The sequence below is a fragment of the Sphingomonas liriopis genome (assembly GCF_024211255.1).
Taxonomy (GTDB): domain Bacteria; phylum Pseudomonadota; class Alphaproteobacteria; order Sphingomonadales; family Sphingomonadaceae; genus Sphingomonas; species Sphingomonas liriopis.
Window position 1 is genome coordinate 111,960 of sequence record NZ_JAMLDY010000001.1, and the last position, 57,671, is coordinate 169,630.

Below are 57,671 nucleotides of genomic sequence, written 5' to 3' on the forward strand. Positions count from 1 at the left end.
GCTCGACTGCACCACATGCTTGACGCGATCCGACTGCTTGGACCAGTCGGTGCCCTCATAGGCCTTCTTCGCCTCGTCCTGCTCGATATGCGCAGTCGGCAGCTTCACCTTGATGATGTGCGCGCCGAGCAGCGCCGCCATGTGCGCGGCATAGGCGCCGACGTCGAGCGCGAGTTCGCCGTCCTTCGACAGCTTGCCGCCGCGCGGGTAGCTCCAGATGACGGTGGCGATGCCGACCGACTTGGCCTCTTCGCTGAGCTCGCGAATCTCTTCCATCTGCTCGAAGATGCCGTCCGAGCCGGGATAGATGGTGAAGCCGATCGCGGCGCAGCCGAGGCGCAGCGCGTCCGAGACGCTGGCGGTCACCGCCTGGTCGATGCTGGTCGCCCAGCTGTTCGAGCTGTTGACCTTGAGGATCGTCGGGATCTGGCCCGCGAAGGTGTCGGCGCCCGCCTCGAGCGGCCCTAGGGGTGCGGCATAGGCCGACAGGCCGGCGTCGATCGCGATCTGGTAGTGGTAATGGGGGTCGTAGGCGGGCGGGTTGACCGCGAACGAGCGCGCGGGCCCGTGCTCGAAGCCCTGATCGACCGGCAGGATGACGAGCTTGCCGGTGCCGCCCAGCTTGCCCTGCATCAGGATGCGGGCGAGGTTGCCCTTCACCGCGGGGCTGGTGGCTTCATATTTGTCGAGGATCGCCTTGACGGCGGGGGTGACGGTGGTGGTCATCGGGTAGCTCCTTGGGGATCAGAAAAAAGGGTCAGAGCATCAGCCAGCGCCTGAGCGCCTGGTCGATCTGCTCCATGCGGGTGGGACTGGCGTGGCCGATCACCGCGGTGATGCGGTCGCGCGCAATGCTGGTGATACGGTCGACCTGCACCTCGCATTCGGCGGTCAGGCCATTGTGTTCGCGCGGCGACATGGCGACGCGGAACAGCGCCTCGCCGCCCATCACATTGGTCAGCGGACAGACGGTGACGGTCGCATGCGTGGCGTTGAACAAATCGGACTGGACGACGAGGCAAGGGCGCGCCGGCAGGCCATCGGGGCCGTCGACCAATACGATGCCGCCATGCTTCACTTCCACGCGGCGGCATCCTGCCAGAAGGCGGAATCGGTGGCGGCGTCGCGGCCCGAGGCGCGGGTCGACTGGCGGCGCGCCTCGCGGCGATACGCCTCGTCGTGGAGATCGACGTAGCGGCGGACGGCTTCGCGCGCGATGTCGCTCTTGCTGCGCCCCTGCGTGCGCGCGACCGCGGCGAGCCGCTCTTCCAATTCGCTGTCGAGTCGCACTCCGAGCATGCCGGCTCCTGTTTAACGCGTTTAACATACGGGCGTGGCCGCGTCGGATCAACCGCTTACGTGCGTGGATTGACGGGGACGCGATGACGCGGTTTTCTGCTGCCGGGGGGAGATCATCATGCGCCTGTTCCGTGTCGCCATCGCTGCAGCCCTGTTCGCGACCTCGGCCGCTGCGCCGCCGCCTGCCGAGAGCGGGCTGGTCGGCAAGGTCGCGCCCGATTTCGAGCTGACCTTGGTGGATGGCGGCAAGGTCAAGCTGTCCGAATTGCGCGGGCAGGTCGTCGTGCTTAATTTCTGGGCGACGTGGTGCGGGCCGTGCCGGCAGGAGCTGCCGCTGCTCGACAATTATTATCGGCTGACCCGGAAGCACGGGCTGCGCGTGTTCGCGATCGCGACCGAGGATTCGGTGCCCGCCTATCGAATGAAGCCGCTGTTCGCGGCGCTGGCGATCACCCCCGCCAAGCGGATCAGGGGCAAATATCCGCTGATCGGCAACGCGGTGCCGACCAACTATATCATCGATCGCGCCGGCGTCGTCCGCTACGCCAAGGCGGCGGCGCTCGAGCTCGACGACCTCAACGCCAATCTGGTGCCGCTGCTGCGCGAAGCGGCACCGTCCTGAGCCCTACCCCATCAGCGCCGCGACGCCGGGCAGGTCCTTGCCCTCCATCCATTCGAGGAACGCGCCGCCCGCGGTCGAGACGAAGGTGAAGCGGTCGGCGACACCCGCCTGGTTGAGCGCCGCGACGGTATCGCCGCCGCCGGCGACCGAGACGAGGCTGCCGTCCTGGGTCAGCGCCGCGGCGATGCGCGCGAGGCTGACGGTGGCGACGTCGAACGGCGGCGTCTCGAACGCGCCCATCGGGCCGTTCCACACCAACGTGCGGCAGTTCTTGAGCACGTCGCCCAGCGCCTCGACCGCGCTGGGGCCGACGTCGAGGATCATCTCGTCGGCGGCGACCTCGTGGACGTTGACGGTGCGTACCGGCGGATTGGCGCGGAATTCCTTCGCGACCACGACGTCGTACGGCAGGTGAACGGTGCAGTTCGCCTTGTCCGCCGCGTCGAGGATCTCCTCGGCGGTGCCGGTGAGATCGTGCTCGCACAGCGACTTGCCGACGTTCACGCCGCGCGCGGCGAGGAAGGTGTTGGCCATGCCGCCGCCGATGATGAGGTGATCGACGCGGGTGACGAGGTGCTTCAGCACGTCGAGCTTGCTCGACACCTTGGCGCCGCCGACCACGGCCGCTACGGGATGCTCGGGATTGCCGAGCGCTTTCTCCAGCGCGACGAGTTCGGCCTCCATCGCCCGGCCGGCGAAGGCGGGCAGGAGGTGCGCCAGCCCCTCCGTCGAGGCATGCGCGCGGTGCGCGGCGGAAAAGGCGTCGTTGACGTAAAGGTCGCCGAGTTTGGCAAATCGTTCAACAACTTGGGGGTCGTTCTTCTCTTCGCCGCCGAAGAAACGCGTGTTTTCAAGCACGGCGATGTCACCGGGCTGGAGCATGGCGACCGCGTCTTCCGCGCCCTCCCAATCGATGTAGCGGACGTCGCGGCCGAGCACGTTGCTGTACGGCCGGACGACCATGCTGAGCGACATGTCGGGGCTCGGCACGCCCTTGGGTCGCCCGAAATGCGCGAGGATCAGCACGATCGCGCCGCGGTCGGCGAGTTCGGTGACGGTCGGCAGCGTCGCGCGCAGCCGGGTGTCGTCGGTGACCGCGCCATCGGCCATCGGCACGTTCAGATCCTCGCGGACGAGCACGCGCTTGCCGCTGATCTCACCCATATCGTCGAGCGTCTTGAAGGCCTTGGTCACGGTTGCTTCCTTCATGTGTTAAAGCGGTGTGCGTTCAAACGCACCGTTCGTGCTGAGCTTGTCGAAGTACGATGAGTCTCACCTGCCCTTCGACAGGCTAAGGGCGAACGGTTGGGGGTGGGGCTAGTCTCAGGATTCAACGACCATCACGCGATCGCCGATCGCGATCCGACCCGGCACCTTCACCCGCGAACACGCCCCGCCGCGCCAGTCGGGTGTCAGCGCGCCTTTGAGCCCCGCCGCAATCGTCTCCATTCGGCTGCACGGGTCGCATTCGACGGTGATCTCCAGCTCGACCGCGCCGATCCGCACCCGCGTGCCGGGCACCTGCGGAATGTCGAAGCCGTCGAGCAGCAGGTTCACCCGCCGCTCCTGCCACGCAATCGTATGCCCAAGCTCGCCCATCGCCGCGTCCCAGTCGACGCGCTCCATCATCGTCACCTGGCGCTTGCCGCGTCCGCCGGGCTTGACCGCGCCGCGAAAGTCGCCGTGGAGCCCGCCCTCGACGGTCACATCGACCGCGTCGAGCAGCTCCATCGGCGCCTTGGGAAAGGCATGCCGGGCGATGCCGACCAGCACGCCCATCCGCTTACAGGAAGCTCGCCATCACGGTGGCGGTATCGACCATGCGGTTCGAGAAGCCCCATTCGTTATCGTACCAGCTGACGACGCGGACCAGCTTGCCGTCGAGCACCGCTGTCTCGAGGCTGTCGACGGTCGACGACTGCGGCGAATGCATCAGGTCGATCGAGACGAGCGGTTCGTCCGAATAGACCAGCACGCCCTTCAGCGGGCCGTCTTCCGACGCTGCCTTCAGGATCGCGTTGACCTCGTCCTTGGTGGTGTCGCGCTTGGGCGTGAAGGTCAGGTCGATCAGGCTGACGTCGGGCACCGGCACGCGGATCGCCGAACCGTCGAGCTTGCCCTTGAGTTCGGGCAGCACCTCGCCGACCGCGCGGGCAGCACCGGTGGTGGTCGGGATCATCGACATACCGGCGGCACGGGCGCGGCGCAGGTCGGGGTGGATCTGGTCGAGGATCTTCTGATCGTTGGTATAGGCGTGGACCGTGGTCATCAGGCCGCGCTCGATGCCGATCGAATCGTTGAGCACCTTGGCGACCGGCGCGAGGCAGTTGGTGGTGCAGCTCGCGTTCGAGACGATCGTGTGTTCGGCGGTCAGCTTGTCGTGGTTGACGCCGTAGACGACGGTCAGGTCGACGTTCTTGCCGGGGGCGGAGATCAGCACCTTTTTGGCGCCGGCATCAATGTGCTTCTTGCACGATACGTCGTCGGTGAAGAAGCCGGTGCATTCGAGCACCAGATCGACGCCCAGTTCCTTGTGCGGCAGATTGGCGGGATCGCGCTCGGCGGTGACGCGGATGCGCTTGCCGTCGATGACCAGATCGTCGCCCTCGGCGACGACGGTGCCGGGATACTTGCCGTGGACGCTGTCGCGGCTGAACAGCCAGGCATTGGACTTGGCGTCGGCGAGGTCGTTGATCGCGACCAGTTCGAGGTCGCCGGCATTGCGTTCGATGATTGCACGGGCGACGAGGCGTCCGATGCGTCCGAAGCCGTTGATCGCAACCTTCACCGTCATCTGGTCTCTCCTCGCGTAGGGTATACGTGCGCGACGACATGGGGCCGCGCCGGGCGGGCCAGCCTTTGCGAGGGGGCGGCCCGGTCTGTCAACCGGGTGCAGCGGTTTGCCATCGCGAGTTTGGCGTCTTGTCGCCTGCCATGACGGCGCCTACGTCGGAACGCATGGCCGATGCATCCCCCGACACGCCGACCGCCGTCGATCGGATCGACGCGGCGATCGCCCGAATCGAAACCGCGATCGACGCGCGCGCCAGGGCGGGCGATGCGCTGGCACGGCGGCATGCGGCGCTGAAGGCGCGGATGGCGGAGGCGGTGAGCGCGCTGGACGACGTGATCGCGCGCGGGACGGCGTCCTGATGGCGAACGTCACGCTGCCGATCGGCGGGCGCCCGCATACCGTCGCCTGCCGCGACGGCGAGGAAGCGCGACTGCAGCTGCTCGGGCAGATGATCGAGGATCGCTGGCCGACCGCGTTGCGCGCCGCGGGCGGCGTACCGGGCGAACGCGCGATGCTGTTCGTCGCGCTGATGCTCGCCGACGATCTGGAGGACATCCGCCAGCGGCCGCCCGAGGGTGCGGCGGTCAGCGAACCTGCGCTGGCGCGGATCGCGGATCGGCTGGAGGCGCTGGCCAACGCGCTGGAGCGCGATGCGGCGCCGTAAGTCCGGCGCTCGTTACAGCCCCCTTGTCGTCATCCCGGCGAACGCCGGGACCCATGGATGCGCTACATCAGCGTTGGCGCGATACGTCGAAACGCATCGCTACCATGGGTCCCGGCGTTCGCCGGGATGACGGAGGGATGGAAGTCCGCATACTTCTTTCCGGCAAGCCGTCGCCCCATTGCCACCACCCCTCCGACGCACTAAATCATGGCGTGGCGGGTTCTGCCCGGTACGAGCCTTACTTTATCCCTGAGGCTATTCATCATCCAAGGGGCTGTCCCTGCCCGGGCTCTGGTCCGACGCACATGGTCCCCACCTGACGTTAACAGGCGTCGGCGGATACTTTGGCACACGGCCACGGCGGTCCCGCCACCCGCCCCTTCCCTCCTGCACGCGACCCGGAGCGATGAACGACAAGCTCGCCCTCCGCGCCCGCCTGCGTGCCACCCGCGACGGCTTCGTGCCCGCCGGGGCGATCCGCGTGCCGGATGCCTTCGCGGCGCGGCTGACGCCGGGGCTGATCGTCGCGGCCTATATCCCGATCGGCAGCGAGGCGGACCCCGCGCCCTTCGTCACCGTTGCCCGCGCTGCGCGATGCAGGATCGCGCTGCCGCACGTCACCACGCGCGCCGCGCCGATCCGCTTTCTGGCATGGGATGATGAGACACCGCTGGAGCACGGGCCGTTCGGCCTGCGCCAGCCCGCCGCCGATGCTCCCGAACTGGCCCCCGCCGTCATCCTGACGCCGCTGCTCGGCTTCGATGCTGCGGGCAACCGGCTGGGTCAGGGTGCCGGCCACTACGATCGCGCCTTCGCCGCGCACCCGCACGCGTGGCGGATCGGCATCGCCTGGTCGGTGCAGCGGGTCGATCGGCTTATCCCCGACTCCTGGGACGTTCCCCTTCACGCCATCGCCACCGAATCGGATTGGATCATCGCATGAGCCCCTCTTGGCGCAAACCGGCCGGCGTGCTGCTCATCCTGACGTTCATCGTCGTGTGGTGCGTCGGCATCGTCAGCGCATCGGCGATGATCGGCACCTGGCCGTGGTGGCTGCAGCTGCCCTTCTACCTGATCGCGGGGATCGTCTGGATCCTGCCGCTGAAGCCGCTGCTGCTGTGGATGGAGACGGGGCGCTGGCGGTAGGCCGGGTCGAAAGAAGCAAACCGCTCGTGCTGAGCCTGTCGAAGCACAGGTGAGACTCAGGCCCTTCGACAGGCTCAAGGCGAACGACGAGGAGGGGAGCGACCCAATGTCTGCCGAATTTTCGGGTACATCATCCGTTATGCCGGATGGCGCGAGTGACGGGGCTCGAACCCGCGACCTCCGGCGTGACAGGCCGGCGCTCTAACCAACTGAGCTACACCCGCGTGTTACGCGGTCGGAGCAGATCGTTCGCCGACCCGGCGATGCGACATACTCCCGCATGTTCCGATGCGCTTATCCCATGTCCGGTGAGGGAAATGGCGCGAGTGACGGGGCTCGAACCCGCGACCTCCGGCGTGACAGGCCGGCGCTCTAACCAACTGAGCTACACCCGCTGAAAGCGTTGAGGCGCGCCAACTAGGCGAGGCGCCGGGGGGTGTCAACGGCCTATTCTGCCTCGTCGTCGGTTCGCCGCCGTCGCGCGCGCTCCTGCTGCACCAGCGTGCCGTGTTCGAACAGGAAACCGGCGATGTCGGGCTTGCCCGCCGCGCCGAGCACGGTCTGGATGATGATGAGCAGCGGCACCGCCAGCAGCGCGCCCGACGTCCCCCATACCCAGCCCCAGAAGCTGATCGAGACGAGGATCATCAGCGGGCTGATCGTCAGCCGGTGGCCGACGACCAGCGGCGTGATCGCATTGGCCTCCACGAGGTGACAGCCGATCATGACCGCGGGCGGCAGCAGCGCCAGCCAGATGTCGGTGAAGGTCATCATCCCGCCGATCGCCAGCAGGAAGGCGGCGATGATCGGCCCGAAATAGGGGATGTAGTTGAACAGCGCGACGATCCCGCCCCACATCAACGGCGAAGGCATGCCGATGAAATAGAGCGCGCCCGCTACGATGCCGCCGAGCGTCAGGTTGATGAGCGTGATCGTGCCGAGATACGCCGAGACGTCGTCGACGACGTCCTGGATCACCCGCGCGGTCGCCATCGCCCCGTCGAAGCTGGTGCGGCCGGTGATCGTCTTCTTGCGCATGCCCGTCCAGCTCGACAGGAAGAAGAAGACGATGAGGATGCCGAAGAAGAACTGGACGATGACCGTCGGCGCCGAGGTGGCGGCGAGTTCGAGGATCGAGCTGGGCGGCGCGACCGCGGCGGTCTGCGGCTGGCGGACGGGGGTCGAGGCGATCTGCCGGAACATCTTGTTCACCGACTTTTCCAGCGTCGAATAGAGGTCGAGCAAGGGCGACAGATTGTGCTGGATGCGGCTGATCCGGCTGGGGAGCAGCTGGAAGAAATCGGTGGCGGGGACGACGATCGCGGCGATGACAACGTTGGCGATGATGAGGAAGACGAGGACGCAGAACAGCGCCGCGATCGCCGACGGGATGCGCCGCCGCTCCAGCCATTCGAGGATCGGCACCAGCGCGATGGCGATGACCAGCGCGATGGTCAGCGGCAGGAAGAATTCCGCCCCCGATTTCAACGCGAAGGGCGTGCCGAGCGCGAGGCCCAGGCCCGCGATCAGGGTCAGCGCGGCGAGCAGCCGGTCGCGGCGCTGTGCGATCCGCCCGATCTCCGATCGGGTGCCCGGCAGCAGAGGCGCACCGAGCGCGACCTGCTCCTCGGGCGTGATCGGAACGGTGGGGGGAACGGGATCGGGATCGTCGGCCATCACCGTGCTCTAGCGCATTTTCGGGCGCCGCCATCCTGCTTCTTGCGGTGTCGCGGTCGGAAGGCTCGCCACCCCCTCCCAGCCCGGCGGAGGCGAGATTTCTGCGAAAGTCCGCATCCCTGCCAGTGCTCCCGCGCAGGCGGGAGCCCAGAGCCAAGCAAAACAACAGCTTATGGGGATCGGGACTCCTGGGCTCCCGCCTGCGCGGGAGCACGGATAAGGCTTCGCAGGGGCCTCGCGGAGGCCGAGGTCCAGTCGGGGAACGGCCGCGGAAAAAGCATTGTCGCTTTCCCAACTGGCCCCGGCCTTCGCCGGGGTGGAAGAGGGGAAGAACGGGGTCAGTCGGCGAACAGCGCCTTGAGGTCGCGCTTCAGGATCTTGCCGTTGGCGTTGCGCGGCAGCGGTTCGGGGAGGAAGCGGATCGCGACGGGCACCTTGAAACCGGCGAGCCGCTCGCGCACGAACGCCTGCAATTCGGCCTCGCTCGCCTCGCAGCCGGGGCAGAGGTGGACGATGGCCGCGGGCTCTTCACCGAGCGTGCGGTGGGGAATGCCGACCAGCGCCGCGTCGGTGACCGCGGGGTGCGCGTAGAGGACGTTCTCGACCTCGATCGAATAGATGTTCTCGCCGCCGCGGATGACGATGTCCTTGGCGCGGTCGGCGATGAACAGGAAGCCTTCCGCATCGATGCGTGCGAGGTCGCCGGTGCGCACCCATCCGTCGACGAAGGTCGCCGCGGTCGCCTCCGGCTTGTTCCAATAGCCCTTCACGATCATCGGCCCGCGTGCCCACAGCTCGCCGATCGTGCCGGGCGGCAGCACGGTGACGCCGTCGCGGCCCCGCACCTCGATATCGGCCGCCGCCACCGGCGCACCAGCGCTGTCCGGGCGGTTGAGGTAATCCTCGCCGCCATGCTGGGTGACCGTCGCGGTCGTCTCGGTCATCCCCCAGCCGTTGCCGGGGAGCGCGCCGAACTCCTCATGGATGCGTCGCACCAGTTCGGGCGCCGACGGCGCGCCGCCGTAGGCGATGGTGTCGAGCGAGGAGAGATCGTACTGCGCGCGATCGGGATGTTCGAGCAGCTGCCAGGCGATCGTCGGCACGCCGCCGGTCATGTTGACCCGCTCGCGCTCGATGATCTGCAGCGCCTGCGTCGCGTCCCATTTGCGCATGAAGACCATTGTCGATCCGCTCGCGATCGATCCCATCATCCCCGCCGAACAGGCGGTGACGTGGAACATCGGGATGACGGTGAGCGACACGCGCGGCGTCGGATCGGGCGGCGTCTCCCCACGGCGAAGATAGCTGCGCGCCGCGGTGAAGCCGCTCGACAGGATGTTGCTCATGAAGTTGCGGTGCGTGCCGAGCGCGCCCTTGGGCGCGCCGGTGGTGCCGCTGGTGTAAAAGATAGTCGCATCGTCGTCGGGCGCCAGCGTCGCCGGGGGCAATGCCGCATCGGGGAGGTCGGCCCAGCCGTGCGGCGTGCCGATCGCATCCTCCAGCCGTTCGGTGCCCTCGCCCAGCGGCGCGGCGGCGCGCGCGACGATCACCCGCTCCAGCGCGGGCAACGCCGGATAGAGCGATTCGAGCCGGGCATGGCGCTCGCCATCGACGATCAGCACCTTGGCGCCCGAGTCGCGCAGGCCGTAGTCGAGTTCGGCGCCCGTCCACCAGGCGTTGAGCGGCACCATGATCGCACCGATCGCCACGCCCGCGAAAAAGGCGACGGGCCATTCGGGCAGGTTGCGCATCGCCAGCGCCACGCGGTCGCCCGGCCCCACGCCGAGCGCGACGAGATGCGCGGCCAGCGCCGCTGCGGCGCGATAATGCGCATCGTAGCTGACGCGTTCGTCCTCATGGATCACGAACAGGCGATCGCCGTACGCGCGGCTCGCCTCGAGCAGGAAACGCATCGTCGGCGGCGCGTTCTTCCACACGCGCGTCGACACGCCCTGGATCACCGCCTGATCCAGTTCGAACTTCGCGCCGGGCGCGGTCAACAGCGCGCTCGCCTGCGTCAGCGACATCGCCGGCCATGCCGGCGGAAGGGCCACGATGGGATCGCTCGCCAAGTCTGCTTCCTCTCTCAGGATCGTCGTTGCGGGTTGTCATTCCCGTGTTTCGATGAAAGGTTATAGTTGATTCCGCCGCCGCTCAAGGCAATAGGACGATCATATTAGAAATCGGGGTATGGCAGAGGATGAGCGAGCGCGACATGGCGAGCAAGGGGTTCGACGCCGGGCGGCTGGCGGGAATCGATGCCTTCCTGAAGGCGCGCTACCTCGACACCGGGCTGCTGCCCAATGCGCAACTGCTGATCGCGCGCGACGGCGAGATCGTCCATTTTTCACATCAGGGTGCCGCCCGCGACGGCGGCGGATCGGTCGATGAAGGATCACTGTTCCGCATCGCATCGATGACCAAGCCGATCACCTCGATCGCGTTCATGATGCTGGTCGAGGAGGGCAAGGTCGCGGTGGATACGCCGGTCCATCACGTCCTCCCGGAGTTCAAGGGGCTCGGCGTCTACAATGGCGGCGGCGCGGGCGTGCCGTTCGTCACCCGGCCGACGACCGAGCCGATGCGGATGCTCGACCTGCTGCGGCATACGTCGGGGCTGACCTATGGCTTCCAGAACCGCTCCAACATCGACGCCGCCTATCGCGAATCGAAGATGGAGGCATGGCACGGCAACCTCGACCTCGATGGCTTCGTCGCCGCGCTGGGCAAGCTGCCGCTGGAATTCTCGCCGGGCGAAGGCTGGAACTATTCGGTGTCCACCGACGTGCTCGGCGCGGTCGTCGAGCGGGTGTCGGGGCAGACGCTCGACGTGTTTTTCCGCGACCGGATCTTTGCGCCCCTCGGCATGGACGACACCTTCTTCGAGGTGCCCGGGGACAAGATCGACCGGCTGACCGATTGCTATGCGCTCGCCGAGGGCAAGGGTCGCGTGATGTACGATCGCGGCGAGGCGAGCGCGTGGAGCAAGCGACCCAAGCTGCTGTCGGGCGGCGGCGGGCTGGTGTCGAGCGCGCTCGACTATCATCGCTTCTGCCGGATGTGCGAGAATGGCGGCAGCCTCGACGGCGTGCGCATCGTCGGGCGCAAGACGATCGACCTGATGACGATGAACCATCTGCCCGGCGGCAAGGACCTCGCCAGCCTGTCGCAGTCGCTGTTCAGCGAGACGCAGAATGCCGGCACCGGCTTCGGGCTGGGCTTCGCGGTGACGCAGGACGTCGCGCGGACGATGATTCCGGGGTCGAAGGGCGAATATTACTGGGGCGGCATGTTCTCGACCGCCTTCTTCATCGACCCCGTCGAGCGGCTGCACATGGTGTTCATGACGCAGCTCAGCCCGTCCGGGCTCTACCCGATCCGCCGCGAGCTGAAGACGATGATCTACGCCGCGCTCAATTGACGACGATTTTAGAAGGACCTTGCCATGACCTCCCCCATCCGCACCGAACGCCATGACGACGTGCTCGTCATCATCTCCGACAATCCTCCGGTCAACGCGCTGGGTGCCGCGGTGCGGCAGGGGCTGGAGGCGGCGATCAAGGAAGGCGTCGCCGATGCCTCGATCGAAGCGATGGTGATCCGCTGCGACGGCCGCACCTTCTTCGCCGGCGCCGACATCACCGAATTCGGCAAGGCCATGGTCGAGCCCGGCCTGCCGACCGTGGTCGACATGATCGAGGCATCGACCAAGCCCGTCGTCGCGGCGATCCACGGCACCGCGCTGGGCGGCGGGTGCGAGGTGGCGCTGGGCTGTCACTACCGCGTCGCGGTGCCGTCGGCGAAGCTCGGCACGCCCGAGGTGAAGCTCGGCTTGCTGCCCGGCGCGGGCGGCACGCAGCGGCTGCCGCGCATCGCCGGCGTGAAGCTGGCGCTGGAATTGACCGCCAAGGGCGATCCCATCTCGGCGAAAAATGCGCTCGATGCCGGGCTGATCGACCGAATCGTCGGCGAGGACAGCCTCGAAGCGGACGCGATCGCCTTCGCGCGCGAGATCAAGGCGAAGAGCCCGATCCCGCGCGCGTCGGAGCGCGAGGCGAAGGCCGATCCCGAGGCGGTCGCCGCCTTCCAGAAAGAGAACGCCCGTCGCTTCCGCGGCTTCGACGCGCCCGCCGCCAACATCGCCTGCGTCGTCAAGGCGACCGAGGTGCCGTTCGCGGAAGGCATCGCCTTTGAACGGCAGGAATTCATGAAGCTGATGATGGGCACGCAGTCCGCCGCGCAGCGCCACATCTTCTTCGCCGAACGCCAAGCCGCGAAGATCGACGACGTGCCCGCCGACACGCAGTTGCGCCCCATCAAGCGCGTCGGCGTGATCGGCGCCGGCACGATGGGCGGCGGCATCTCGATGAACTTCCTGTCCGCGGGGATTCCGGTGACGATCGTCGAGATGCAGCAGGAGGCGCTCGACCGCGGTTCGGCCACGATCCGCAAGAATTACGAGGCGACCGCCGCGAAGGGCCGGATGAAACCCGAACAGGTCGAGGCGGCGATGGGCGCCCTCACCCCGACGCTCGACTTCGACGCGCTGGCCGAATGCGACCTCATCATCGAGGCGGTGTACGAGAATATGGAGGTGAAGAAGGAGATCTTCACGCGATTGGATGGCATCGCCAAGCCGGGCGCGATCCTCGCGTCGAACACGTCCTACCTCGACATCGACGAGATCGCCGCGGTGACCGGTCGGCCGCAGGACGTGGTCGGCATGCACTTCTTCTCGCCCGCCAACGTCATGAAGCTGCTCGAGGTGGTGCGCGGGGCGAAGACCGCGCCCGACGTGCTGGCGACGGTCATGGCGCTCGCCAAGAAGATCAGGAAGGTCGCGGTGGTCGCGGGCGTCACCTATGGCTTCATCGGCAACCGCATGCTGATGCCGCGGCAGGTCGAGGCGAACAAACTGCTGCTCGAAGGCGCGACGCCCGAGCAGATCGACCGCGTCCATGTCGCGTTCGGCATGCCGATGGGGCCGTTCCAGATGGCCGACCTCGCCGGCGTCGACATCGGCTGGCATCGCGATCCCAACCGCATCGAGAACGTCCGCGACGCGCTCGCCGCCGAAGGGCGCTGGGGGCAGAAGAAGCAGGCGGGCTTCTACGATTACGACGAGAAGCGGAACCCGACCCCCTCGCCGCGGGTGGCGGAGATCATCGACGAATGGCGCGCCAAGACCAACACGCCGCAGCATGACGTTACCGACGAGGAGATCGTCGAGCGGACGCTGTACACGATGGTCAACGAAGGCGCGTTGATCCTGGAGGAAGGAATGGCGCAGCGAGCGTCGGACGTCGATGTGGTGTGGATCTACGGCTATGGCTGGCCAGTCTATCGCGGTGGGCCGATGTTCTGGGCGAAATCCGAGGGTTACGACAAGGTCGTGGCAGGGCTTGAGAAGCATGGCTTCGATGTCGCCAAGAGCCTGAAGTCGGGCAGCATCAAATAAGCACAATCACCGTCATGCCAGCGCAGGCTGGCATCTCCCGGTTCGGGCCGCGTCGCGTGCCAAGCGGGAGACCCCAGCATCCGCTGGGGTGACGGACTGGGAGTTAGACTATGACCGACCTCGACACCTTTCGTTCCGACACCCGCGCCTGGCTGGCGGAAAACTGCCCGCCCGCAATGCGCGAGCCGGTACGATCCGACGCCGACGTTTGCTGGGGCGGGCGCAACTTCCAGCCGTCGTCGCCGGCGCAGAAGGATTGGCTCGACCGGATGGCCGCGCGTGGCTGGACGGTGCCGGACTGGCCCACGGCATATGGCGGCGGCGGGCTGTCGCCGGCGGAGACCAAGATCCTGCGCGAGGAGATGGCGGCGATCCGCGCGCGCAATCCGCTCAACAGCTTCGGGATCTCGATGCTCGGGCCGGCGCTATTGAAGTACGGCACCGAGGAACAGAAGCTGGAGCATCTGCCCAAGATCGCGCGCGGCGAGATCCGCTGGTGCCAGGGCTATTCCGAACCCAATGCCGGCTCCGACCTCGCCGGCCTCGCGGCGAGCGCCGAGGATGCGGGCGACCATTATATCGTCAACGGGCAGAAGGTATGGACCAGTTACGCCGACAAGGCCGACTGGATCTTCTGCCTCGTCCGCACCAGCAAGGCGTCGAAGCAGGGCGGGATCAGCTTCGTGCTGTTCGACATGGCGTCGCCCGGCGTCTCGACCAAGCCGATCCTGCTCATCAGCGGTTATTCGCCGTTCTGCGAGACCTTCATGGACGACGTGAAGGTGCCCAAGGCGAACCGCATCCACGACGAGAACAAGGGCTGGGACGTCGCCAAATATCTGCTTGGGCACGAGCGCGAGATGATTAGCGGCATGGGCCTCGCCAGCGGCGGGCGCAATCCGCTGATCGAAGGCGCGATCGCGACGATCGGGCTGGATCACGACGGACGGCTGGCGGACCCGGTGCTGCGCACGCAGATCGCGCTGTTCGAGGTGCGGGCGAAGGCATTCGCGGCGATGAGCGAGCGGTTCATCGACGAGCTGAAGGCGGGGCGCGCGCATCCGGCGCAACCGAGCATGATGAAGTATGTCGGGACCGAACTGAACAAGGACCGCCACGAGCTGATGATGGCGGCGGGTGGTTCGGACGCGCTCGAATGGGAGAGCGACCGCTCGCACACCGGCGCAGCGCCGCGCGCGTGGCTGCGGACCAAGGCGAATTCGATCGAGGGCGGGACCAGCGAGATCCAGCTCAACATCATCGCCAAGCGGATCCTGGAACTGCCGGGAGCCTAGACACACACGCTCCGTCACCCCGGACTTGTTCCGGGGTCCACTCTTCCACCGGCGCTTCCGCATGAGGCACGGTGGACCCCGGAACAAGTCCGGGGTGACGCAGGAATTGATCGATGCCCCTCTACCTCAACGACGAACAGGCGATGCTTCGCGACACGGCGAAGGACTTCATCGCCGAACATGCGCCGGTCGGCCATATGCGCGCGTTACGCGACGCGAACGACGCCACCGGCTTCAGCCGCGACCTGTGGAAGCAGTTCGCCGAAATGGGCCTCAACGGCGTGCTGATCCCCGAGGATCAGGGCGGCCTCGGCCTCGGCCATGTCGAGGCGGGCGTGGTGCTGGAGGAGATCGGGCGCAACCTGTCCCCGTCCCCCTTCCTCGCCACCGCGGTCGCGGCGGTCGAGGCGCTGAAGGGTTCGGGCCAGGCGGAACGCTGGTTTCCCGGCATCGTCGCGGGCGAGACGGTCGCGGCGCTGGCGATCGACGAGGGCGCCAAGCATCGCGATTCGATCGGCCTCAAGGCGGAGCGGTCGGGCAACGGCTTTCGCCTGACCGGCGCCAAAAGGTTCGTCACGCACGGTCATGTCGCCGACCTGCTGATCGTCGGCGCGCGCACCGCCGGATCGCCCGACGATGCCGAAGGCGTGACCTTGTTCGCGGTATCGAAGAACGCCGCCAATCTGACGGCCACGCCCGAGCGGCTGGCGGACTCCAGCCTCGCCGCACGGATCGACTTCGAGGGGGTCGAGATCGATGCCGATGCGGTGATCGGCGAGGTCGATGCGGGGCGCGATCCGCTCGGCCGGCTGCTGCGTGCGGGCCGCACGGGCGCGGCGGCGGAGCTGCTCGGCGTCGGTGGCGGCGCGATGGACATGACCGTCGGCTACCTCAAGGAGCGCAAGCAGTTCGGCGTCGCGATCGGCAGCTTCCAGGCGCTGCAACATCGCGCAGCGCATCTCTACAGCGAGATGGAGGTGGCACGCGCCGCGGTGCTCAAGGCGCAGCAATTGCTCGACGCCGGCGCGGACGCCGATGAGGCGGTGTCGATCGCCAAGGCGATGACCGGCATGGCGACGACATTGTCGGTGCAGGAGGGCGTGCAGATGCACGGCGGCATCGGCATGACCGACGAGTACGACATCGGCTTCTACATGAAGCGCGCCCGCGTGCTCGCCGAGATGTTCGGCGACATCGGCTTCCATGCCGACCGGCTGGCGAAGGCTGCGGGTTATTGATGGGCGAGTATCGCGAACGCACGCCTGAAGAGCTGGCGGCCGGGCTGGTCACGCTGCTCGACGTCGAGGAGATCGACACCGACCTGTACCGCGGGCCGCGCCAGCCGGGTGGGCGCGGCCGGGTGTTCGGCGGACAGGTGATCGCACAGGCGCTGCAGGCGGCGCAGCGCTCGGTCGAGGGCAAGGCCGCGCATTCGCTCCACGCCTATTTCATGCGGCCGGGGGACGAGAATTTCCCGATCCTGTATCAGGTGACGCGCGACTTCGAGGGCAAGAGCTTCGCCACGCGGCGCGTGGTGGCGTTGCAGAAGGGGCAGCCCATCCTCAATCTCGCCGCGTCGTTCCAGACGCCCGAGGACGGGCTGCACCATCAGGATGCGATGCCCGACGTACCGGGGCCGGAGACGCTGAAGTCGGAGCGCGAGCTGCGCCTCGCCATCGCGCATCAGGTGCCCGAGCGGTTCCGCGACTTCTTCACCCGCCGCCAGAATGCGATCGAGATGCGACCGCTCTACCCGCGCAGCTGGTTCGCGCCGGAGAAGCGCGCGCCGAGCAACGCCGCCTGGTTCCGCACCGCGGCGGGGATCGGCGACGATCCGGCGGTGCATCGCGCGGTGCTGGCCTATGCGTCGGACATGGCGCTGCTCGCGACGTCGATGATGCCGCATGGCGTCAACTGGCTGATGCCAGAGATGCAGACCGCGAGCCTCGACCATGCTTTGTGGATCCACGAGCCGTTCCGCGCCGACGACTGGCTGCTCTACACGACCGACAGTCCGTGGGCGGGGCATGCGCGCGGTATGAACCGCGGGAGCATCTTCACGCAGGACGGCCGGCTGGTCGCCAGCGTCGCGCAGGAAGGGCTGATCCGGCGGCGGGCGCCGAAAGCCTGACGCTCAATCGGGCGCGTCGATCTCTGGGGTGACCGACGGCGTGCCGGGCTTGCGGATGACGTAGCGGACGCGATCGACGCAACCGGTATAGCCGGTGTCGGAGGACGGCAGGGTCGCGTTGCGGATCATCGCCATGGCGGCATCCCCGAACTCCGCCGATGGCTCCGCCTGCAGCACGCGGACGTTGCCGGTCTGGCCCCAGGGGGCGACGTCATAGGCGATCATCGCCCAGCCTTCGATGCTGCGCCGTTGATAGGTGGTGGGGTAGACCAGCACCGGCGCGCGGTTCCAGCCGTGATGCTGCGGACACGTCGCCCTGGCGGGGCGCACCGCATCCTCTTCGGGCGGGACCGGCGCGGGCAGGATCGCGGGCCCCTTGAAATAGGGATAGAGGCAGCCGACCCGCGCGCCGCGTTCGAAGCGCGAGCGCGCCACCGCGTCGCGGGCACCGAGGTCGAGGGACGCAGCACCGCTGCCCGCGACGGTGCGGACGTTCCTGGGTTTGCCCGCCGCATCGAGGTCGTAGCCGGTCATGCTCCACGTCCGGTAGCCCGGCTGATCGGGCATCGCCTTGAACGCCGGGAAGGCGCGGAGCAGCACGTCGGGCGCGGGGTCGGTGCAGGTGCTGCCCGGCGGGCGGAGGCGATCCCATATCGCCCTGACCGGCGCGCGGCTGGGGAAGACCGAATAGGCCATCACGTCGTCGATCGGGGCGGCGGCGATCGGCGTCAGGTCGGCGGTGAACGTCGCGGTGCAGCGGTCGCGGGCGATGCCCGGCGCGAACCGGCTGGCGGCGAGCGCGGGGAGGACGTCCTCCGCATCGGGGACGTAGACGTATTCGCCCGTTCCTCGCCGCGCGATCGACAGCGGGCGGCCGTCGCGATCGATGCGGAAGTCGACCGTCAGCGTGCGGCGCGGGGTCGTTCCGCTCCAGCCGAGGAAGCGCTGCGGATCGGGTGCGCGGACCAGCGGCTGCGCGGTGACGTCGCTTCCCGCGGCGCCGGCGCACAGGACCGGACTCATCAGCCAGCGACCGAGCTGCTGCTGCGGTGGCGATGCCGGAACGGCGCTGGCATGCGGTCCCGGGGTGCGACGGAACAGCTCGACCGGGGGCGGCACGGTCTGGGCGACGGCGGCGCCGGCAAGCAGGCTGGCGATAAGGATCAGGCTCATGACCGCATTCTGACCGGTGCTTGTGACGCCTGCAAGTCGGTCAGACCGCGGTCTTGCCGTATTCCTGCCGCGTCACCGGATGACTCGACGACAGGCCACCGTCGACCGCGAGCGCCTGGCCGTTGACGTAGCTGGCGTCGTCGGAGGCGAGGAACAGCGCGACCCTCGCCAGCTCCTCGGGCTGCGCGCCGCGCCGCAGGGGGTTGAGGCGGCCGACGCGGTCCATCTTGTTGGCATCGCGGGCGTAGTCGAAGACGGGCTTGGTCATGCCCGTCTCCGTCAGGCCGGGGCAGAGCGCATTGACGCGGACGTTGCTGCCCGACAGCTGCTGTGCGGCGACTGCGGCGAGGTTGATGACGCCGGCCTTCGACGCCGAATAGGCGGGCGAGCCGGCGCCCGAGCGGATGCCGGCGACGCTGGCGGTGAGGACGATCGCGCCGCCGCCTCGTTCGGCAATGTGGGGGGCGGCGTGCTTGATCGCGAGGAACGGGCCGATCAAATTGACGCGCAGCACGTCGGTGATGAGCGCGACGTCGGTGTCGAAGATGTTGGCCATGCCGCCCGAGATGCCGGCGTTGGCGAACATGACGTCGAGCCCGCCGAACGCGTCGCAGGCGAGCGCGACGGCGCGGACGACGTCGTCCTCGTTGCCGGCGTCGATGCGGATCGCCTGCGCGGTGCCGCCCGCCGCCACGATCGCCGCGGCGGTGGCGTCGGCGCCGTCGGTGCGGTCGGCGGCGACGACGCTGCCCCCTTCGGCGGCGAAGAGGAGCGCGGCGGCGCGGCCGATGCCGCTGCCCGCGCCGGTGACGACGATCGATCTGCCGGTGAAGCGCGCCATCAGATCGTCACCCCGCCGTCGACGACCATCGCCTGCCCGGTCATGTAGCGGCCGGCGTCGGATGCGAGATAGACGACCGCGCCGGCGATATCGATCGGGTCACCGAGGCGCCGCAGCGGCGTGTGGCGGCTGGAGCGCGTCTCCGCCTCCGGCGTGTCCCAGAGCGCGCGGGCGAAGTCGGTCTTGATGAGGCCCGGCGCGATGCAGTTCACGCGGACGTTGTCGGGGCCGTATTCGACCGCATAATTGCGGGCGAGCTGGAAGTCGGCGGCCTTGGAGACGTTGTAGGCGCCGATCACCTCCGACCCGCGCAAGCCGCCGATCGAGGAGACGATGACGATCGACCCGTTCTTGCGGGCGCGCATCTCGGGCACGACCATCTGGATCAGCCAGTGGTTGGAGAGGATGTTGTTGTCGAGGATCTTGCGGAACTGGTCGTCGGCGATCCCCTCCATCGGGCCGTAATAGGGGTTGGAGGCGGCGTTGCAGACGAGGACGTCGATCCGGCCGAGCTGGCGGCGGGTCTCGTCGACGAGGTGCTGGAGCGCCTCCTTGGACGAGATGCTGGCGGCAATGGCGATCGCCCTGCCCTCGCCAAATTCGGCGTCGATCGCCGCGGCGACGGTGTCGCAGGCGTCCTGCTTGCGGCTGCTGATGACGACGCGGGCGCCGGCACGGGCGAGTTCGATGGCGCTGGCCTTGCCGATGCCGCGGCTGGAGCCGGTGACGATGGCGACCTTTCCGGTCAGATCAAAGAGCGACATGGGTCTCCTAAAGTCTCAAAAGTCACGCCCGAAAGGGGTCGGGTATGCTGATACGACGTGTAAGCTATTGCTCTTAAGCACCCGCCTGCTCTGCAAAATGCCAGCTGGCGGCGGCGAGGCGGTGGACCTGGGCGGCGGAGCGTTCGGCCTGCGCGCTCGAGGCGGTGCCGTCGACGATCCGCTTCTTGATGCCCTGGACGATGCCGGTCAGGCGGAAGAGGTTGTAGGCGAAATACCAGTTGAGGTCGGGGACGCCGTCGCGGTTGGTGCGCGCGCAATAGCGCGCCGTCATCTCCTCGATCGTCGGGATGCCGGTGGCGGGGCCGGTCTGCCCCTTCACGCCCGATCGGCCCTCCGGGTCGGTGACCCAGCTCATCAGGAAATAGGAGAAATCGGCAAGCGGATCGCCGAGCGTCGACAGCTCCCAGTCGAGTACCGCGATGACGCGCGGCTCCGTCGCATGGAAGATCATGTTGTCGATGCGATAGTCGCCGTGGACGATGGAGGTGCGCGTCTGTTCGGGGACGGTGCGGGGGAGGAAGTCGATCAGTTTCTCGACTTCGGGCATGTGTTCGGTTTCGCTGGCGCGATATTGCTTGGTCCAGCGTTCGACCTGGCGCGCGAAGTAATTGCCGGGCTTGCCGTAATCGCCCAGCCCTGCGGCGACGTGGTCGGTGTTGTGGAGGTCGGCGAGCGTGTCGACCATCGCATTGTAGAGGCCCGTCCGTTCGGCCGGCGCGTAATCGGGCAGCGTTCCGTCCCACAGGTTGCGGCCGTCGGCGAGGCCCATGACGTAGAACATCGATCCGATGACATGATCGTCGGTGCACAGGCCATAGGGTTTCGCGACCGGGAAGCCGGTCGGGTACAGGCCCGCGATCAGGCGGTATTCGCGATCGACCGCGTGCGCGGAGGGGAGCAGCGGGCCGAACGGCTTGCGGCGCAGGACGTAGGCGCCCGACGGGCTGTCGATGCGGTAGGTCGGGTTGGACTGGCCGCCGGCGAACTTGGCGTAGGTCAGCGGGGGGGTGAAGCCGGCGACGTTGGCCTGCATCCATTGGGTAAGGTTGGCCTCGTCGAGGCGGTCCTTGTCGGTAACGGGGATGGTGTCGGTCATGCTGTCGCCGGTGCTGATGGAGGGATGCGGGCCGCCCAACCACCTCCGTCACCCCGGACTTGTTCCGGGGTCCACTCCGCGGCGAGGCGCGGGGCTGGAGGGGTGAGCGCGACGCTCGCGGCCCGGTGGACCCCGGAACGAGTCCGGGGTGACGGGGGGTATGGGGTCAGCATCGGGAGACTCATCCGAAGGTAATCACGCTGCGGGTGGCGTCGCCTTTGCGTAATTCGTCGAAGGCGTGGTTGATTCGTTCGAGCGGCATGCGCTCCGCGATGACCGCGTTGAGGTCCAATGCCCCGCGCATGTAAAAATCCACCAGTCGCGGGATGTCCACCGGGAAGCGGTTGCTGCCCATCAATCCGCCCTGCAGCTTCTTGCCCGACAGGAGGTCGATCGCGGACAGACCGACCCGCTCGCTCGGCGGCAGCATGCCGAGGATCGTCGCGGTGCCACCGCGGCGCAGGACCTTGACCGCGGTGGCGGCGCTCTGCGGGCGGCCGACCGCCTCGATCGCGTGGTGGACGCCGCCCTTGGTGATCTCGACGACCTCGTCGGCCGCAGTCGGCGACAAGGCGTCGATGCTGTGCGTGGCGCCCAGCTTCTCTGCCAGCGCGCGCTTTTCGGGAACGGGGTCGAGCGCGATGATCTTGCCGGCGCCGGCGATCCTGGCGGCATTGACCGCAGCGAGACCGATGCCGCCGCAGCCGACGACGCAGACCGTCTCGCCCGGCGTCACGTCGGTGGTGTTGAACACCGCGCCCGCGCCGGTCGTCACCGCGCAGCCGATCAGTGCGGCGCGGTCCATCGGCATGTCGCGATCGATCGCGACGCAGGCATGTTCGTGGACCAGCATCATCTCGGCATAGGCCGACAGGTTGAGCATCTGCGCGACCGGCTGGTCGCCGAGCGTCAGGCGCGGGGGCGCGCCCTTGGGGCGGCGGACGCCGGCGTCGATGCAGAGGAACATCCGGCCGGTGACGCAGAATTCGCATTGGCCGCAAAAGGCCGACAGGCAGGTGACGACATGGTCGCCGACCTTGACGGTGCGCACCTCGCTGCCGACCGCCTCGACCACGCCGGCGGCTTCGTGGCCGGGGATGGTGGGGAGCGCGTGCGGGTAGATGCCGTCGACGAAATGGAGGTCGGATCGGCAGACGCCGACCGCGACGGTGCGAATGAGGACCTCGTGCGGGGCGGGGTTCGAGACGGTGACGTCTTCGATGGTGAGCGGCTGTTTCGGTTCGAAGAGGACGGCGGCTTTCATGGAATGGTCCTGTGAAGGTCGAGGGAGTGATCGTCCTCACCCTTCCCACCGCCTAAGGCGGCGGGCGTCTCTCCCTCTCCCATCGGGAGAGGGAGAGACGCCGAAGGCGGCGAAGGGTGAGGGCAGCAGGCTCAGCGCGTCGGGCGTTCCGCAGCGTACTCCCCGTATTTACCGAACTCCGCCCGGGCGATCGCGCGGTTGTGGACCTCGTCGGGGCCGTCGGCGAAGCGCAGCGTGCGCAGCGCGGCCCAGGCATGGGCGAGGTTGAAGTCCTGGCTGACACCGCCGCCGCCGTGCGCCTGGATCGCGTCGTCGAGGATCTGCAGCGCCATCGTCGGCGCGGCGACCTTGACCATCGCGATCTCGAGCTGCGCCGATTTGTTGCCGGCCTTGTCCATCATGTCCGCCGCCTTGAGGCAGAGGAGACGCGTCATTTCGATGTCGATCCGGGCCTTTGCGATGCGTTGTTCCCACACCGAATGATCGGCGATCCGCTTGCCGAAGGCGACGCGCGACAGGAGGCGCTTGGCCATCGCCTCGATCCCCGTTTCCGCCACGCCGATCGTGCGCATGCAATGGTGGATGCGCCCCGGCCCGAGACGCCCCTGCGCGATCTCGAAGCCGCGGCCTTCGCCGAGCAGCACGTTTGCGACCGGCACGCGCACGTCCTTCATCACCACCTCGCCATGGCCGTGCGGCGCATGGTCGTAGCCGTAGACGGTGAGCATGCGTTCGATGGTGACGCCGGGCGCGTCCATCGGCATCAGGATCATGCTTTGCTGCGCGTGGCGCTTGGCGGATGGATCGGTCTTGCCCATCACGATCGCGACCTTGCAGCGCGGATCGCCGACGCCCGAGGACCACCATTTGCGCCCGTTGATGACGTAATGGTCGCCGTCGCGGACCATCGACGTCTCGATATTGGTCGCATCGGACGAGGCGACCGCGGGTTCGGTCATCAGGAAGGCGGAGCGGATCTCACCGCGCATCAACGGCCCGAGCCAGTGCTCCTTGTGTTCGCGCGTGCCGTAGCGGTGGAACACCTCCATATTGCCGGTGTCGGGGGCGGAGCAGTTGAACACCTCCGACGCCCAGCCGATCTTGCCCATCTCCTCGGCGCACAGCGCATATTCGAGGTTGGTGAGCTGCGTGCCCTCGAATTCGAAGCTGTCGTCGACGTGGGTCTGGCCCGAATTGGGCGGCATGAAGAAATTCCACAGGCCCGCGGCCTTTGCCTTTTCCTTGCACTGTTCGATCGTCTGCAGCACCTTCCAGCGCTCGCCCTCGTGCTCCTCGCGGTCGTGATCGGGGACGCGCGGGCGGATCTCCTGGTCGATGAAGGCGCGTACGCGGTCGCGGAAATAGGTTTCGCGTTCGCTGAGGGTGAAGTCCATGAGGCTCTCTCCGACGTGTCTTTGTGCCGGGTCTAGGCCGTACCGCACATTCGGTAAAGTGGCGCCGCGCGTCGGATCGACGCTTTTTCACGCCTGATCGACGCGATGTAGAAAAAACACTGTTTCTTCGAAAGCGCGATTGATACACTCGCCCGATGGAGCAGACGGAGGCGGACGCCGGCGGCGTCGCGGGGGACGAGGAACAGGGCACGAAGCGCTTCCGGGCGAAGCGTGACGCGATCCTGTCCGCGGCGGCTGAGGCGATCAACGAACAGAGCGCGAAGGGCATGACCTTCGCCGACGTGGCACGGCGCGTCGGGCTGAACACGACCAGCGTCACCTATTATTTCAAGCGCAAGGAGGATCTGGCGGCGGCGGCGTTCGAGCATACGCTCGAGCAATTGCTGGCGATGCTGGACGAGGCGATGGCGGCGGGCGATCCGCGGGCGCGGGTGCGCCGCTATCTGGCGCTCAACATGGAACGGCTGGCGCGGGTACAGCGCGGCGAGGATCGCGCGATGGCCGTCCTGTCCGACCTGCGCGCGACGGAAGAGCCCAACCGTACCCGATTGCTGAATCGCTGGCGCGAGGTGTTCCGGCGGACGCGTGGCCTGTGGGGTCCGGCGGCGAACCGCGCCGAGACCGATCTGTTCGGCGCGCGCGCGCACGTGCTGCTGGAGAACACCTTCTGGCTGCCGGTGTGGCTGGTCCGCTACGAACCCGACCAGTACGACCGGATCGAGGCGCGGTTGATGGACGTGTTCGAGCGCGGCGTCGCCGGGCCGGACGCACGCTGGACGCCGCAGCCGATCGACCTCGACCATGCCGAGACCGAGCCGGGGCGCGCGGCGTTCCTGCTGGCGGCGACGCGGCTCATCAACGAACTGGGCTATCGCGGCGCGTCGGTACAGCGGATCGCGGCGGAGCTGAACGTCACCAAGGGCAGCTTCTACCACCATCTCGACGCCAAGGACGATCTGGTGATCGCCTGCTACCGGCGCAGCTTCGACACGATCAGCGATGCGCAGCGGCTGGCGGACGACGCCGGGGGCACGCACTGGCAGCGGCTGGCGAGCACGATCGCGACGTTGCTCGACGTGCAGTTCGCCGAGCGTGCGCCGCTGCTGCGGACGACGGCGCTGTCGGGATTGCCCGGCGTGGTACGAACCGCGATGGTCGACCGGTCGAACCGGATCGCGCGGCGCTTCGCGGGTACGATGATGGACGGGATCGCGGAAGGGTCGATCCGTGCGGTCGATGCGCTGGTCGCGGCGCAGGCGCTGATGGCGCTGCAGAATGCGGCGTTCGACATGCGCAAATGGGCGGCGACGATGCCGCGCGAGAGAGCGGTGGCGATGTATGCGTCGACGTTGCTGTTCGGATTGTTCGACGATCGGGCTTTGGGGGGGTAGCGGGTCGTTTATTGATCCGGGCGCCCCCATCCGTCACCCCAGCGAAAGCTGGGATCTTCCGCTTTGGCCGAGTCGCTCCGACCCACGCAAAGACCCCAGCTTTCGCTGGGGTGACGGATGGAGGTGTGTCGGATGTCGCGCTCGACGCCGATCGATCCAAACAGTTTTTCGCGCGGAGGCGCGGAGGACGCAGAGAAGAAGAAGGTCGATCTCACGCGAAGACGCTAACATGTTGCGCTTGGGACGACGGTCGGGCGCGTTCGCGTATCTCGGCCCACCCCCTGGCCGTTCGCCCTGAGCCTGTCGAAAGGCAGATGAGACTCATCGTACTTCCACAAGCTCAGCACGAACGGGTTTACTAAGATCGCTTTATCGGCACGGGCAAGTCGGCGACCCCACGGCGCCGCGAGCACGCCATCTTCGCGTCTTCGCGTGAGATCGACCTTCTTCTTCTCTGCGTCCTCCGCGCCTCCGCGCCTCCGCGCGAAAATCCATCTTCTTGTCCTCGCCTCCGCGCGAACCTCAATACCCGTTCAACCGCGCGAAGCGCTCGCGGTGGTACGCCGCATTGCCCCACATCGCCTCCAGCACCGCGGCGCGTTTCAGGTAGAAGCCGGCGTCGTGTTCGTCGGTCATGCCAATGCCGCCATGGAGCTGGATCATCTCGCGGCTGACGAGCTTCAGCGTGTCGCCGGCGACCGCTTTCGCAAGGCTGACCGCCTGGTCGCGGTCGGAGCGGTTGGCGTCGATCGCTTCCAGCGCGCCCTCGACCACCGAACGCATCAGTTCGAGTTCGGTCAGCATCTTCGCCATACGGTGCTGGAGCGCCTGGAAGGTGCTCAAGGGCTGGCCGAACTGGACGCGGGTCTTGAGGTAATCGTTGGTGACGCCGAACGCCTGTTCGGCGAGGCCGAGCATCTCGGCGGTGACCAATGCGGTGGCGTAATCGACGACCTTCGCGGTCAGTTCGGGACCGCCGAGGCGGATCGCGGGGGAATGCTCGAAGCGCACTTCGGCGTGGCTGCGCGCGTCGGCCATGCGGCGGGGCGAGCGGGTGACGCCTTCGTCGCCGGTCACCAGATACAGGCCGTCTTCCGCGGCGACGACGAACGCCGCGGCGCTGTCGCTCTCGGCGACGAACGCCTTGGTGCCGGTCAGGCGGCCGTCGGTAACGGTGGTCGCGATGGCGCCGCCGTGGATCGGGCCTTCGTCGACGGCGAGCGTCGCGACCACGTCGCCGGCGGCGATGCGGGGGAGCCAGTCCGCCTTGGCCTCCTCACTCTCGCCGAGCACGACCGCGCTGGCGGCGGGTCCGATCGCGCCGAGCGGCGTGGCGGCGAGATTGCGGCCGAGTTGCTCGACGACCATGCCGAGCGAGAGGTAGCCCATGCCCGATCCACCATGCGCTTCGGGCACGACGATGCCGCCCCAGCCCATCTGGCCGATCTCGCCCCACGCGGCGGCATCGTACCCCGCGGCGGGGGCGGCATCGCGCAGCCGGCGGAAGGCGGCGACGGGGGATTCGTTGTCCGCCCATTCGCGCGCCATATCGCGGAGCATCGTCTGTTCTTCGGTGAGGACGGCCATGCGGTGTTCCTGAATTTATGGCGGGAGGGTCGGCGACCGGTGTTGTGGCCGCCGCCCTCCCGCTCCTCTCCAAACGGGGATTATTGGTGGTCGAGCATGCCGAGGATGCGCTTGGCGACGATGTTGTTCTGGATCTCGGAGCTGCCGCCGTAGATCGACACCGCCTTGCCCCACAGCCAGGTGCGGGTCTGCGCGAGTTCGGCCTCGCTGAAGCCCTCGCCTTCCCAACCGAGGCCGGCCATCCCCATGATCTCGACGCCCAGTTCGGCGCGGTCCTGGATGATGCGCGCGCCGACGTTCTTCATGATCGACGTCGCGGCGGAGGGGCCGGAATTGGACTTCGCCTCCAGCGCGGCGCGGCGCAGCGTGAGCATGAAGGCGCGCGTGTCCATCTCGTGACGGATCAGACGCATGCGCAGGTCGGCGTCGGACAGGCGCCCTTCCGCGTCGGTGCCGCGATACTCCTTGGCGACCTGGCTGAGCGGCTTGCCGGCGAGCATGCGGCCCGCGGAGCCGCCGCCGCCCGACAGGCTGGAGCGTTCGTGCTGGAGCAGGCGCTTGCCGATCGTCCAGCCTTCGCCCTCGCGGCCGACGAGATTGTCCTTGGGCACTTTCACGTCGGTGAAGAAGGTCTCGCAGAACGGCGACGACCCCGAAATCAGGCGGATCGGCTTCACCTCGACGCCGGGCGAGGTCATATCGATGAGCAGGAAGCTGATACCCTCGTGCTTCTTCGTCTTGTCGGTGCGCACCAGCGCGAAGCATTTGTCGGCCCATTGGCCGCCGGACGTCCAGGTCTTCTGGCCGTTGACGAGATAATGGTCGCCCTTGTCCTCGGCGAACATCTGCAAGCTGGCGAGGTCGGAGCCTGCGCCGGGTTCGGAATAGCCCTGGCACCAGCGCACTTCGTTACGCGCGATGCGCGGGATATGCTCCTGCTTCTGGTCCTCGGTGCCATATTCGAGCAGCGTGGGGCCGAACATCATCACGCCCATGCCGCCGATCGGGTTCCACGCACCGATCCGCGCCATCTCCTCCTGCAGCACGCGCGCCTCGGCACGGGACAGGCCGCCGCCGCCATAGGCCGCAGGCCAGGTGGGGACTCCCCAGCCCTTGTCGCCCATCGCCTTCGTCCACGCCGCCTCGTCCGGAGTCGGATCGTGCGGGCCTTCGAGAGCGGAGAGGCCGCCGTCCTTGTGCGCGAGGGCCTTGGGTAAATTCGCCGCGAGCCAGTCCCGCGCCTCGCTGCGGAAGGCGGCGAGCGGATCGGTGGGGGCGTCGAGTTCGGCGGCGGTGGCCATCGGATATCTCCTCGTCCCGAATCTGAAGATCGGGTATGCTGACGCCGCCATGCCATGAAAGATCGCCGGTGCAAAGCCCCGGCATTGGCTTGGGGAACGCGATGCGGCAGAACGGCGCGGGGTTGCAAGGGGACATGCACGTGCGGTTCGAACACAGAGCGGTGCCGATGGCGCTGGCGGCGGTGCTGATCGACACGATCGGCTTCGGCATCGTCGCGCCGGTGTTTCCGGCGCTGCTGAAGAGCCTGGGCGAGACCGACATCGAACATGCGACGCGGATCGCGGGGTGGATGCTGGTCGTCTATGCCGCGGCGCAGTTCTTCGCGGGGCCGGTGCTCGGCAATCTGTCCGACCGGTTCGGGCGGCGGCCGGTGCTGATCGCATCGATGCTGAGCTTCGGCGTCGATTATGCCGTGATGGCGCTGGCGCCGAGCGTCGCGTGGCTGTTCGCCGGGCGCGCGATCGCCGGGGTGGCGGGTGCGGTCTATGGCCCGGCGGGGTCGGTGATCGCCGACGTGACGCCGCCCGAGAAGCGCGGCGGCACCTTCGCGCTGATCGGCGCGGCGTTCGGGCTGGGGTTCATCATCGGGCCGGCGCTGGGCGGGTTGTTCTCGCTGTGGGGACCGCGCGCGCCGTTCGTCGCGGCGGCGGTGCTGGCGCTGGTCAACGCGAGCGTGATGCTGGTGGCGATGCCGGAGACGCTCAGCCGTGAGAACCGCCGCCCGTTCCGGTGGCGCGACGCGCATGTCGTCGGGGCGTTCCGGCCGCTGTTCCATGCCGGCAACGCCGCGCCGCTGCTGCTCGCAGTGTTCCTGTGGCAGCTGGCGCATATGGTCTATCCGGCGACGTGGAGCTTCTGGGCAACGGCGCGGTTCGGCTGGGATGCGAAGGCGATCGGCTGGAGCCTCGCTTTCGTCGGGCTGGTGTCGACGATCGTGCAGGGCGGGCTGACCGGGCGGACGATCGCGAAGGTCGGGGAGCGGCGGGCGTTGCTGATCGGGCTGATCGCGGGCGGGCTGTCCTTCCTCGCCTTCGCCGGAGTGAGCGAGAGCTGGCAGGTCTATGTCCTGTTCTGCACCAGCGCGCTGTCGGGATTCGCGATGCCGGCGATGCAGGGGCTGCTGTCGCGGATGGTCGATGCGACGCGGCAGGGGCAGTTGCAGGGCGGATTGGGATCGATGGGCAGCGTCGCCGCGATTCTGTCACCGTTGCTGCTCACGCAGGTGCTGGCGTGGGGGATCGACCATGGCTTTCCGGGTGCGGCGTTCGTGATCGCCGGGGTGCTGGGGCTGATGGCCGCTGCCATCGTGGTGGCGCGGGTGCGGGTGGTTTCGGCCGATTAGATTTTCACGCGAAGACGCTAAGACGCGAAGAAGAAAGAAGGTTTTTGTTCGCGCGGAGACGCGGAGACGCGGAGGGGGCTTGTGGCCGCTGTGCCGCGTAAGCGGCTCTCTGATCGCCCGCGGCTGGTGAGAGAGGAAGGCGCTACGCGCCGGGCGCGACACCTCCGCGTCTCCGCGCCTCCGCGTGAATCATCTTCTTCTCTTCGCGTCTTTGCGCCTTCGCGTGAACACTCTCTGCCCAAATTTCGAAGATTGCGTATGGCGCTCGCCCGCCGCTTCACCTAGCCTGACGCGATGCAGACCGCCGCCGACATGCTCGCGTCCGACTTCGCGACGCTCCCCGACCTGATCGCCGTCCATGCCCGTGAGCGGGGGGAGCGGATCGCGCTTGCCGATGGCGGGGGGACGCTCGACTATGCCGGGCTCGACCGGCTGATGGATCGGGTAGCGGCGGCGTTGCAGCGTGATGGCGTGGCGCAGGGACAGGCGGTCGCGGTCGTCGCGCAGGCGAGCGTTGGCTATGCCGCAGTATTCCTGGGGGCGTTGCGCGCGGGATGCGTGGCGACGCCGCTATCGCCGTCCGCGACGCCGGCGGCGATCGCCGCGATGATCGGGGATTGCGGGGCGCCGATCGTGTTCCTGGACGAGGCCAATGCCGCGGTGCTGGCAGAGCAGGCGTTCGCGGCGCGGCGGGTGGTGTTCGGTGCGGGGTTCGAGGACTGGCTGGCGCCGGCGGGTGCGATCCCCTCCCCCGTCGCGATCGCGCCCGGCGATCCATTCAACATCATCTATTCGTCGGGCACGACGGGCAGTCCCAAGGGCATCGTGCAGAGCCATGCGATGCGCTGGGCGCATATCGCGAGCAACGCCGCGGCGGGGTTCGGCGACGCGGTGACGATGATCGCGACGCCGCTCTATTCCAACACCACGCTGGTCAGCTTCCTGCCGACGCTCGGCTGGGGCGGCACCGCGGTGCTGATGGGCAAGTTCGACGCGCGCACCTATCTCACCCTCGCCGAGCGGCATCGCGCGACGCATACGATGCTGGTGCCGGTGCAGTATCAGCGGATCATGGCGCTGCCCGAGTTCGACCGCTTCGATCTCGCCAGCTTCCGCTTCAAGACGAGCACCAGCGCGCCGTTCGCGGCGGCGCTGAAGGCGGACGTGGTCGCGCGCTGGCCGGGACTGCTGGTCGAATATTACGGGATGACCGAAGGCGGCGCGTCGTGCGGGCTCAACGCGAGCGCGCATCCCGACAAGCTGCACACCGTCGGCCAGCCGCTGCCGGGGCATGAGATCCGGTTGATCGACGAGGATGGCAACGAAGTGCCGCCGGGCGGAATGGGCGAGGTCGTCGGGCGGTCGCCGACGATGATGACCGGCTATCACGGCCGCGAGAGCGCGACACGCGAGGCGGAATGGCATGACGCGGACGGCAACCGCTATATCCGCCATGGCGACGTCGGGCGGTTCGATGAGGACGGGTTCCTGATCCTGATGGACCGCAAGAAGGACCTCATCATCTCGGGCGGGTTCAACATCTATCCGTCCGATCTGGAGGCGGTGCTGGCGCAGCATTCCGCGGTGGCGGACGGCAGCGTGATCGGCGCGCCGTCGGAGGCGTGGGGCGAGACGCCGGTCGGCTTCTATGTGGCAAAGCCGGGGTTCGAGGGCGAGGATGCCGGCGACATCCTGTCGTGGGTCAATGCGCGGGTCGGCCGGACGCAGCGGCTGTCGGCGCTGCACCGCGTCGACGAGCTGCCGCGCAGCGCGATCGGCAAGGTGTTGAAGCGCGAATTGCGCGACCGGCTGGAGACGCTGGCATGACGACGCTCGCGGAGGTGATCGCCGCGCTGGAGCCGGTCGAGGGCGGCTGGCGTGGCACCGTGCCCGAGGGCTGGCTGCAGGGGCGGACGACCTATGGCGGGCTGTCGTCGGCGCTGGCGCTGCATGCGGCGATGGCGTCGGACACCGACCTGCCGCCGCTGCGGTCGGCGCTGGTCGCGTTCGTCGGCCCGCTGAACGGCGCCGTCACGGTTTCGGCGACGCGGCTGCGGCGCGGGCGCAACGCGGCGTTCGTGCAGGCCGACGTGACGAGCGACGCCGGCCTCGGGCTGCGCGCGACCTTCGTGTTCATGGGCGCGGCGCCGTCGGCGGTCGATCATCGCACCGGCACCGCGCCGGAGATTGCCCGCCCCGGTCCCGACCACAAGGTGCTGCGCGGCCATCCCGCGATCGCGTTCAGCCGGAATTTCGAGCTGGTCGAGGGGCGCGACGCCGGGCCGGCGGAATGGCTGCGCTGGGTAAGGCTGAAGGAGCGCGACGGGCTCGACCCGATGGTCGAGCTGATCGCAGTCGCGGATTGCCTGCCACCCGCCGCGCTGAAGCTGGTCGGCAGGCCGGCGCCGGTGAGCTCGATGACGTGGCAGCTCAACCTGCTCGGGTCCGCGCCGGTGACCGAGGACGGCTGGTGGCTGCTGCGCGCGACGACGGACTATGCGCAGGGCGGCAATTCGAACCAGCGGATGGGTATCTGGGCGGCGGACGGCACGCCGGTCGCCGACGGGATGCAGAGCGTCGCGGTCTTCGCTTAGCGGTCAGGCAGCGTGGGCGTGCGGGGCCTTCTGCAGCGCCGCACGCTGCCGCCGCGCCTTCGCCGCACGCTTCGCCGCGTAGAGCGCGGCATCCGCCTCCGCCAGCAGCGCCGTCGCCGGCTGGGTGGCGAGCGATCCCGACGCGATGCCGATGCTGACGCCGACCTGCACCTGTCCGCCGTCATCGTCGAGCGGCACCGGCTGCGCGACTAGCCGTCGCAGCGCGGTCGCCACCGCGCTGCGGGTACGAGCCGCCTCGCCGGTCAGGACGAGGACGAATTCGTCGCCGCCGAGGCGCGCGGCGGGCTGTCCGTCGGCGATGCCGTGCAGCCGCGCGCCGGTCGCCGCCAGCACGCGGTCGCCCGCGGCATGGCCGTGACGGTCATTGACCCCCTTGAACCCGTCGAGGTCGAGGTACAGCAGCGCGACCTCCACCGCCGGCAGGGCCGCCAGCGCGGCCTCCAGACCGGCGCGGTTGAGCAGGCCGGTGAGGCTGTCGGTTTCCGCCAGAAGGCGCGCCCTGCGCTCGGCGGCGAGCATGGAGCGGATCGTCCGGTTGTTCTGCATCGCCAGCACCGCGGTGCCCACCACCAGCACGACGAAGAGCAGCGCGACGAACGGCCTGAACGCGGCGAATGCCACCGTCATCGGCGTGGCGACGACGACGACCATGCCGATGCCGAGGCGCGGCAGCCCCGCCCAGCGCGTCGCCAGCCCGGCGAGCAATGCCATGACGCCCAGGGTCGAGGCGATCCGCAACGTATCGATCCCGGTCGCGAAGCTCGCCGCGCAACCGATGCCGAAGGTCGTGAACATGAGGCAGGCCGCGATCATGATCGCGCACGCGGTGCGTTCGGGAACGCGGCTGCGGGCACGCCATGCCGCGATCGCCGGCATCAGGCGGGCGGTCAGCAGGATCGCATCGACGATCAGCCACACGATCGCCCAGCCCGCACCGGTCGTCCAGGCGGTGGCGATGCCGACCATCATGAAGCCCATGCTGGCCGTGATGACGCCCAGCGGCCGCAGCATCATCGTATGGATCAGATCGGCACGCAGCACCGCATCGTCGACCGGAAAGCCGGCGAGCCGCCCGAACACGCGCACCAGCCTGCCTGCCCAGCCATCGTCCGTCGTCATCGGTCCCCCCGGTTCTGGGCAGCATCGCGCAGAGCGGTTAAGAATTGGTGCGGGACGCGTGTCCGCCGTGTTTGCGACAGATTGCGACAATCCACCCGCCGCCGGGCATACGGCCGCGACAGGCGTGCGCGATAAACCGCCTGTACGGTGCGGGATCGGCCCGGCCGGTGGAGATGACGGACGATGCGTATTCCCTTTGCCATGGTGATGGCGGCGAGCGGCATGCTGGCGGCGAGTGCAGGCGCGCAGATGGCGGCGCCCCCTGCCCCGTCCCCGCGCCCCGGCGCCGGATGGATGCGCGCGGATGCAAACCGCGACGGGATCGTCACCCGCGCCGAGGTGATCGCCGAAGCGGACGCACGCTTCGCAGCGATGGACGCGAACAAGGACGGCAAGGTCACCGCCGAAGAGCGCGACGCGATGCGCGCGCAACGCCAGGCCGGGGCGCCGCGCGGCGGCGGCGGGTTCGGCATGCGGGGCGGCGACGACGGCGTGCTGACCCGCGAGGAGGCCACGGCGCGCGCGGCGGCACGCTTCGATCGCGCCGATACCAACCACGACGGCAAGCTCGATGCCGCGGAGATCGCCGCGGCACGGCCGATGCGGGGCCCGCGCGGCGGCGGCGACATGCCCCCGCCCCCGCCCGCACCGCCCGCACCGCCGGCCCCGCCGGCCCCGCCGGCCCCGCCGGCCCCGCCGGCAAAGTGACATTCCCACCGGCGGGCCGCAACCCGCCCGGCTTTGCAGGAGGGCCGCAGGTGTCTAATGCCGACACGATGGGAGACATGCCGCACCTGCTGCTCGTCGATGACGAGCGTTCGATCCGCGAGCCGCTGGCGCAATATCTGACCAAACAGGGCTTTCGCGTGACGCAGGCGGCGGATGCGGAGAGCGCGCGGACGCGGCTGGCGGCCTATGCGATCGACCTCGTCATCCTCGACGTGATGATGCCGGGCGAGGACGGGCTGTCGCTGTGCCGGCATATCGCCGCGACCAGCGACACGCCCGTCATCCTGCTGACCGCCAAGGCGGAGGAGACCGACCGCATCGTGGGCCTCGAGATGGGCGCCGACGATTATGTCGTGAAGCCCTTCTCGCCGCGCGAGCTGGCGACGCGGGTCAAGGTGGTGCTGCGCCGGCTGACCGCGGGCGGGGCGCGCCAGCATGCGCCGGAGAGCGGTTCCTACGCCTTCGCCGGCTGGGTGCTCAAGACCGGCGAGCGCGCGCTGGTCGATCGCGAGGGCGTTTCGGTGGCGCTGTCGACCGGCGAATACAATCTGCTGCTCGCGCTGGTGACGCGACCGCGGCAGGTGCTGACCCGCGACCAATTGCTCGACCTGACGCAGGGGCGCGAGGCGGCGGCGTTCGATCGCGCGGTCGACAATCAGGTGAGCCGCCTGCGCCGCAAGATCGAGGCCGACGCCAAGGCGCCCGACATCATCAAGACGGTATGGGGCGGCGGCTATACGCTGGCGGCGGAAGTGACGCGCCTGTGAGGCTGTGGCCGCGCAGCCTCGCCGGGCAGATGGCGGTGCTGATCGCGCTGGCGTTGTTCGTCGCGCAGGCGGTCAATTTCGGGCTGGCGTTGCGCGAGCGTGCCGAGTTTCGGCTGGCGCAGGCGACGCGGCCGGTCGCGGTGCGGATCGCCGATGCGATCGAGCGCGAAACGCAAGGCGTGCGGCCGATCCCGCGCGACCGCGGCCGGATCCGCCGCGCGGATCGCGACGGCATTCCGCCGGCGCTGCCGCGGTTGCCGGAACTGGCGAGCGAACTCCGCACGCAATTGCACGAACAGGGCGTCGAGGTCGGCCGGATCGACACCGGCGTGCGCGGCTGGACGCCGGCGGACGATGCGGTGCTGGGCCGTGGCTTCCCGCGTGGCAACCGGGTGCGGGACGAACGCGACCGCCCGGCGCAGGCGCTGCTGATCGCGATCGAGCGGCCGGGGCATGGCTGGCTGGCGGTGATCGTGCCGTGGGGCGAGAATGGGAGCATGCGGCTGTTCTGGCGGCTCTTCGCGCAGACGCTGATCCTGTACGGCATCGTGCTGTTGCCGGTGCTGTGGATCGCGCGGCGCATCTCGCGACCGTTGCGCGACCTGACCGCGGCGGCGCAGCGCTTCGGCCGCGGCGGCGACGCGCCGGTGGCGGTCGAGGTGCGCGGGCCCGCCGATATCGCCGGGCTGGTCAGCTCGTTCAACGCGCTGCAGCTGCGCGTCACCGCGATGCTCGACGAGAAGGACCGGATGCTCGGCGCGATCGGCCACGACCTGCGCACGCCGCTCGCCGCGCTGCGCGTGCGGGTGGAATCGGTCGAGGACGATACCGACCGTACGCGGATGACCGAGACGATCGCCGAGATGAACCGGACGCTCGACGACATCCTGTCGCTGGCGCGGATGGGGCGGCCGAGCGAACCGCTGACCGAGGTCGACCTCGCCGCGCTGGTCGATGCGGTGGTCGAGGACTTCCGCGATCTGGGGCAGGATGTCGCGTTCGAGGAGGCGGCACGGCTGCGCATGCGGTTGCGGCCGTCGCTGATCCGGCGGGCGATCCGCAACCTGATCGAGAATGCGGTGAAGTACGGCGGCGGCGCCGAGGTCCGGCTGGTCGCGGAAGAACGGCGCGTCGCGATCGAGGTCGCCGATCGCGGGCCGGGCATCCCCGGCGAACGGCTGGGCGACGTGTTCGAGGCGTTCACCCGGCTGGAAACGTCGCGCAACCGCGATACGGGGGGAATCGGGCTGGGGCTGGCGCTGGCGCGGACGATCGTGCGCGAGGCGGGCGGCGACGTGCGGCTGGCGAACCGCGACGGCGGCGGTTTGTGCGCGACGATCGAATTGCCACGGTAAGAGCCCCCTACCCGTTCGCCCTGGGAGCAGGTCGTCGAGGCCCCCGGCCTCAACTGAAACGTCCGGGGGACGTTTCACCTGCTCACTGTCGAAGGGCAGGTGAGACTCATCGTACTTCGACAGGCTCAGCACGAACGGTTCGGGAGGTCATCGTCGCGCGATGAAATGGAGGGGGATCAATCCTCCGCGATCTGGCTGTGCGCCCGCGTGTCACGCATGCGCCAGTAGGTGATGAGCGATACCGCGATCATCGCGGTCACGTACCAGTAGAACGCCCGCTCCATGTGCGCGGTCTTGAGCCAGAGCGCGACATATTCCGCCGTGCCGCCGAACGCGGTGTTGGCCAGCGCATAGGGCAAGGCGACGCCCAGCGCGCGGATATGCGCCGGGAACAGCTCCGCCTTCACCACCGCGTTGATCGCGGTATAGCCGGTGACGATCACCAGCGCGACCATCACGAGGCCCCAGGCGATCACCGGATCGCGCACCGTTTCCAGCGCGGTGAAGATCGGCACGGTCGCGACGACGCCGGCGATGCCGAAGCCGATCATCAGCGGCCGCCGGCCGATCCGGTCGGACAAGGCGCCCGCCAGCGGCTGGAGCGCGGCGTAGAGCGCGAGCGCGGCGGTCATGATCCACGTCGCGCTTTCGCGGCTGAAGCCGCTGGTGTTGACCAGGAACTTTTGCATGTAGGTCGTGTACGCATAGAAGGCGAGCGTGCCGCCGGCAGTGAGCAGCACGACCGTTGCCGCCTGGCGCGGGTGCTGGGTAAAGAGCAGCCAGCCGCTCGATTTGGGCTGGCCCTTGGCGTTGGTGAAGGCTTCGGTCTCCATCAGCCCGCGGCGGATGCGGAAGACGACGATCGCGAGCAGCCCGCCCAAGGCGAACGGCAGGCGCCAGCCCCATTCCTCGAGCTGCGCCTCGCTGAGCACCGCCTGCAGCAGCAGCAGCGTGAACAGCGCCATCAGCTGCCCGGCGATCAGCGTGACGTACTGGAAGGAGGAGAAGAAGCCGCGGCGGTTCTTGCCCGCCATTTCCGACAGATAGACCGCGCTCGCGCCATATTCGCCGCCGACCGACAGGCCCTGCATCAATCGCGCGAAGACGAGCAAAGCGGGCGCCCCCCAGCCGATCGTCGCATAGCTGGGACAGATCGCGATCAGGAAGGCACCCGCGCACATCAGCGTCACCGACAGCGTCAGCCCCGCCTTGCGCCCGCGCCGGTCGGCGTAGATGCCCATGATCCACGCGCCGATCGGCCGCATGACGAAGCCGACCGCGAACACCGCCGCGATGCTGAGCAATTCGGCGGTCTTGTCGCCCTTCGGAAAGAAATGCGGCGCGAAATACAGGCCGAAGGCGGAATAGACGTACCAGTCGAACCATTCGACGAGATTGCCCGCCGATCCGCCGAGGATCGACTTTAGCCGACCCGCGGGTGCCGACGCGGCGCTCACTTGGCCGCTCCCGTCGGGAAGCCGCGCTTCTCGAGCAATGCATCGACGTCGGGATCGCGCCCGCGGAAGGCGCGATAGGCGGCGGCGCGGTCGGTCTCGTTACCGGTCGATAGCAGGATCTTGGCGAAGCTGTCGGCGGTCGCCTTGTCCCACGGGCTGCCCGCCTCCTCGAACGCGGCGAAGGTGTCGGCGTCCATCGTCTCCGACCAGAGGTAGCTGTAATAACCCGCCGAATAGCTGTCCGACGAGAACAGGTGATTGAAGTGCGGCAGGCGGTGCCGCATCACGATCTCCTTCGGCATGCCGATCTCGGCCAGTGCCTTACGCTCGAACGCGTCGGGATCGACGACGCCGTCGGGCACCGTGTGCAGCTTCATGTCGACGATCGCCGAGGACAGATATTCGGTAGTCGCGAAGCCCTGGTTGAAGGTCTTCGACGCTTCGATCTTGTCGAGCAGCACCTGCGGCATCGCCGCGCCGGTCTGGTAATGGCGCGCATATTTGTCGAGCACGTCGCGGGTGAGCAGCCAATGCTCGTTCACCTGGCTGGGATATTCGACGAAGTCGCGCGGCGTGCCGGCGAGGCCGGGATAGGTGACGTTCTGCAGCATCGCATGAATCGCGTGGCCGAATTCGTGGAACAGCGTCTGCGCATCGTCGAGGCTGATGAGGATCGGCTCGCCCTTCGCACCCTTCGCAAAATTGTTGTTGTTCGACGACAGCACGGTCTGCGCCGGCGCGAGATTGCGCTGATTGCGATACGTATTCGCCCAGGCACCCGAGCGCTTGCCGGTCCGCGCGAAATCGTCGCGGTAGAACAGGCCGACCTCTTTGCCGTTGCGGTCGGTGACGTGCCAGACGCGCATGTTCGGTTCGAACACCGGCACGGTGCCGGTGATCTCCTTGAAATTCAACCCGTACAGCCGGTTGGCGGCGTAGAGCGAACCCTGGATGATGTTGTTGAGTTCGAAATACGGCTTCAGCTGCGCCTGATCGAGGTCGTAGCGGGCTTTGCGGACCTGTTCCTGATAGAAGCGGTAATCCCACGGTTCGATCGTGATCTTTGCCGGCCCCTTGTCGGCGATCGCCTGCATATCGCGGACCTCTTCGCCGACGCGCGCCTTCGCGGCGGGCCAGACGCGCAGCATCAGGTCCATCGCCGCCGCCGGCGTCTTGGCCATCGTGTCCTGCATCCGCCAGTCGGCATGCGTCCTGAAGCCGAGCAGGTGGGCGCGGTCAGCCCGCAGCTTGACGATCTGCGCGATCGTCGCATTGGTATCGTTGGCGTCGCCATTGTCGCCGCGGTTGGTGAAGGCGCGCCAGACCTTCTCGCGCAAGGCGCGGTTGCTCGCGAAGGTGAGGACGGGATCGACCGCGGAACGGGTGTTGACGATCGCCCAGCCGGTCTGGCCGCGTTCGGTCGCGGCGGCCCTGGCGACCGCCTTGACGCTGTCGGGAACGCCGGCGAGTTCGGCCTCATCGGTGACGAGGATCGCTGTGCCTTCATCCGCGAGCAGGCGCTTCGAGAAATCGCTGAATGCGCTCGCCAGCTGCTGGTTGTACGCCGACAGCTGCGCCTTCTGCGCCGCGTTCAGCTTCGCGCCCTGACGGACGTAGCTGTCGTAGGTGCGCGTCACCAGCCGCTGCTGCTGCGCGTCGAGCTTGGCGCGCGCGGCATAGACCGCCTCGATCCGCGCGAAGAGCTTGGGGTCGAAGGTGATCGCATCCGACGCAGCGGCGAATTTGGGCGACCATTCGCGGTCGAGTGCCTGATAGACCGGGCTGTTCATGTTGCCGGTCATCACCCCGAACAGCGTCATCACCCGGCCATAGCGCTGGCCGGCGAGCTGCATCGGCACGAAGGTGTTGGCGAAGGTCGGGGCGGCGGGATCGTCGGCGATGCGGCGATAGTCGGCGGCGCGTTCGGCGAGCGCGGCCTCGAACGCCGCCGGAAACAGCTCCGGCTTCACCTTGTCCCACGGCGGCACCCCGCCATAGGGACCGGTCCATTCGGCGAGCAGCGGATTGGCAGTGGCGTCCGCCCGCGTCGCCTGTCCGGCGGGCGATTGCGCGAGTGCACCGGTGGCCATCAGCGCGGCGGCGCCGGCGGCGAGAAGCGGATGGGGCAAGACACTCTCCAGATCATGATGCGGCCGATCATAGCCGCTGATCCGCGCGCGTCACCCCGTCTGCCGGCAGCGCGTCACGTTTGGGCGAGCGCCCGTTCCGCCCCGGCGATCAGCCGCCGCCCGGTTTCCGCCGCCGCATAGGGCGTCATCGTCACCGCGACGCCATCGGGGCCGTCGAGCATCACGTGCCCGTCGGCGATCGACACCACCCCCGGATCGGACTGGGCCGCCATCGAGCGCCCCTCAGACGGCACGTTCAGTTCGTCTGCCATTGGCTCATGTCCGAATAGAGGTAGTCGCCCTGGAATTCGGCGATCGCGCTGAGGCCGGGCTGGTCGAGGATGTCGACCCGGCCGCTGCGGAACGTCATCAGCCCGCGCTCGCGCAGTAGCCGGAGGGTCCGGTTGACGTGGACGCCGGTCAGGCCGCACGCCTCGGCGAGGTCGGGCTGGGTGAGCGGCAGGTCGAACCGCCCGCCTTCGGCCAGCCCGACCAGCATCAGCCGGGCGTGGAGTTCGCAGAAGAAATGCGCGACCCGCCCCTCGGCACTGAGCCGGCCGAGGCGGAAGATCCATTCGCGGTGCATCGCCGCATCGACCAGCGTCGAGAACCACAGCACGCGCGTGAGGTGCGGATGGCGTTCGGTGATGCCGATCAGCTTGCGGTGGTCGAACATCGCCATCGTCACTGGCCCCAGCGTGCCGACGTCGTGGTCGAGCCGCCCGGTCGGAAAGCCGTGCAGATCGACGAAATCGCCGGGGACGTGGACCGACACCAGCTGCCGATACCCCTCGCGATCGTCCATGTAGCGGGTGACGTAGCCGCTGACGATCATCATGCTGGTATCGACCGGCTCGCCGCGGCGGATCAGGTGATGCCGCGCGGGAAAATCCTTCACGCTGCAGCAATCCTCGAGCACTTGGCGCTCTTCCGCCGTCATCCGGTCGCGGCCGCGGCCGAGCAGGAAGCGCGCCGTCCGCGGGTAGCGGGCAAGGTCGGGAGGCGGCAGGATCGGATCGGCATCGTCTCTCATCACCCCGCACAAACTCGAAACAGGGGCGTAACGTTCCCGATGGGTTCGCGAACCGCCCACGACGACTTCACGGCGCAGCATTTCACCGGTACGCAGCCCGCCGAGCCGCTGACGCGCCCGGAACGCCGGATGCGAAAGCGGCACTTGCCCGCGCGGAACAGCTTGCCGTCCCGCGCGGTTTCGCATCGACAATCGCGGCCGAACGTCTCGCCCGCTTGCCGTGCTGCGCAGGCAGCCACGGCCGACAACGGGGATCAGGGGTTCATGCTCGATACGGCTCGCAACGTCTGGCGCATCGAGCATGCCGACCGGCTGTCGGTGATCGTCGATGCCGACCGCTATTTCGGCGTCGCGCGCGAAGCGTTCGCCAATGCGAAGCAGCGGATCATGCTGGTCGGCTGGGACTTCGACGCGCGGATCAGGTTGATGGGCAGCGGCAGCAACGTGGCCGGGCCGGAGACGGTCGGCGATTTCCTGTACGAGCTGGTCGAGCGCAATCCCAAGCTGGAGCTATACCTGCTGCGCTGGGACGTCGGCGCGCTGAAGTCAATCTTTCGCGGCAAGACGATGTTCACCGTGCTGAAATGGGCGCGGCATCCGCGCATCCACGTCAAGCTCGACGCGCATCATCCGACGGGGTCGTCGCATCACCAGAAGATCGTGTCGATCGACGATTGCCTCGCCTTTTGCGGCGGGATCGACATGACCGCCGAACGCTGGGACACGCGCGCGCACCGCGACGACGATCCCGGCCGGCGGCTGCCCGGCGGTGCGCCGTACAAGCCGTGGCACGATGCGACCACCGCGATCACCGGCGCCGCGGCGCATGCGCTGGCCGAGCTGTGCCGAAATCGCTGGCGCCATGCGACGGGCGTGCGGCTGAACCCGGTCGAGGGCAGCGTGTCGTGCTGGCCGGACTCACTGGAACCGACGTTCGAGAACGTCGAGCTCGGCATCGCGCGCAGCCAGCCCGAAATGCCCGGCGAGCCGCCGGTGACCGAGGTCGAGGCGCTGTTCCTCGACCAGATCAGGGCGGCCAGACGCCATATCTATTGCGAGAGCCAGTATTTCGCCTCGCGCCGGATCGCCGAGGCGATCGCCGCGCGGCTCGACGAGGCGGACGGGCCGGAGATCGTCATCGTCAACCCGCTGACCGCGCAAGGCTGGCTGGAGCCGCTGGCGATGGACACCGCGCGCGCGCGGCTGGTCGAGACGCTGCGGCGGCGCGACACACATGGCCGGCTGCGGCTGTACCATCCCTTCACGCGCGGCGGCGAGGCGATCTATTGCCATGCCAAGATCACGATCATCGACGACACGCAGTTGAGGATCGGATCGGCGAACATCAACAACCGTTCGCTGCGGCTCGACACTGAATGCGACGTGGTGCTGGATGCCGAGCGGCATCCGGGCGCGGGGCTGGAGGCGAAGATCGCCGCGACGCGCCACGATTTGATGGCCGAGCACCTCGACGTGCCGCCTGAGCGCGTCGCGCAGCTGATCGAGCAGACCGGATCGCTGATCGAGACGATCGAGCGGCTGCGCGGCCCCGGCCGGTCGCTGCGCCCGTACGAGGTGCCCGACCTCGACGGGATCGAGACATGGCTCGCCGACAACGAGGTGCTCGACCCCGAGGGCCCGGGCGAGATGTTCGAGGCGACGACGTACCGCGGGCTGTTCCGCGGGCGGTTGCGGCGGGGGTAGGCGGGCAATCCGCTCCCTCTACCGAACAGTCCGTCACCCCGGACTTGTTCCGGGGTCCACTTTGCCGCGAGCCCTGTCGTAAGCGGCTTGAGCGACGGGCTTGCGGATCGGTGGACCCCGGACCAAGTCCGGGGTGACGAGCCCTTTTGGAAGCGTCCACCTGCCCAGCGATCATATGTGAACGTGGATCACTCGCGGAATGCGTTTTCGCTCAGGCGGGTGAAGGGGGTGAGGATATAGGCCATCACCGAGCGGCGGTCGCCGAGCAGGTTGACGTCGGCGGTCATGCCCGGGCCGATGACGAGGCGACGACCGTCGCGGTCGCGGAACGTCTGCGCATTGCCGCGGACGCGGACGGTATAGTGGCTTTCGCCGGTGCGTTCCTCGACGACCGCGTCGGGGCTGATCGTCACGACCTCGCCGTTCATGCCGCCATAGACCGCGGAATCATAGGCGGTGACGTTGATTATGGCATGCTGGCCGATGTGGACGGAGGCGATGTCCTTCGGCGTGACCAGCGCCTCGACAGTGAGCGCATCGGCGCCGGGGACGACCTCGACGATCGGCTGGCCGGCGGCGATGCTGCTGCCGACGGTCGAGACGAGGACGCGGTTGACGCGGCCCGACACGGGCGCGCGGACCACGGCGCGGTCGTCGCGCGCGGCGAGCGCGGGCATCGCACGGCGGCGGGCGGCCATCTCCGCCTGCGCGGCGGCAAGGTCGGTGCCGGCCTGCGCGCGCCATGCCTGACGCACCTGCGACAGCGTGGCGCGCGCCTCCGCGACGCCGGAACGCGCGCGGGCGATCGCGGCGGCGGCCTGTTCGGCGTCGCTGGCGGCGACCGCGGCGCCGTTTTCGAGCTGGATCAGCGACACCTGCGGCTCGATCCCGCGCGCGACGAGCGGGCGGATCAGCTCGAGCTGGCGGCGGGCGGCGTCGCGCGCCGAGGTACGCGAGCGATACGCCGCCTCCGCTTCGGCGACGGCGCGCTGCGCCTGCGCCTCGCGTGCCGCGCCGGCCGACGTCAGGCTGGCGAGATCGGCCATGCGCGCGGCGTGGAGCGAGCGTTCGATGCCGATCTGTTCGGCGATCGCGGGGTTGGCGCTGGCGGCATAGACCGGCTCGCGACCGGCGATCTCCGCCTGCAAGCGCGCGATCTTGGCGGTGAGCGCGTCGACGGTGATCGTGCTGCTGCCCAGTTCGGCGCCCGACTGCGTGCGGTCGAGCCGGACGAGCACCTGCCCCTGCTTCACCGCATCGCCGGCGTGGGTGAGGATCGCCGAGACGATCCCGCCTTCGAGGTTGGAGACGACCTGCAGCCGGTTGCTCGGCACGACGCGGCCGCTCGCATGGATCGTGCGGTCGAGCTGGACTAGGCTCGCCCAGGCGACGAACAGGACGAGGAAGGCGAGGATCAGCCACAGCAGCAGGTTCGAGGCCTTGTGCGGCTGGATGCGATCGACATAGTCTTCGAGATGGGCGTCGTGGGTGCCGGTGGTGGAATGGGGGGACATCAGGCGACGGCTCGCGGGCGCTGGAGTTGCTGGAGGACCGCGTCGCGCGGGCCGTCGTTGACGACGCGCCCGGCGTCGATGACGACGATCCGTTCGACGAGGCGGAGCAGCGCCGGGCGGTGGGTGATGAGGACGAAGGTCCGGCCCTCGAGCTCGGCGGCGAGGCGGTCGATCAGCAGCGCCTCGGTCGCCTGGTCCATCGCGCTGGTCGGTTCGTCGAACACCACGACGGGCGGCCGGCCGGCGAGCGCGCGGGCGAGCGCGATCGACTGGCGCTGGCCGCCCGACAGCCCCTCGCCGCGGTCGGCGAGGATGAGGTCGTAGCCGTTGGCGAGCTGGCCCATGAACTGGTGCGTGCCGCTGAGTTCGGCGGCGCGTAGCATCTCGGCATCGTCGATGCCGGGGCGGTCGAGGACGATATTCTCGCGCACGCTGCCGCTCAGCAGCACGCTGTCCTGCAATGCGGTGCCGATGCGCGCGCGCATGTAATGGGGATCGAACTGGCGGATGTCGGTGCCGTCGATCATCACCAGTCCCTCCTGCGGCGGATAGAGGCCGAGGATCATCCGCGCGATCGTCGATTTTCCCGACCCGACGCGCCCCAGCAGGCCGATCCGCTGGCCGGCGGGGATCGTGAGGTTGAGGCCGTCCAATGTCTTCTCGGCGGCGCCGGGATAGCGGAACTCGACGCCGCGCAATTCGATCCGGCCGGCGAAATGCGCGGGCTTCAGCGCCTCGCTCTGCGGGCCCTCGGTCGGCTGCTCCATCATGCCGTTGATCTGCTTGTACGCGGTGCGCGTCGCCGACAGGCGGGTAAGCAAGGTCGCGACCTGCGCCAGCGGCTGCACGGCGCGGCCCGACAGGATCGAGCAGGCGACGAGCGCGCCGGTGGTCAGCTTGTGATCGGCGATCAGGAATACGCCGGCGACGACGGTGCCGGCGTAGGACAGGGTATTGGCCGAGGCGGCGACGGTGGTCGCGATCGTCGACACCAGCCGCTGGCGCATCGAACTGTCCGAATGCGCGCGGTTCGCCTGGGTCCAGCGCCGCCCCAGCAGCGTCGCGGCGCCGCTCGTCTTGACCATCTCCAGCGCGCCGATCGTCTCGACCAGCACGCTCTGCTTGCTCTGCCCCTCGCTCAGCGATTTCGCCGACAGGCGGTCGAGCGCCGGGCGGGTGAGCCACCCTGCCCCGATCACGATCGGGATCGCGGCGAGCGGCACCCAGACGACCATGCCGCCGATGATCGCGATGAACACCAACGTCACGACGATGAACGGCACGTCGACCATCGCGGTCATCGTCGCCGAGGCGAAGAAGTCGCGCAGCGTCTCGAGCTCGCGCATCATGCCGGTCAGCGACCCGGTCGATCCGCGCTTGAGGTCGAGGCGGATGCCGACCAGCCGCTTGAACACCCGCCCGCCGACGTCATGGTCGATGTCCGCGCCGGCGAGATCGACGAAATAGGCGCGCAGGATGCGCAGCACGAAGTCGAACACGACGACGACGAGCAGCCCGATCGACAGCGCGACGAGCGAGGAATAGGCGTTGTTGGGGACGACGCGGTCGTAGACGGTCATCGTGAACAGCGAGGTGATGAGCCCGAACAGGTTTATCATCGCCGCCGCCAGCGCGACCTTCAGATAGACGCGCTTGTTGCGCAGCATCGGTTCGAGCAGCCATGGCGCGAACCGCGGCTTGGGATGCTCGATCGTATCGGCGGACGAATTCATCGGGGGTCCAATGCGGCGGGATCGATCTGCAGCGCGGGCAGCAGCTTGCCAGTGCGCGCGAGCAGGACGTAGCGGGCGGTATCGAGTTCGGTGACGGTCTGGATGTAACGCACCGCGACGCCGAAGTAATTGTTTTCCGCCGACAACAGGTCGAACAACGTCCCGCGCGACACGCGGAAGCGTTCGGCGAGCACGTCGCGCGACTGGCGGCTGGCGATGTAGTTGTTTTCGATCGCCGCCTTGGCCTGTTCGAGTGCGGCGATATCGGACAGCGCGATGCGCGCGTCGCGCTCGGCGTCCTGGCGGGTGCGGTCGAGGCGCGCGTCGGCGCCGTGCGCGCGCGCCTGCGCCTGGCGGATGCGCTGGCCGACGCCGCCGCCCAGCCGCATGCTGAGCGTCAGATTGGCACGGACGTCGTAATCGCGCGCATTCTCGATCACGCCATAGCGGCCGGCATCGACCCCGGCGGTGAGCTGCGGCAGGCGTTCGGCCTTGAGCGCGGCGACGTCGCGGCGGGCGGCGCCGGCCTGCGCGCTCGCCGAACGGACGATCGGCAGCGTCGCGATGTCGTCGCGCAGCCGGTCGGGGACGACCTGCGCCAGATCGGGCACCGGCGCGCGGCCGAGATCTTCGGGCGGCGGCGATCCCACGATCGCGACATATTGCGCCTCGGCACTGGCGGCGGAGCGGCGGAAATCGGCGAGCTGCGCGTCGGAGGAAGCGACGTAGCTGTCGACCTGCGCGACGTCGCCCTGCGCGGCATAGCCCTGCGTCACGCGTTCCTGGATGCGGGTGCGCAGGTCGCGCTGGCTGTCGGCGAAGGCTTCGGCGAGGCGGACGAGCGCGCGATAGCCGTAGACATTGTACCAGACCGACACCGCGCGCAGCGCGATCTGCGCACGCACGTCGTCCAGCGCGGCGAGCGAGCTGGCGATCCGCGCATTGCCCGCGGCGATGCGATCGTTGCTCGCGCCGAAATCGACGACCGGCTGCTGGATGCGGATCGAACCGTCGGTGCGGCTTTCCGGGCGCGAGCGTTCGAGGACGTTCTGCGGATCGTTGGAGAAGGCGCGGCTGACGATCTTGAACGTCGACAGCGAGAGATCGGCGGTGGGATATTGCCGCGCCTTCGCCTCGTCGCGCACCGCCTCCGCCTCCTCGGCCTGCGCCGCCGATTCGCCCAGCGCGGGATTGCGCGCGACCGCCAGCGCGACCTCGCGGCGGAAGGCGGCGAGCGGCGTCTGTTCGCGCGCGAGCTGCAGGATCGGGTCGCCGGCGGGATCGATGTGGAGCGGATCCTCGCTCGGCGCGGGCAGGCCGCCGGGGACGTTCTGCACCCAGAGCCCGCTGCGCGGGATCGCCGGCGGTGGCACCGCGACGGTCGAGGTCACGACGGGCGCCGGCGGCCCGATCCGCACCGGCGAGCCGGACGGTGTCGAGGGCGACAAGACGGGCGTGGGCGTGGCGGCGGCGGGCAGCGTCGGCGATGGCGGCAGCAGCGTCGGGGTCGCGCCGATCTGCGGGTTCTGCTGCAACGGCGACGGGCCGGGTGCGGTCACCGTCTGCGCGGCCGCCGGCGTAACGCAGGCCGACGCGGCGATCGCAAGCAATATCGGCACCGGGCATGGCTTCGCCGCCGCCGCATGCGGGATGTGGCGAGGCGATGATGAAACCCTGCGCTGCCGATCCGTCATATGTTCCAAACCCGGATCCCGCGCCGGTCGATCGGCCGGGGTCCCTTACCACGCAACACGCTGCCAAAGTTTGAACGGATGGCTGGCAAGACCATCCCGATCCCAAACGGCACGGGGGAGCGGCATCGCCGCACGATGCCACTCCCCCCGCAACCGGATCGGACCCGAATCTATCCGAGCAGCGGCACGGTGCCGTCGATCGGCGGCATGTCGTGCAACGGCATGACGAACAGCTCGTGCGGCGCGAGGTGCGCCCCGTCGGCGGCGCGGAACGCCGCAAGATCGACCGCCGCGAAGGCATGCGCCTCCGCAGCCACCGCGACGACCGGCGCCGCGTCGAGCGCCGATACGATGCTCGTCGGTGCCGCGAACAGTTCGGTCGGCGCTACCGTCGCGCTGTCGGCGGGCCGCGCATCGAGATGCAGCGGCGTCTCGTCATGCCATAGTCCCTCGCTGGGCACGGCGGCACCGACCAAGCCGCGATCTGCCGGATCGGCAACCGGGGCGACCACCGCCGGCGCGTCGTGGCGATCGGCGAGCAACAGCGCGAGATCGACGTGCTGGGCGCCGGTGCCCTGCGCCGTCATCTCATATTGCGCCCATTGCGGACGGCCGGCGCCGACCGCAACCGCATTGGCGTTCACCGCCGTATCGGGCAGCGTGACGGCGACCGCCTCCTCCAGCCCGGGCGACAGGCTGGAGATCGGCGCGATGGTGCGGGGTCCGGCGACGCCCAGCGGGTTCAACTTGGTGACAGGCATGATGCGTCCCTCGGCTTAGGCGAACAGGAAATCGTCGGCGGCGAGCGTGGTCAGCGCCACGCCCGACAGGACCAGCGAGTCGCCGTTGTGCAGGTCGATGTGCACCCCGTCCGCCGCCTGGAAGGCCGAAGCCTGGACGTCGGCGAAGCTGCCGAAGCCCATGCCCTTCAGCTCGATCACGTCGCCGGCACCCGCACCACCCTGGAAATCGGTGATGACGTCGTGCCCTGCCCCCTTGGTGAAGAGGAAGTGATCGTTGCCCGCCCCGCCGGTCAGCGTGTCGTTGCCGACGCCGCTGTGCAGGATGTCGCCCAGCGAACCGCCGACCAGCGTGCTGCCGGTGCTCGCCGCGGTCAGGTTCACCGAGGCCGCATCGATGATGACGGTCTGGCTCTGCGCCGCGGTCGTCGCCATCGTGTTGCTGCCATAGACCACGCTGGTGGCGGTCACCGACAGCGCGAACGTGCCGGCATAGCTGGACGGCGTGGTGATGGTGAGGCCGCCGCCCAGATCGTTGGCATCGATCTTCCAGCTCGACGTCGCGGCATCGTAGGTGCCGTGGTTGAAGGTCGAGCCGGCCGGCGCACCCGTGATCGTGACATAGGTCGTGTCGGGATGCGCGTTGGGCGAGATCGCGATGCCGACCGGCACCACCACCGGGGTGTATTCGGCGCCCTTCGCCTGCCCCAGCGTCGCGAGCCGCCCCTGGTTCAGGTTGAGGAAGCTCTCGATCGCCGATTCCGAAGCGGGCGACGAGGTCAGATACGCCTCGCTGGTGCCGTTGGTCGGGGTGATGCTGGCGACGCCCTGGCTGATGATCGCGTTGCCGATCGTCTGCGTCGTGCCGAAGCCGCTTTCGAAGCTCTGCACGATGCCCCCGTTCACGCGCATCGCATCGATGCCGAGATGCGAGTCGAGCCCGGTGTCGCGGTTGTTCATCACGCCCTGGCCGATGACGTAGGTGCCGTCCGCCGTCGCGGTGTAGGTGAACGTCTGCCAGCCGGTGGAGCCGTAGTTGCCGGTGAACTGGGTATTGGACAGCGTGAACAGCGTGCCGTTGACGGTGGCGAACGCGAAGTCGTTGTACGGCAGGTAATCGCCTGCGGAGAAGTGCCAGTCGAAGCTGACGACGTCGCCCGCATGCAGGGTCAGCGTCGTCTGGATCGCCGAGCCGTTGGTCGGCTGATAGGCCGCCGCGGGACCCACGACCAGCGTCGGGGCGACGGCATTCTCCGGCGTCTTGACGTTGAGGTTGACCGTGCCGACCGCGGTGCCGCCGCGACCGTCCGAGATCGTGTACTCGAACGTGTCGGCACCGACATAGCCGTTGGTCGAGGCGTAGCTGACCGTGTTGTCGGCGTTGATCGTCAGCGTGCCGTGCGCCGCCGTGCCGACGCTGACCACCTTCAGCGCGTCATTGTCCGCGTCGGTGTCGTTGGTCGTCACCGCGAGCTTCACGGTGCCGCCGGCGTTGACGGTATAGCTGTCGGTCACCGCCACCGGCAGGTGATCGACATCGACCGCCACGGTCGCGGTCGAGGTGAGGCCACCGGCATCCTTCACCGTGTAGGTGAAGCTGTCGGCGCCGCCATAGCCCGCCGCAGCGGTGTAGGTCAGCGTGCCGTCGGCGTTGACCGCGACGCTGCCATGCGCGCCCTGCGTCACCGAGGCGATGCTGAGCGTGTCGCCGTCGACGTCGGTGTCGTTGGCGAGCGGGTTGAAGGTCGCGGCGGTGCCGTAGACCGCGTTCAGCTTGTCGGCGACCGCGACCGGCGCGTCGTTGGTGCCGGTGACGGTGAAGGTCAGCGTCGATGCCGCCGTGGCGCCATGGTCGTCGGTGACGGCATAGTTGGCGACGACGGTCTTGACCTGACCGGCGGCGAGCGACTGGTAGGCCACGTTGCCCGCATCGAAGCTGTAGCTGCCATCGGCGTTGAGCGTCAGGCCGGCGACCGGCGCGGCGAGCGCGAAGGTCCGCCCGGCGGTGCCGTCGACGTCGGTGTCGTTGGTCGCGACCGATCCGGTGACCGTCGCATCCTCCACGACCGACGCCACGTCCGCCACAGCGACCGGCGCATCGTTGGTGCCGGTGACCGTGATCGACAGCGTTTGGGTGGCGCTGGCGTTGTTCTCGTCGGTGACGGTGTAGGTGGCGGTGACCACCTTGGTCTGGCCCTCGGCGAGGGACTGGTAGGCGGCATTACCCGCGTCGAACGTATAGCTGCCGTCCGCGGCGAAGGTCAGGCCGGCAACCGGGGCCGCCAGCGCGAACTTCAGCTTGGCGCCGTGATCGACGTCATAGTCGTTGGTGGCGACGCTGCCGGCGATCGACGCGTCCTCGGTCACGTTCGCCGTGTCGGCGATCGCGATGGGGGCGTCGTTCTGGCCGACGAGCGTGTAGCTGCCCGTCGCGCTGGTGAGCCCGCCATGGCCGTCCGACACCTGGTAGGTGAAGGTGTCGGTCGCGGTCTCGCCCAGCGCCAGCGCCTGCGCGCTGGCGGCACCCGACGGGGTGATGGTCAGCGCGCCGTTGGCACCCATCACCACGCTCGCGCCATAGGCGCTGGTCGTCGAGAAGGCGGGCACGGTCAGCACGTCGCCGGTGTCGACGTCGGTCGCCTGTGCCAGCAGCAGATTGCGGCCGTTGGTGTAGGTGTAGCTGCCGTCTTCCGAAATGCCGGTCTGCACGATCTGGGCGGTGCCGATGTACAGCGTCGCACCGATCGCGCGGCCGCCGGTGGCGTCGTACGAGCCGACGCGGAAGTCGATCGTGTAATTGCCGGTCTGCGCCAGCGTCAGCTCGACCGTCTGCACCCCCGTCGAACCGACGACGGGGACCTTGTAGTCGAAGATCGTCTGGACGATCGCGCCGGTCGCCGCATCGCGGATGTAGCCGGTGCCGATCGCCTGGTCCGATCCCGACGACAGGACGTAGACGAAGCGGACGGTATCGCCCGCATTGCCGGCGAAGGCGGTGCTGGTGATGCTCGGCCCCTGCCCGGTGCCGTAACCGACCGGCGTGGTCGCGTTGTAGCTGAGCACCGCGACGGCATTGTCGCCCGGGATCGTGTTGGTGTTGCGCTGGACCGTCGCGGTCGAGGTCTGCACGGCGCTGGTGCCGGTCGACGCGGTGTTGATCGTCCAGCCCTTCAGCGCAGTCGGATCGCTGAAGTCGCCGTTTACGAGGCGGTTGGCGACGAGCGTGAAGTTGCCGGGCAGCGCGACGTTGCCGACGACCGGCGCGTCGTTGGTGCCGGTGACGGTGATCGCGAGCTGCGAATTGGACACCGCGCCGAACTGGTCGGTGACCTTGTAGGTGCCGGTGACGACGCGCGTCGCCCCTGCGCCGAGGTTCTGGTAGGCGGCGTTCGAGGGATCGAAGCTGTAGCTGCCGTCGGCATTGATCGTCAGGCCGGCGACGGTGTTGGTCGCCGCATAGGTCAGCACCGCGCCGTGATCGACGTCGGTGTCGTTGGCGCCGACGTTGCCGGTCACCTTCGCCCCGTCCTCGACCGCGACCGCCGTGTCGGCGAACGCAACCGGGCCGTCGTTCTTGCCGGTCACCGTGATGGTCAGCGCCGCGGTGGCGGTGCCGCCCTGCCCGTCCGACACGGTGTAGTTGGCGACGACGGTCTGCACCTCGCCCTGGGCCAGCGCCTGATAGGCCTGGTTGGCGGCGTTGAAGGTGTAGGTGCCGTTGCTGTTGAAGGTGAGGCCGGCGACCGGGTTGGCGAGCGTGTAGGTGAGCACCGCACCGTGATCGACATCGCTGTCGTTCGTGGCGACCGAACCCGAGACGCTGGCGTCCTCGTTCACCGCATTCACGTCGGCAAGCGCGACGGGTGCATCGTTGGTGCCGGTGACGGTGATCGTCAGCGTCGACGTAGCGACGGCGCCGTTCTCGTCGGTGACGGTATAGCCCGCGACGATCGTCTTCACCTCGCCGGCGGCGAGCGCCTGATAGGCGGCGTTGGCGGCGTCGAAGCTGTAGCTGCCGTTCGCGTTCAGCGTCAGGCCGGCGACCGGGGCGGTGAGCGCATAGCCCAGCACCGCACCGTGATCGACGTCGCTGTCGTTGGTGGCGACCGATCCGGTGACGATTGCGTCCTCAATGACCGCGACGGTATCGGGGAGCGCGATCGGCACGTCGTTGGTGCCGGTGACCGCGATCGTCAGCGTCGACGTGGCGGTGGCGCCGAATTCGTCGGTCACCGTGTAGCTGGCGACGACGGTCTGCACCTCGCCCTTGGCGAGCGCCTGATAGGCGGCGTTGCCGGCGTCGAAGCTGTAGCTGCCGTCGGCGTTGAAGGTCAGGCCGGCGACCGGCGCGTCGAGCGCGAAGGCGAGCTTCGCGCCGTGATCGACGTCGCTGTCGTTCGCGGCGACGCTGCCGGTGATGACCGCGTCCTCGTTGACCGCGCCGGTATCGGCGACCGCGATCGGCGCGTCGTTGGTGCCGGTGACGACGATGGTCAGCGTCGACATTGCGGTCGCGCCATTCTCGTCGGTCACGGTGTAGTGGGCGACGACGGTCTGCAGCTCGCCCTTGGCGAGCGCCTGATAGGCGGTGTTGCCAGCATCGAAGCTGTAGCTGCCGTCCGCGTTGAGCGTCAGGCCGGCGATCGGGCCGTCGAGCGTGTAGGCCAGGACGGCACCGTGATCGACATCGCTGTCGTTGGTCGCAACCGATCCGGTGAACACCGCATCCTCGTTGACCGCGCCGGTATCGACGGCGGCGACGGGGGCATCGTTGGTGCCGGTGACGGTGATGGTCAGCGTCGAAGTGGCGGTGGCGCCGAACTCGTCGGTCACGGTGTAATGCGCGACGACAGTCTGCACTTCACCCTTGGCGAGCGCCTGATAGGCGGTATTGCCGGCGTCGAAGCTGTAGCTGCCATCGGCGGCGAGCGTCAGGCCGGCGACGGGGGCATCAAGCGTGAAGGCCAGCTTGGCGCCATGATCGACGTCGCTGTCGTTGGTCGCGACCGATCCGGTGAGCACCGCATCCTCGTTGACCGCACCGGTATCGACCGCGGCGACGGGAGCGTCGTTGGTGCCCGTGATGGTGATGGTCAGCGTCGAGACGGCCGTCGCGCCGAACTGGTCCGTCACGGTGTAATGCGCGACGATGGTCTGCACCTCGCCCTGCGCCAGTGCCTGATAGGCGGTGACGGCGGGATCGAAGGTGTAGCTGCCGTCCGCCTTCAGCATGAGCCCGGCGACCGGCGCGTCGAGCGCGAAGCTGAGCTTGGCACCATGATCGACGTCATAGTCGTTGGCGGCGACCGAGCCGGTGACGAGCGAACCGTCCTCCACCGCGGTGGCGATGTCGGCGACGGCGACCGGTGCGTCGTTGGTGCCGGTGATGACGATCACCAGCGCAGAATAGCTGGTCGTGCCCTGTTCGTCGGTGACCTCATATTGCGCCACGACGGTCTGCGTCTCGCCTACGGCAAGCGCCTGATAGGCGGCATTGGCGGGATCGAAGGCATAGCTGCCGTCGGCGGCGAGCGTCAGCCCGGCCACCGGCGCGCTGAGCGCGAAGGAGAGCTTGGCGCCATGATCGACGTCATAATCGTTGGCGGCGACGGTGCCGGTGAGCAGCGCGGCATCCTCGAGCGTCGCGGTGACGTCGACCTTGGCGACCGGCGCGTCGTTGGTGCCGGCGACGGTGATGGTCAGCGTCGACGTGGCGGTCGCGCCATATTCGTCGGTGACGGTGTAGCTGGCGACGACGGTCTGCACTTCGCCCTTGGCGAGCGCCTGATAGGCCGCGTTGCCCGCATCGAAGCTGTAGCTGCCGTCGGCCTTCAGCGTCAGGCCGGCGATCGGTGCGTCGAGCGTGTAGCTGAGCTTGGCGCCGTGATCGACGTCGCTGTCGTTGGTCGCGACCGACCCGGTGATCGCCGGCTGATCCTCGACCGCCGCGACGGTGTCGGCGACCGCGACCGGCGCGTCGTTGGTGCCGGTGACGGTGACGGTCAGCGTCGAGGTAGCGGTGGCGCCGTTCTCGTCGGTGACGGTGTAATGCGCGACGACCGTCTGCACTTCACCCTTCGCCAGCGCCTGATAGGCGGTGTTGCCGGCATCGAAGCTGTAGCTGCCGTCGGGGGCGAGCGTCAGCCCCGCGACCGGTGCATCGAGCGTGTAAGCGAGCTTGGCGCCATGATCGACGTCGCTGTCGTTGGCGGCAACGGTGCCGGTGAGGATCGCATCCTCGACCACCGCGCCGGTGTCGGCAACCGCGACCGGGGCATCATTGGTGCCGGTGACGGCGATCGTCAGCGTCGAGGTGGCGGTGGCACCGTTCTCGTCGGTGACGGTGTACTGCGCGACAACGGTCTGGACCTCGCCCTTCGCCAGCGCCTGATAGGCGGTATTGCCGGCGTCGAAGCTGTAGCTGCCATCGGCGTTGAGCGTCAGGCCGGCGACCGGTGCATCGAGCGTGAAGGCGAGCTTGGCGCCGTGATCGACATCGCTGTCGTTGGTCGCGACGCTGCCGGTGAGGATCGCATCCTCGACGACCGCGCCGGTATCGACCAGCGCGACCGGCGCATCGTTGGTGCCGGTGACGGTGATCGTCAGCGTCGACGTTGCGGTCGCGCCATTCTCGTCGGTCACGGTGTAATGGGCGACGACGGTCTGCACCTCGCCCTTGGCCAGCGCCTGATAGGCATTGTTCGCCGCATCGAAGCTGTAGCTGCCGTCCGCCTTGAGCGTCAGGCCGGCGACCGGCACGTCGAGCGTATAGGCGAGCGCCGCGCCATGATCGACGTCGCTGTCGTTGGCGGCGACGGTTCCGGTGATGGCCACATCCTCGAACGTGGCGGCCGTGTCGGCAACGGCAACCGGCGCGTCGTTGGTGCCGGTCACGGTGATCGTCAGCGTCGCGGTCGCAGTCGCGCCATTCTCGTCGGTCACGGTGTAATGCGCGACGACGGTCTGGACCTCGCCCTTGGCGAGCGCCTGATACGCGCCATTGGCCGCGTCGAAGCTGTAGCTGCCGTCGGCCTTCAGCGTCAGGCCGGCGACCGGCGCGTCGAGCGTGTAGGCCAGCTTGGCACCGTGATCGACGTCGCTGTCGTTGGCGGCGACCGTGCCGGTCAGCGTCGCATCCTCGACCACTGCGCCGGTGTCGGCGACGGCGACGGGCGCGTCGTTGGTGCCGGTGATCTTGATCGTCAGCGTCGAGACGGCGGTCGCGCCATTCTCATCGGTCACCGTATAAGCGGCGACGATCGTCTGCACCTCGCCCTTGGCGAGCGCCTGATAGGCGGCGTTCGCCGGATCGAAGGCATAGCTGCCGTCCGCCTTCAGCGTCAGCCCGGCGACGGGGGCGTCGAGCGTGTAGGTCAGCACCGCGCCATGATCGACATCGCTGTCGTTGGTCGCGACCGAACCGGTCAGCGCGGCCTGGTCCTCGACCGCCGCACCGGTGTCGGCGACGGCGACCGGCGCATCGTTGGTGCCGGTGACGGTGATGGTCAGCGTCGAAGTGGCGGTAGCGCCATTTTCGTCGGTCACCGTGTAGCTGGCGACGACGGTCTGCACCTCGCCCTTGGCGAGGGCCTGATAAGCGGCGTTCGAAGCGTCGAACGTATAGCTGCCGTCGGCCTTCAGCGTCAGGCCCGCGATCGGCGCGTTGAGCGTGTAGGCAAGCTTGGCTCCGTGATCGACATCGCCGTCGTTGGTCGCGACCGAACCGGTGATCGTCGCATCCTCGATCGCCGCGACGGTGTCGGCGACCGCGACGGGAGCGTCGTTGGTGCCGGTGACCTTGATCGTCAGCGTCGAGACGGCGGTGGCGCCGTTCTCGTCGGTGACGGTGTAGCTGGCGACGACGGTCTGCACCTCGCCCTTGGCGAGTGCCTGATAAGCGGCGTTCGAAGCGTCGAACGTATAGCTGCCGTCCGCCCTGATCGTCAGGCCCGCAACCGGGGCGTTGAGCGTGTAGGCGAGCTTGGCGCCATGATCGACATCGCTGTCGTTGGTCGCGACCGAACCGGTCAGCGTCGTGTCCTCGAGCGTAGCACCGGTGTCGGCGACGGCGACCGGCGCGTCGTTGGTGCCGGTGATCTTGATCGTCAGCGTCGACGTCGCGGTCGCGCCGAATTCGTCGGTGACGGTGTAGTTCGCGACGATCGTCTGCACTTCACCCTTCGCCAGCGCCTGATAGGCGGCGTTCGACGGATCGAAGGCATAGCTGCCGTCCGCCTTCAGGGTCAGGCCGGCGACCGGCGCGTTGAGCGTGTAGGCGAGCTTCGCGCCATGATCGACATCGCTGTCGTTGGTCGCGACCGAACCGGTGACGACCGTGCCGTCCTCGACCGCGGGGGCCGAGACGTCGGCGACCGCGACCGGAGCGTCGTTGGTGCCGGTGATCGTCACGGTGACGACCTGGTCGACTTTGGCGCCGTTGTTGTCGGTGACGGTGACCGTGTACTTCTGGGTCAGCGTCTCGCCCTGCGCGAGGTTCTGGATCGAGGCATTGTCGACCTGGAACGTCCAGCGCACGTTGCCGGCGCCGTCGCCGGTCGCGACATTGTCGATGACCGTGGCGAAGGTGCCGAGGTAACCGCTGGCGGCAGGCGCGAACTTGACGTTGTGCGTGTCGATCAGATCGACGTCGGCGAAGGCGATGTTGCCGGCGACCGCGGTGGTCGCGTCCTCGGTCACCGCGCCGGTGGCGACGGCGGAGGTGACGGTCGGCGCGTCGTTGGTGCCGGTCAGTGTGATCGTGACGTCCTGCGTCGTGGTCGCGCCGAACTTGTCGGTGAGCGTCAGCGTGTAGACCTGCGTCGCGACCTGGCCGGCGGCGAGCTTCTGCACGCTGGCGTTGTCGGCGGCGAAGCGCCAGTTGATCGTGCCCTGGTTGTTCTGGTCGGTCGTATTCTCGACGACATTGGCGGTCAGCGTGCCGAAACCGCCCGCGGGGGCGAAGCCGGCGGGGATCGCGCCGGTGACGGCAACGCGCGCCGCGCCGACGCTGACGGTGTGCGTGTCGGTGAGGTCGACGTCGCTGAAGGTGATCGCACCGGTGCTGGCGAGGGTCGCCGCCGCATCCTCGACCACCACGCCGGTATAGGTGCCGCTGACGATCGCGGGGCCGTCGTTGTTGCCGGTGATCGTCACCGTGACGGTCGCGGTCGACACGTCACCGTCGGCGTCGGTCACCGTATAGGTGAACGTGTCGATCGCCTTCTCGCCCTGTGCAAGATACTGATAATAGGCCGCATTCGGCGTGTAGACGACGTTAGCGACCGGGTTCGCCGGATCGGTGTAATTCTGCGTCAGCACGACGGTGCCGTGCGCCGCGGTGCCGACGGTGACCGAGCGGACGAGGTCGGGGACCGAATCGTTGGCGAGCAGGTTGAAGCTGAGCGAGGCGTGATCCTCGTCGGTCGTGATCGCGTCGGCGCGGGCGATGGCCGCCTCCTCGCGCGGATCGAGCAGCAGGCCGTCGACCACCACCTCGAACTTCTCGACGCGGCTGACGGTGAGGTCGAAGGCGTCGAACTGGAAGGTGCCGTAATATTCGTTGGTGCCGAGGCGCGCGGACAGCTGGCCGAGCAGGCTCTTCGCTTCCGCCTCGAGGAACGCGACATAGCGCGCCACGTCCGCCTGGACGTCGCTGCGCAGCCATTCGTCGCGGGTGAAGATCAGGCGCAGCGTGTCGGTATTGCTGCCGCCGTCATAATTGTCCTGCGGCGTGAACAGCCCCTTGGCTGCCGGGCCGTGGTCGGCGAGGCGATAGGCGAGCGTGTCGTTGCCGAGGCCGC

44 protein-coding genes and 2 tRNA genes (2 of these 46 cut by a window edge) are annotated in these 57,671 nt (G+C 68.4%); 18 read left to right on the forward strand and 28 right to left on the reverse strand.

Going from position 1 to position 57,671, the window contains the following annotated elements; all coding sequences use genetic code 11:
- The 3 genes in view from M9979_RS00575 to M9979_RS00585 are tightly spaced (at most 31 nt apart) and all read right to left on the reverse strand, a layout consistent with a single transcriptional unit that may run on beyond the window.
- Window positions 1–726: the 5' portion of a class I fructose-bisphosphate aldolase gene (locus M9979_RS00575; RefSeq protein ID WP_254287378.1), read on the reverse strand. It extends 198 nt beyond the left edge of the window; only the first 726 of its 924 coding nucleotides appear in the window; its start codon is at window positions 724–726; its stop codon lies off the left edge, out of view.
- A gap of 31 nt (window positions 727–757) precedes the next feature.
- The gene (locus M9979_RS00580) at window positions 758–1,084 is read right to left on the reverse strand and encodes a type II toxin-antitoxin system PemK/MazF family toxin (RefSeq protein ID WP_254287379.1); all 327 of its coding nucleotides are present in this window, start codon (window positions 1,082–1,084) and stop codon (window positions 758–760) included.
- A complete protein-coding gene (locus tag M9979_RS00585; RefSeq protein ID WP_254287380.1) occupies window positions 1,075–1,299 on the reverse strand; it encodes a ribbon-helix-helix protein, CopG family in 225 nt (74 codons plus the stop codon). The genes M9979_RS00580 and M9979_RS00585 overlap by 10 nt, the downstream gene beginning before the upstream one ends.
- Window positions 1,300–1,417: 118 nt before the next feature.
- Here M9979_RS00585 and M9979_RS00590 point away from each other — a divergent pair, with 118 nt between their 5' ends.
- On the forward strand, window positions 1,418–1,921 hold the full coding sequence (locus tag M9979_RS00590) for a TlpA family protein disulfide reductase (protein WP_277998322.1): 504 nt from the start codon (window positions 1,418–1,420) through the stop codon (window positions 1,919–1,921).
- A 3-nt stretch (window positions 1,922–1,924) separates the two neighbouring features.
- Here M9979_RS00590 and M9979_RS00595 read toward each other — a convergent pair whose 3' ends face one another.
- The 3 genes from M9979_RS00595 to gap all read right to left on the reverse strand — a co-directional run bounded on the left by M9979_RS00595 (window position 1,925) and on the right by gap (window position 4,715).
- Complete coding sequence (locus M9979_RS00595) at window positions 1,925–3,115, reverse strand: phosphoglycerate kinase (protein WP_254287381.1); 1,191 nt, start codon at window positions 3,113–3,115, stop codon at window positions 1,925–1,927.
- 129 nt (window positions 3,116–3,244) lie between these two features.
- Window positions 3,245–3,700, reverse strand: coding sequence for an MOSC domain-containing protein (locus tag M9979_RS00600; RefSeq protein WP_254287382.1), 456 nt, complete (start codon window positions 3,698–3,700; stop codon window positions 3,245–3,247).
- Between the two features lie 4 nt (window positions 3,701–3,704).
- Window positions 3,705–4,715, reverse strand: coding sequence for a type I glyceraldehyde-3-phosphate dehydrogenase (gene gap, locus M9979_RS00605; RefSeq protein ID WP_254287383.1), 1,011 nt, complete (start codon window positions 4,713–4,715; stop codon window positions 3,705–3,707).
- 164 nt (window positions 4,716–4,879) lie between these two features.
- Here gap and M9979_RS00610 point away from each other — a divergent pair, with 164 nt between their 5' ends.
- The 4 genes from M9979_RS00610 to M9979_RS00625 all read left to right on the forward strand — a co-directional run bounded on the left by M9979_RS00610 (window position 4,880) and on the right by M9979_RS00625 (window position 6,525).
- The gene (locus M9979_RS00610) at window positions 4,880–5,074 is read left to right on the forward strand and encodes a hypothetical protein (RefSeq protein WP_254287384.1); all 195 of its coding nucleotides are present in this window, start codon (window positions 4,880–4,882) and stop codon (window positions 5,072–5,074) included.
- Window positions 5,074–5,379, forward strand: a complete 306-nt coding sequence (locus M9979_RS00615) for a cell division protein ZapA (RefSeq protein WP_254287385.1) — start codon at window positions 5,074–5,076, stop codon at window positions 5,377–5,379. Before M9979_RS00610 ends, M9979_RS00615 begins: the two co-directional genes overlap by 1 nt.
- 406 nt (window positions 5,380–5,785) lie before the next feature.
- The gene (locus M9979_RS00620; protein WP_254287386.1) at window positions 5,786–6,322 is read left to right on the forward strand and encodes a 5-formyltetrahydrofolate cyclo-ligase; all 537 of its coding nucleotides are present in this window, start codon (window positions 5,786–5,788) and stop codon (window positions 6,320–6,322) included.
- Window positions 6,319–6,525 (forward strand): DUF2842 domain-containing protein, encoded by a 207-nt coding sequence (locus tag M9979_RS00625; protein WP_254287387.1) that lies wholly within the window; start codon window positions 6,319–6,321, stop codon window positions 6,523–6,525. The genes M9979_RS00620 and M9979_RS00625 overlap by 4 nt, the downstream gene beginning before the upstream one ends.
- A gap of 147 nt (window positions 6,526–6,672) precedes the next feature.
- Here the strand turns inward: M9979_RS00625 and M9979_RS00630 are convergent.
- The 4 genes from M9979_RS00630 to M9979_RS00645 all read right to left on the reverse strand — a co-directional run bounded on the left by M9979_RS00630 (window position 6,673) and on the right by M9979_RS00645 (window position 10,229).
- Window positions 6,673–6,749 (reverse strand) — tRNA-Asp (locus tag M9979_RS00630).
- Between the two features lie 94 nt (window positions 6,750–6,843).
- Window positions 6,844–6,920: transfer RNA gene (locus M9979_RS00635), tRNA-Asp, on the reverse strand.
- 52 nt (window positions 6,921–6,972) lie between these two features.
- Window positions 6,973–8,202: an AI-2E family transporter gene (locus M9979_RS00640; RefSeq protein ID WP_254287388.1), complete on the reverse strand. Its 1,230-nt coding sequence runs from the start codon at window positions 8,200–8,202 to the stop codon at window positions 6,973–6,975.
- A gap of 338 nt (window positions 8,203–8,540) precedes the next feature.
- Complete coding sequence (locus M9979_RS00645) at window positions 8,541–10,229, reverse strand: class I adenylate-forming enzyme family protein (protein WP_254287545.1); 1,689 nt, start codon at window positions 10,227–10,229, stop codon at window positions 8,541–8,543.
- Between the two features lie 173 nt (window positions 10,230–10,402).
- On the opposite strand from M9979_RS00645, the gene M9979_RS00650 reads away from it, so the two are divergent.
- The 5 genes from M9979_RS00650 to M9979_RS00670 all read left to right on the forward strand — a co-directional run bounded on the left by M9979_RS00650 (window position 10,403) and on the right by M9979_RS00670 (window position 17,086).
- Entirely contained in the window at window positions 10,403–11,623 is a 1,221-nt protein-coding gene (locus M9979_RS00650; RefSeq protein ID WP_254287389.1) for a serine hydrolase domain-containing protein, read from the forward strand.
- Window positions 11,624–11,647: 24 nt separating this feature from the next.
- Window positions 11,648–13,660 (forward strand): 3-hydroxyacyl-CoA dehydrogenase NAD-binding domain-containing protein, encoded by a 2,013-nt coding sequence (locus tag M9979_RS00655; RefSeq protein ID WP_254287390.1) that lies wholly within the window; start codon window positions 11,648–11,650, stop codon window positions 13,658–13,660.
- Window positions 13,661–13,770: 110 nt separating this feature from the next.
- Window positions 13,771–14,955, forward strand: a complete 1,185-nt coding sequence (locus M9979_RS00660) for an acyl-CoA dehydrogenase family protein (RefSeq protein WP_254287391.1) — start codon at window positions 13,771–13,773, stop codon at window positions 14,953–14,955.
- 113 nt (window positions 14,956–15,068) lie between these two features.
- Window positions 15,069–16,193: an acyl-CoA dehydrogenase family protein gene (locus M9979_RS00665; RefSeq protein ID WP_254287392.1), complete on the forward strand. Its 1,125-nt coding sequence runs from the start codon at window positions 15,069–15,071 to the stop codon at window positions 16,191–16,193.
- Entirely contained in the window at window positions 16,193–17,086 is an 894-nt protein-coding gene (locus tag M9979_RS00670) for an acyl-CoA thioesterase (RefSeq protein WP_254287393.1), read from the forward strand. Before M9979_RS00665 ends, M9979_RS00670 begins: the two co-directional genes overlap by 1 nt.
- A gap of 3 nt (window positions 17,087–17,089) precedes the next feature.
- On the opposite strand, the gene M9979_RS00675 is transcribed toward M9979_RS00670, so the two are convergent.
- The 6 genes from M9979_RS00675 to M9979_RS00700 form a co-directional block, all read right to left on the reverse strand.
- Window positions 17,090–18,259, reverse strand: a complete 1,170-nt coding sequence (locus M9979_RS00675; RefSeq protein ID WP_254287394.1) for an energy transducer TonB — start codon at window positions 18,257–18,259, stop codon at window positions 17,090–17,092.
- A 40-nt stretch (window positions 18,260–18,299) separates the two neighbouring features.
- Window positions 18,300–19,100 carry an SDR family NAD(P)-dependent oxidoreductase gene (locus M9979_RS00680; RefSeq protein ID WP_254287395.1) on the reverse strand — a complete coding sequence of 267 codons (801 nt, stop codon included), beginning with the start codon at window positions 19,098–19,100 and terminating at the stop codon, window positions 18,300–18,302.
- A complete protein-coding gene (locus tag M9979_RS00685) occupies window positions 19,100–19,864 on the reverse strand; it encodes an SDR family oxidoreductase (protein ID WP_254287396.1) in 765 nt (254 codons plus the stop codon). Before M9979_RS00685 ends, M9979_RS00680 begins: the two co-directional genes overlap by 1 nt.
- A 73-nt stretch (window positions 19,865–19,937) precedes the next feature.
- Entirely contained in the window at window positions 19,938–20,981 is a 1,044-nt protein-coding gene (locus M9979_RS00690; protein WP_254287397.1) for a phosphotransferase family protein, read from the reverse strand.
- A 181-nt stretch (window positions 20,982–21,162) separates the two neighbouring features.
- Window positions 21,163–22,245 carry a Zn-dependent alcohol dehydrogenase gene (locus M9979_RS00695; protein ID WP_254287398.1) on the reverse strand — a complete coding sequence of 361 codons (1,083 nt, stop codon included), beginning with the start codon at window positions 22,243–22,245 and terminating at the stop codon, window positions 21,163–21,165.
- A gap of 131 nt (window positions 22,246–22,376) precedes the next feature.
- Window positions 22,377–23,639 carry an acyl-CoA dehydrogenase family protein gene (locus M9979_RS00700; protein WP_254287399.1) on the reverse strand — a complete coding sequence of 421 codons (1,263 nt, stop codon included), beginning with the start codon at window positions 23,637–23,639 and terminating at the stop codon, window positions 22,377–22,379.
- 155 nt (window positions 23,640–23,794) lie between these two features.
- Here M9979_RS00700 and M9979_RS00705 point away from each other — a divergent pair, with 155 nt between their 5' ends.
- Window positions 23,795–25,051, forward strand: coding sequence for a TetR/AcrR family transcriptional regulator (locus M9979_RS00705; protein ID WP_254287400.1), 1,257 nt, complete (start codon window positions 23,795–23,797; stop codon window positions 25,049–25,051).
- Between the two features lie 522 nt (window positions 25,052–25,573).
- Here the strand turns inward: M9979_RS00705 and M9979_RS00710 are convergent.
- Window positions 25,574–26,638, reverse strand: a complete 1,065-nt coding sequence (locus M9979_RS00710; protein WP_254287401.1) for an acyl-CoA dehydrogenase family protein — start codon at window positions 26,636–26,638, stop codon at window positions 25,574–25,576.
- A gap of 80 nt (window positions 26,639–26,718) precedes the next feature.
- Window positions 26,719–27,939: an acyl-CoA dehydrogenase family protein gene (locus M9979_RS00715; RefSeq protein ID WP_254287402.1), complete on the reverse strand. Its 1,221-nt coding sequence runs from the start codon at window positions 27,937–27,939 to the stop codon at window positions 26,719–26,721.
- A 134-nt stretch (window positions 27,940–28,073) separates the two neighbouring features.
- Here M9979_RS00715 and M9979_RS00720 point away from each other — a divergent pair, with 134 nt between their 5' ends.
- The 3 genes from M9979_RS00720 (at window position 28,074) to M9979_RS00730 (ending at window position 31,876) form a co-directional block, all read left to right on the forward strand.
- A complete protein-coding gene (locus tag M9979_RS00720; RefSeq protein WP_422921410.1) occupies window positions 28,074–29,282 on the forward strand; it encodes a TCR/Tet family MFS transporter in 1,209 nt (402 codons plus the stop codon).
- A gap of 294 nt (window positions 29,283–29,576) precedes the next feature.
- Complete coding sequence (locus M9979_RS00725) at window positions 29,577–31,109, forward strand: class I adenylate-forming enzyme family protein (protein WP_254287404.1); 1,533 nt, start codon at window positions 29,577–29,579, stop codon at window positions 31,107–31,109.
- Window positions 31,106–31,876: an acyl-CoA thioesterase gene (locus M9979_RS00730; protein ID WP_254287405.1), complete on the forward strand. Its 771-nt coding sequence runs from the start codon at window positions 31,106–31,108 to the stop codon at window positions 31,874–31,876. The genes M9979_RS00725 and M9979_RS00730 overlap by 4 nt, the downstream gene beginning before the upstream one ends.
- A 3-nt stretch (window positions 31,877–31,879) precedes the next feature.
- Here M9979_RS00730 and M9979_RS00735 read toward each other — a convergent pair whose 3' ends face one another.
- Window positions 31,880–33,016: a GGDEF domain-containing protein gene (locus M9979_RS00735; protein ID WP_254287406.1), complete on the reverse strand. Its 1,137-nt coding sequence runs from the start codon at window positions 33,014–33,016 to the stop codon at window positions 31,880–31,882.
- 183 nt (window positions 33,017–33,199) lie between these two features.
- On the opposite strand from M9979_RS00735, the gene M9979_RS00740 reads away from it, so the two are divergent.
- The 3 genes from M9979_RS00740 to M9979_RS00750 all read left to right on the forward strand — a co-directional run bounded on the left by M9979_RS00740 (window position 33,200) and on the right by M9979_RS00750 (window position 35,867).
- Window positions 33,200–33,724: a hypothetical protein gene (locus M9979_RS00740; RefSeq protein WP_254287407.1), complete on the forward strand. Its 525-nt coding sequence runs from the start codon at window positions 33,200–33,202 to the stop codon at window positions 33,722–33,724.
- Between the two features lie 68 nt (window positions 33,725–33,792).
- Complete coding sequence (locus M9979_RS00745) at window positions 33,793–34,512, forward strand: response regulator (RefSeq protein WP_254287546.1); 720 nt, start codon at window positions 33,793–33,795, stop codon at window positions 34,510–34,512.
- A 29-nt stretch (window positions 34,513–34,541) separates the two neighbouring features.
- The gene (locus M9979_RS00750; RefSeq protein WP_254287547.1) at window positions 34,542–35,867 is read left to right on the forward strand and encodes a sensor histidine kinase; all 1,326 of its coding nucleotides are present in this window, start codon (window positions 34,542–34,544) and stop codon (window positions 35,865–35,867) included.
- A gap of 176 nt (window positions 35,868–36,043) precedes the next feature.
- On the opposite strand, the gene M9979_RS00755 is transcribed toward M9979_RS00750, so the two are convergent.
- The 4 genes from M9979_RS00755 to M9979_RS00770 all read right to left on the reverse strand — a co-directional run bounded on the left by M9979_RS00755 (window position 36,044) and on the right by M9979_RS00770 (window position 40,486).
- On the reverse strand, window positions 36,044–37,324 hold the full coding sequence (locus M9979_RS00755) for an MFS transporter (RefSeq protein ID WP_254287408.1): 1,281 nt from the start codon (window positions 37,322–37,324) through the stop codon (window positions 36,044–36,046).
- Complete coding sequence (locus M9979_RS00760; RefSeq protein WP_254287409.1) at window positions 37,321–39,453, reverse strand: M3 family metallopeptidase; 2,133 nt, start codon at window positions 39,451–39,453, stop codon at window positions 37,321–37,323. Before M9979_RS00760 ends, M9979_RS00755 begins: the two co-directional genes overlap by 4 nt.
- Window positions 39,454–39,527: 74 nt before the next feature.
- The gene (locus tag M9979_RS00765; RefSeq protein ID WP_254287554.1) at window positions 39,528–39,725 is read right to left on the reverse strand and encodes a hypothetical protein; all 198 of its coding nucleotides are present in this window, start codon (window positions 39,723–39,725) and stop codon (window positions 39,528–39,530) included.
- Entirely contained in the window at window positions 39,710–40,486 is a 777-nt protein-coding gene (locus M9979_RS00770) for a Crp/Fnr family transcriptional regulator (protein WP_254287410.1), read from the reverse strand. Before M9979_RS00770 ends, M9979_RS00765 begins: the two co-directional genes overlap by 16 nt.
- A gap of 264 nt (window positions 40,487–40,750) precedes the next feature.
- Between M9979_RS00770 and M9979_RS00775 the strand changes: the two genes are divergently transcribed.
- Window positions 40,751–42,190 (forward strand): phospholipase D-like domain-containing protein, encoded by a 1,440-nt coding sequence (locus M9979_RS00775; protein ID WP_254287411.1) that lies wholly within the window; start codon window positions 40,751–40,753, stop codon window positions 42,188–42,190.
- Window positions 42,191–42,378: 188 nt separating this feature from the next.
- On the opposite strand, the gene M9979_RS00780 is transcribed toward M9979_RS00775, so the two are convergent.
- From M9979_RS00780 to M9979_RS00800, 5 genes are all read right to left on the reverse strand, one after another.
- On the reverse strand, window positions 42,379–43,704 hold the full coding sequence (locus M9979_RS00780) for an HlyD family type I secretion periplasmic adaptor subunit (RefSeq protein ID WP_254287412.1): 1,326 nt from the start codon (window positions 43,702–43,704) through the stop codon (window positions 42,379–42,381).
- Window positions 43,704–45,437, reverse strand: a complete 1,734-nt coding sequence (locus tag M9979_RS00785; RefSeq protein WP_254287413.1) for a type I secretion system permease/ATPase — start codon at window positions 45,435–45,437, stop codon at window positions 43,704–43,706. Before M9979_RS00785 ends, M9979_RS00780 begins: the two co-directional genes overlap by 1 nt.
- The gene (locus M9979_RS00790) at window positions 45,434–47,056 is read right to left on the reverse strand and encodes a TolC family protein (RefSeq protein ID WP_254287414.1); all 1,623 of its coding nucleotides are present in this window, start codon (window positions 47,054–47,056) and stop codon (window positions 45,434–45,436) included. Before M9979_RS00790 ends, M9979_RS00785 begins: the two co-directional genes overlap by 4 nt.
- Before the next feature lie 245 nt (window positions 47,057–47,301).
- On the reverse strand, window positions 47,302–47,892 hold the full coding sequence (locus tag M9979_RS00795) for a hypothetical protein (RefSeq protein ID WP_254287415.1): 591 nt from the start codon (window positions 47,890–47,892) through the stop codon (window positions 47,302–47,304).
- A 15-nt stretch (window positions 47,893–47,907) separates the two neighbouring features.
- Window positions 47,908–57,671: the 3' portion of an Ig-like domain-containing protein gene (locus M9979_RS00800; RefSeq protein WP_254287416.1), read on the reverse strand. 397 nt of this gene lie beyond the right edge of the window; the window shows 9,764 of its 10,161 coding nt (coding positions 398–10,161); its start codon lies off the right edge, out of view — the gene reads right to left on this strand; its stop codon occupies window positions 47,908–47,910.

Coding starts and splice junctions, on each gene's coding strand:
- M9979_RS00680 (WP_254287395.1), bottom strand. CDS start 19,100: ATGGCGCGCTTCACCGGCAGATCGATCGTCGTCACCGGCGCGGGCAGC.
- M9979_RS00725 (WP_254287404.1), top strand. CDS start 29,577: ATGCAGACCGCCGCCGACATGCTCGCGTCCGACTTCGCGACGCTCCCC.
- M9979_RS00695 (WP_254287398.1), bottom strand. CDS start 22,245: ATGAAAGCCGCCGTCCTCTTCGAACCGAAACAGCCGCTCACCATCGAA.
- M9979_RS00750 (WP_254287547.1), top strand. CDS start 34,542: ATGGCGGTGCTGATCGCGCTGGCGTTGTTCGTCGCGCAGGCGGTCAAT.
- M9979_RS00585 (WP_254287380.1), bottom strand. CDS start 1,299: ATGCTCGGAGTGCGACTCGACAGCGAATTGGAAGAGCGGCTCGCCGCG.
- M9979_RS00625 (WP_254287387.1), top strand. CDS start 6,319: ATGAGCCCCTCTTGGCGCAAACCGGCCGGCGTGCTGCTCATCCTGACG.
- M9979_RS00705 (WP_254287400.1), top strand. CDS start 23,795: ATGGAGCAGACGGAGGCGGACGCCGGCGGCGTCGCGGGGGACGAGGAA.
- M9979_RS00765 (WP_254287554.1), bottom strand. CDS start 39,725: ATGGCAGACGAACTGAACGTGCCGTCTGAGGGGCGCTCGATGGCGGCC.
- M9979_RS00685 (WP_254287396.1), bottom strand. CDS start 19,864: ATGTCGCTCTTTGATCTGACCGGAAAGGTCGCCATCGTCACCGGCTCC.
- M9979_RS00655 (WP_254287390.1), top strand. CDS start 11,648: ATGACCTCCCCCATCCGCACCGAACGCCATGACGACGTGCTCGTCATC.
- M9979_RS00670 (WP_254287393.1), top strand. CDS start 16,193: ATGGGCGAGTATCGCGAACGCACGCCTGAAGAGCTGGCGGCCGGGCTG.
- M9979_RS00590 (WP_277998322.1), top strand. CDS start 1,418: ATGCGCCTGTTCCGTGTCGCCATCGCTGCAGCCCTGTTCGCGACCTCG.
- M9979_RS00795 (WP_254287415.1), bottom strand. CDS start 47,892: ATGCCTGTCACCAAGTTGAACCCGCTGGGCGTCGCCGGACCCCGCACC.
- M9979_RS00610 (WP_254287384.1), top strand. CDS start 4,880: ATGGCCGATGCATCCCCCGACACGCCGACCGCCGTCGATCGGATCGAC.
- M9979_RS00715 (WP_254287402.1), bottom strand. CDS start 27,939: ATGGCCACCGCCGCCGAACTCGACGCCCCCACCGATCCGCTCGCCGCC.
- M9979_RS00620 (WP_254287386.1), top strand. CDS start 5,786: ATGAACGACAAGCTCGCCCTCCGCGCCCGCCTGCGTGCCACCCGCGAC.
- M9979_RS00730 (WP_254287405.1), top strand. CDS start 31,106: ATGACGACGCTCGCGGAGGTGATCGCCGCGCTGGAGCCGGTCGAGGGC.
- M9979_RS00745 (WP_254287546.1), top strand. CDS start 33,793: ATGGGAGACATGCCGCACCTGCTGCTCGTCGATGACGAGCGTTCGATC.
- M9979_RS00780 (WP_254287412.1), bottom strand. CDS start 43,704: ATGTCCCCCCATTCCACCACCGGCACCCACGACGCCCATCTCGAAGAC.
- M9979_RS00700 (WP_254287399.1), bottom strand. CDS start 23,639: ATGGACTTCACCCTCAGCGAACGCGAAACCTATTTCCGCGACCGCGTA.
- M9979_RS00770 (WP_254287410.1), bottom strand. CDS start 40,486: ATGAGAGACGATGCCGATCCGATCCTGCCGCCTCCCGACCTTGCCCGC.
- M9979_RS00645 (WP_254287545.1), bottom strand. CDS start 10,229: ATGTCGCTGACGCAGGCGAGCGCGCTGTTGACCGCGCCCGGCGCGAAG.
- M9979_RS00660 (WP_254287391.1), top strand. CDS start 13,771: ATGACCGACCTCGACACCTTTCGTTCCGACACCCGCGCCTGGCTGGCG.
- M9979_RS00720 (WP_422921410.1), top strand. CDS start 28,074: ATGCACGTGCGGTTCGAACACAGAGCGGTGCCGATGGCGCTGGCGGCG.
- M9979_RS00615 (WP_254287385.1), top strand. CDS start 5,074: ATGGCGAACGTCACGCTGCCGATCGGCGGGCGCCCGCATACCGTCGCC.
- M9979_RS00690 (WP_254287397.1), bottom strand. CDS start 20,981: ATGACCGACACCATCCCCGTTACCGACAAGGACCGCCTCGACGAGGCC.
- M9979_RS00675 (WP_254287394.1), bottom strand. CDS start 18,259: ATGAGCCTGATCCTTATCGCCAGCCTGCTTGCCGGCGCCGCCGTCGCC.
- M9979_RS00775 (WP_254287411.1), top strand. CDS start 40,751: ATGCTCGATACGGCTCGCAACGTCTGGCGCATCGAGCATGCCGACCGG.
- M9979_RS00735 (WP_254287406.1), bottom strand. CDS start 33,016: ATGACGACGGACGATGGCTGGGCAGGCAGGCTGGTGCGCGTGTTCGGG.
- M9979_RS00640 (WP_254287388.1), bottom strand. CDS start 8,202: ATGGCCGACGATCCCGATCCCGTTCCCCCCACCGTTCCGATCACGCCC.
- M9979_RS00600 (WP_254287382.1), bottom strand. CDS start 3,700: ATGGGCGTGCTGGTCGGCATCGCCCGGCATGCCTTTCCCAAGGCGCCG.
- gap (WP_254287383.1), bottom strand. CDS start 4,715: ATGACGGTGAAGGTTGCGATCAACGGCTTCGGACGCATCGGACGCCTC.
- M9979_RS00665 (WP_254287392.1), top strand. CDS start 15,069: ATGCCCCTCTACCTCAACGACGAACAGGCGATGCTTCGCGACACGGCG.
- M9979_RS00740 (WP_254287407.1), top strand. CDS start 33,200: ATGCGTATTCCCTTTGCCATGGTGATGGCGGCGAGCGGCATGCTGGCG.
- M9979_RS00650 (WP_254287389.1), top strand. CDS start 10,403: ATGAGCGAGCGCGACATGGCGAGCAAGGGGTTCGACGCCGGGCGGCTG.
- M9979_RS00710 (WP_254287401.1), bottom strand. CDS start 26,638: ATGGCCGTCCTCACCGAAGAACAGACGATGCTCCGCGATATGGCGCGC.
- M9979_RS00785 (WP_254287413.1), bottom strand. CDS start 45,437: ATGAATTCGTCCGCCGATACGATCGAGCATCCCAAGCCGCGGTTCGCG.